At 34.9% G+C, this 57,671-nt stretch carries 48 protein-coding genes and 1 tRNA gene (2 of these 49 only partly in view); 34 read left to right on the top strand and 15 right to left on the bottom strand.

What is annotated here, in order from left to right; all coding sequences use genetic code 11:
* The 6 genes from rpoC to Q8S25_RS03770 form a co-directional block, all read left to right on the top strand.
* Window positions 1-2,252, top strand: the 3' portion of a protein-coding gene (rpoC, locus tag Q8S25_RS03795; protein ID WP_305535029.1) for a DNA-directed RNA polymerase subunit beta'. 2,032 nt of this gene lie to the left of the window's left edge; 2,252 of the gene's 4,284 nt are visible here — the last part of the coding sequence; the start codon falls outside the window, past its left edge; the stop codon is at window positions 2,250-2,252.
* A gap of 106 nt (window positions 2,253-2,358) precedes the next feature.
* Complete coding sequence (locus Q8S25_RS03790) at window positions 2,359-2,946, top strand: OmpH family outer membrane protein (RefSeq protein WP_305535027.1); 588 nt, start codon at window positions 2,359-2,361, stop codon at window positions 2,944-2,946.
* A gap of 60 nt (window positions 2,947-3,006) precedes the next feature.
* Window positions 3,007-4,440, top strand: a complete 1,434-nt coding sequence (locus Q8S25_RS03785; RefSeq protein ID WP_305535025.1) for an APC family permease — start codon at window positions 3,007-3,009, stop codon at window positions 4,438-4,440.
* Between the two features lie 3 nt (window positions 4,441-4,443).
* On the top strand, window positions 4,444-5,439 hold the full coding sequence (locus tag Q8S25_RS03780; RefSeq protein ID WP_305535023.1) for a bifunctional heptose 7-phosphate kinase/heptose 1-phosphate adenyltransferase: 996 nt from the start codon (window positions 4,444-4,446) through the stop codon (window positions 5,437-5,439).
* A 152-nt stretch (window positions 5,440-5,591) separates the two neighbouring features.
* Window positions 5,592-6,539, top strand: a complete 948-nt coding sequence (locus Q8S25_RS03775) for an isoaspartyl peptidase/L-asparaginase family protein (RefSeq protein ID WP_305535021.1) — start codon at window positions 5,592-5,594, stop codon at window positions 6,537-6,539.
* A 9-nt stretch (window positions 6,540-6,548) separates the two neighbouring features.
* Window positions 6,549-7,223: a 2-C-methyl-D-erythritol 4-phosphate cytidylyltransferase gene (locus tag Q8S25_RS03770; protein ID WP_305535019.1), complete on the top strand. Its 675-nt coding sequence runs from the start codon at window positions 6,549-6,551 to the stop codon at window positions 7,221-7,223.
* A 2-nt stretch (window positions 7,224-7,225) separates the two neighbouring features.
* On the opposite strand, the gene Q8S25_RS03765 is transcribed toward Q8S25_RS03770, so the two are convergent.
* From Q8S25_RS03765 to Q8S25_RS03740, 6 genes are read right to left on the bottom strand one after another with little or no spacing between them, the layout of a single operon-like run.
* Entirely contained in the window at window positions 7,226-8,143 is a 918-nt protein-coding gene (locus Q8S25_RS03765; protein WP_305535017.1) for a hypothetical protein, read from the bottom strand.
* Between the two features lie 6 nt (window positions 8,144-8,149).
* On the bottom strand, window positions 8,150-9,556 hold the full coding sequence (locus Q8S25_RS03760; RefSeq protein WP_305535015.1) for a sugar transferase: 1,407 nt from the start codon (window positions 9,554-9,556) through the stop codon (window positions 8,150-8,152).
* A gap of 16 nt (window positions 9,557-9,572) precedes the next feature.
* Window positions 9,573-10,547 (bottom strand): Gfo/Idh/MocA family protein, encoded by a 975-nt coding sequence (locus tag Q8S25_RS03755; protein WP_305535013.1) that lies wholly within the window; start codon window positions 10,545-10,547, stop codon window positions 9,573-9,575.
* Window positions 10,548-10,606: 59 nt separating this feature from the next.
* Window positions 10,607-12,415, bottom strand: a complete 1,809-nt coding sequence (locus tag Q8S25_RS03750; protein WP_305535011.1) for an acyl-CoA dehydrogenase — start codon at window positions 12,413-12,415, stop codon at window positions 10,607-10,609.
* A gap of 10 nt (window positions 12,416-12,425) precedes the next feature.
* Complete coding sequence (locus Q8S25_RS03745) at window positions 12,426-13,946, bottom strand: zinc-binding dehydrogenase (protein WP_305535009.1); 1,521 nt, start codon at window positions 13,944-13,946, stop codon at window positions 12,426-12,428.
* A 32-nt stretch (window positions 13,947-13,978) separates the two neighbouring features.
* Window positions 13,979-14,785, bottom strand: a complete 807-nt coding sequence (locus Q8S25_RS03740; RefSeq protein WP_305535007.1) for a glycosyltransferase family 2 protein — start codon at window positions 14,783-14,785, stop codon at window positions 13,979-13,981.
* A gap of 102 nt (window positions 14,786-14,887) precedes the next feature.
* Between Q8S25_RS03740 and Q8S25_RS03735 the strand changes: the two genes are divergently transcribed.
* The 11 genes from Q8S25_RS03735 (at window position 14,888) to Q8S25_RS03685 (ending at window position 26,590) form a co-directional block, all read left to right on the top strand.
* Entirely contained in the window at window positions 14,888-15,283 is a 396-nt protein-coding gene (locus Q8S25_RS03735) for a PleD family two-component system response regulator (protein ID WP_295186074.1), read from the top strand.
* 18 nt (window positions 15,284-15,301) lie between these two features.
* Entirely contained in the window at window positions 15,302-16,498 is a 1,197-nt protein-coding gene (locus Q8S25_RS03730) for a sugar transferase (protein ID WP_305535004.1), read from the top strand.
* 105 nt (window positions 16,499-16,603) lie between these two features.
* On the top strand, window positions 16,604-17,353 hold the full coding sequence (locus Q8S25_RS03725) for a TolC family protein (protein WP_305535002.1): 750 nt from the start codon (window positions 16,604-16,606) through the stop codon (window positions 17,351-17,353).
* Between the two features lie 63 nt (window positions 17,354-17,416).
* The gene (locus Q8S25_RS03720; RefSeq protein ID WP_305535000.1) at window positions 17,417-19,516 is read left to right on the top strand and encodes a hypothetical protein; all 2,100 of its coding nucleotides are present in this window, start codon (window positions 17,417-17,419) and stop codon (window positions 19,514-19,516) included.
* Between the two features lie 14 nt (window positions 19,517-19,530).
* Window positions 19,531-20,715: a glycosyltransferase gene (locus tag Q8S25_RS03715; protein ID WP_305534998.1), complete on the top strand. Its 1,185-nt coding sequence runs from the start codon at window positions 19,531-19,533 to the stop codon at window positions 20,713-20,715.
* An 11-nt stretch (window positions 20,716-20,726) separates the two neighbouring features.
* Window positions 20,727-21,485, top strand: a complete 759-nt coding sequence (locus Q8S25_RS03710) for an FkbM family methyltransferase (RefSeq protein ID WP_305534996.1) — start codon at window positions 20,727-20,729, stop codon at window positions 21,483-21,485.
* Window positions 21,486-21,517: 32 nt separating this feature from the next.
* Window positions 21,518-21,667, top strand: coding sequence for a hypothetical protein (locus Q8S25_RS03705; RefSeq protein WP_305534994.1), 150 nt, complete (start codon window positions 21,518-21,520; stop codon window positions 21,665-21,667).
* Window positions 21,667-23,172: an O-antigen ligase gene (locus Q8S25_RS03700; RefSeq protein WP_305534993.1), complete on the top strand. Its 1,506-nt coding sequence runs from the start codon at window positions 21,667-21,669 to the stop codon at window positions 23,170-23,172. The genes Q8S25_RS03705 and Q8S25_RS03700 overlap by 1 nt, the downstream gene beginning before the upstream one ends.
* A 9-nt stretch (window positions 23,173-23,181) precedes the next feature.
* Window positions 23,182-24,375, top strand: coding sequence for a glycosyltransferase (locus Q8S25_RS03695; protein ID WP_305534991.1), 1,194 nt, complete (start codon window positions 23,182-23,184; stop codon window positions 24,373-24,375).
* Window positions 24,376-24,415: 40 nt separating this feature from the next.
* Window positions 24,416-25,747 (top strand): lipopolysaccharide biosynthesis protein, encoded by a 1,332-nt coding sequence (locus Q8S25_RS03690; protein ID WP_305534989.1) that lies wholly within the window; start codon window positions 24,416-24,418, stop codon window positions 25,745-25,747.
* A gap of 3 nt (window positions 25,748-25,750) precedes the next feature.
* A complete protein-coding gene (locus Q8S25_RS03685; protein WP_305534987.1) occupies window positions 25,751-26,590 on the top strand; it encodes a beta-1,6-N-acetylglucosaminyltransferase in 840 nt (279 codons plus the stop codon).
* A gap of 3 nt (window positions 26,591-26,593) precedes the next feature.
* Here Q8S25_RS03685 and Q8S25_RS03680 read toward each other — a convergent pair whose 3' ends face one another.
* A complete protein-coding gene (locus tag Q8S25_RS03680) occupies window positions 26,594-27,088 on the bottom strand; it encodes a hypothetical protein (RefSeq protein ID WP_305534985.1) in 495 nt (164 codons plus the stop codon).
* Window positions 27,089-27,155: 67 nt separating this feature from the next.
* Here Q8S25_RS03680 and Q8S25_RS03675 point away from each other — a divergent pair, with 67 nt between their 5' ends.
* The 3 genes from Q8S25_RS03675 (at window position 27,156) to Q8S25_RS03665 (ending at window position 29,742) form a co-directional block, all read left to right on the top strand.
* Window positions 27,156-28,067 carry a glycosyltransferase family 2 protein gene (locus Q8S25_RS03675; protein ID WP_305534984.1) on the top strand — a complete coding sequence of 304 codons (912 nt, stop codon included), beginning with the start codon at window positions 27,156-27,158 and terminating at the stop codon, window positions 28,065-28,067.
* An 8-nt stretch (window positions 28,068-28,075) separates the two neighbouring features.
* Window positions 28,076-29,242: a glycosyltransferase family 2 protein gene (locus Q8S25_RS03670; protein ID WP_305534982.1), complete on the top strand. Its 1,167-nt coding sequence runs from the start codon at window positions 28,076-28,078 to the stop codon at window positions 29,240-29,242.
* 77 nt (window positions 29,243-29,319) lie between these two features.
* Entirely contained in the window at window positions 29,320-29,742 is a 423-nt protein-coding gene (locus tag Q8S25_RS03665) for a response regulator (RefSeq protein WP_305534980.1), read from the top strand.
* Here Q8S25_RS03665 and Q8S25_RS03660 read toward each other — a convergent pair.
* From Q8S25_RS03660 to Q8S25_RS03650, 3 genes are read right to left on the bottom strand one after another with little or no spacing between them, the layout of a single operon-like run.
* Complete coding sequence (locus Q8S25_RS03660) at window positions 29,739-30,905, bottom strand: dipeptidase (RefSeq protein ID WP_305534977.1); 1,167 nt, start codon at window positions 30,903-30,905, stop codon at window positions 29,739-29,741. The genes Q8S25_RS03665 and Q8S25_RS03660 overlap by 4 nt on opposite strands.
* A gap of 46 nt (window positions 30,906-30,951) precedes the next feature.
* Window positions 30,952-31,839, bottom strand: a complete 888-nt coding sequence (dapA, locus tag Q8S25_RS03655) for a 4-hydroxy-tetrahydrodipicolinate synthase (protein ID WP_305534975.1) — start codon at window positions 31,837-31,839, stop codon at window positions 30,952-30,954.
* Window positions 31,840-31,846: 7 nt separating this feature from the next.
* The gene (locus tag Q8S25_RS03650) at window positions 31,847-32,857 is read right to left on the bottom strand and encodes an acetyl-CoA carboxylase carboxyltransferase subunit alpha (RefSeq protein WP_305534973.1); all 1,011 of its coding nucleotides are present in this window, start codon (window positions 32,855-32,857) and stop codon (window positions 31,847-31,849) included.
* 91 nt (window positions 32,858-32,948) lie between these two features.
* On the opposite strand from Q8S25_RS03650, the gene Q8S25_RS03645 reads away from it, so the two are divergent.
* Window positions 32,949-33,022 (top strand) — tRNA-Asp (locus Q8S25_RS03645).
* Window positions 33,023-33,063: 41 nt separating this feature from the next.
* Here Q8S25_RS03645 and Q8S25_RS03640 read toward each other — a convergent pair.
* Together Q8S25_RS03640 and Q8S25_RS03635 are read right to left on the bottom strand one after the other, a co-directional pair.
* Window positions 33,064-35,355 carry a T9SS type A sorting domain-containing protein gene (locus Q8S25_RS03640; protein WP_305534971.1) on the bottom strand — a complete coding sequence of 764 codons (2,292 nt, stop codon included), beginning with the start codon at window positions 35,353-35,355 and terminating at the stop codon, window positions 33,064-33,066.
* Between the two features lie 155 nt (window positions 35,356-35,510).
* Window positions 35,511-36,143 (bottom strand): hypothetical protein, encoded by a 633-nt coding sequence (locus Q8S25_RS03635; protein ID WP_305534969.1) that lies wholly within the window; start codon window positions 36,141-36,143, stop codon window positions 35,511-35,513.
* A gap of 154 nt (window positions 36,144-36,297) precedes the next feature.
* On the opposite strand from Q8S25_RS03635, the gene Q8S25_RS03630 reads away from it, so the two are divergent.
* The 4 genes from Q8S25_RS03630 (at window position 36,298) to Q8S25_RS03615 (ending at window position 42,125) form a co-directional block, all read left to right on the top strand.
* Complete coding sequence (locus Q8S25_RS03630) at window positions 36,298-38,859, top strand: PIG-L family deacetylase (protein WP_305534967.1); 2,562 nt, start codon at window positions 36,298-36,300, stop codon at window positions 38,857-38,859.
* 3 nt (window positions 38,860-38,862) lie between these two features.
* On the top strand, window positions 38,863-39,015 hold the full coding sequence (locus Q8S25_RS03625; protein ID WP_295186030.1) for a hypothetical protein: 153 nt from the start codon (window positions 38,863-38,865) through the stop codon (window positions 39,013-39,015).
* A 106-nt stretch (window positions 39,016-39,121) separates the two neighbouring features.
* On the top strand, window positions 39,122-40,828 hold the full coding sequence (locus tag Q8S25_RS03620) for a sodium:solute symporter (RefSeq protein WP_305534965.1): 1,707 nt from the start codon (window positions 39,122-39,124) through the stop codon (window positions 40,826-40,828).
* Between the two features lie 31 nt (window positions 40,829-40,859).
* On the top strand, window positions 40,860-42,125 hold the full coding sequence (locus Q8S25_RS03615) for an alpha-amylase family glycosyl hydrolase (RefSeq protein ID WP_305534963.1): 1,266 nt from the start codon (window positions 40,860-40,862) through the stop codon (window positions 42,123-42,125).
* An 83-nt stretch (window positions 42,126-42,208) separates the two neighbouring features.
* Here Q8S25_RS03615 and Q8S25_RS03610 read toward each other — a convergent pair whose 3' ends face one another.
* Both Q8S25_RS03610 and Q8S25_RS03605 read right to left on the bottom strand, forming a co-directional pair.
* A complete protein-coding gene (locus Q8S25_RS03610; protein WP_305534961.1) occupies window positions 42,209-43,735 on the bottom strand; it encodes a S1C family serine protease in 1,527 nt (508 codons plus the stop codon).
* Window positions 43,736-43,854: 119 nt separating this feature from the next.
* Complete coding sequence (locus Q8S25_RS03605) at window positions 43,855-44,859, bottom strand: acyl-CoA reductase (RefSeq protein WP_305534959.1); 1,005 nt, start codon at window positions 44,857-44,859, stop codon at window positions 43,855-43,857.
* 61 nt (window positions 44,860-44,920) lie between these two features.
* On the opposite strand from Q8S25_RS03605, the gene Q8S25_RS03600 reads away from it, so the two are divergent.
* From Q8S25_RS03600 to Q8S25_RS03575, 6 genes are all read left to right on the top strand, one after another.
* A complete protein-coding gene (locus Q8S25_RS03600) occupies window positions 44,921-45,268 on the top strand; it encodes a 4Fe-4S dicluster domain-containing protein (RefSeq protein ID WP_305534957.1) in 348 nt (115 codons plus the stop codon).
* Window positions 45,269-45,285: 17 nt separating this feature from the next.
* Window positions 45,286-46,266 carry a D-alanine--D-alanine ligase gene (locus Q8S25_RS03595; protein WP_305534955.1) on the top strand — a complete coding sequence of 327 codons (981 nt, stop codon included), beginning with the start codon at window positions 45,286-45,288 and terminating at the stop codon, window positions 46,264-46,266.
* Between the two features lie 45 nt (window positions 46,267-46,311).
* Window positions 46,312-47,130: a PASTA domain-containing protein gene (locus tag Q8S25_RS03590; RefSeq protein WP_305534953.1), complete on the top strand. Its 819-nt coding sequence runs from the start codon at window positions 46,312-46,314 to the stop codon at window positions 47,128-47,130.
* A 12-nt stretch (window positions 47,131-47,142) separates the two neighbouring features.
* Window positions 47,143-47,451, top strand: coding sequence for a rhodanese-like domain-containing protein (locus tag Q8S25_RS03585; RefSeq protein ID WP_305534951.1), 309 nt, complete (start codon window positions 47,143-47,145; stop codon window positions 47,449-47,451).
* A gap of 79 nt (window positions 47,452-47,530) precedes the next feature.
* Window positions 47,531-49,984, top strand: coding sequence for a DUF5686 and carboxypeptidase regulatory-like domain-containing protein (locus Q8S25_RS03580; RefSeq protein ID WP_305534948.1), 2,454 nt, complete (start codon window positions 47,531-47,533; stop codon window positions 49,982-49,984).
* 89 nt (window positions 49,985-50,073) lie between these two features.
* Window positions 50,074-51,153 (top strand): rhodanese-related sulfurtransferase, encoded by a 1,080-nt coding sequence (locus Q8S25_RS03575; protein WP_305534947.1) that lies wholly within the window; start codon window positions 50,074-50,076, stop codon window positions 51,151-51,153.
* A gap of 22 nt (window positions 51,154-51,175) precedes the next feature.
* Here the strand turns inward: Q8S25_RS03575 and Q8S25_RS03570 are convergent, their stop codons facing one another.
* Window positions 51,176-52,105: a phosphoribosylaminoimidazolesuccinocarboxamide synthase gene (locus Q8S25_RS03570; RefSeq protein ID WP_305534945.1), complete on the bottom strand. Its 930-nt coding sequence runs from the start codon at window positions 52,103-52,105 to the stop codon at window positions 51,176-51,178.
* 146 nt (window positions 52,106-52,251) lie between these two features.
* Between Q8S25_RS03570 and Q8S25_RS03565 the strand changes: the two genes are divergently transcribed.
* The 3 genes from Q8S25_RS03565 to Q8S25_RS03555 all read left to right on the top strand — a co-directional run.
* On the top strand, window positions 52,252-55,221 hold the full coding sequence (locus Q8S25_RS03565) for a TonB-dependent receptor domain-containing protein (protein WP_305534943.1): 2,970 nt from the start codon (window positions 52,252-52,254) through the stop codon (window positions 55,219-55,221).
* Window positions 55,222-55,332: 111 nt separating this feature from the next.
* The gene (locus Q8S25_RS03560; protein WP_305534941.1) at window positions 55,333-56,319 is read left to right on the top strand and encodes a pyruvate dehydrogenase complex E1 component subunit beta; all 987 of its coding nucleotides are present in this window, start codon (window positions 55,333-55,335) and stop codon (window positions 56,317-56,319) included.
* Window positions 56,320-56,437: 118 nt separating this feature from the next.
* Window positions 56,438-57,671 carry the 5' portion of a TonB-dependent receptor gene (locus tag Q8S25_RS03555; RefSeq protein WP_305534939.1) on the top strand. The gene runs 782 nt beyond the window's last position, so the window shows 1,234 of its 2,016 coding nt (coding positions 1-1,234); its start codon is at window positions 56,438-56,440; its stop codon lies beyond the right edge, outside the window.

The raw sequence follows: 57,671 nt of genomic DNA, 5'->3' as shown, positions 1-57,671 counted from the left end.
ACAATATGGGTTTAATTACCAATAATGAGCGTTATAACCAAGTTATTGATATTTGGGGTAGAGTGGATATGAAAATCACCGAGTCTTTGATTCGTGAAATGACCATCGATAACCAAGGTTTCAACTCTGTATTCATGATGTTGGATTCTGGTGCTCGTGGTAGTAAAACACAGGTTAAGCAGTTGGTGGGTATTCGTGGTCTAATGGCTAAGCCTCGTAAGAGTGGTAGCTCAGGTTCTGAAGTAATTGAGAATCCAATTCTTTCTAACTTTAAAGGTGGATTGAACGTATTAGATTACTTTATCTCTACACACGGTGCTCGTAAAGGTTTGGCGGATACTGCACTTAAAACGGCGGATGCGGGTTACTTAACTCGTCGTTTAGTTGACGTATCTCAAGACGTAGTTATTTCTGAAGAAGATTGTGGAACACTTCGTGGTATTGCAACCAGTGCGTTGAAGGACAACGAAGATGTTATTGAGCCACTAGCAGATAGAATTGAAGGTCGTACATCATTACATAATGTATACCATCCAATTACCGAAGAACTAATCATTTTAGCTGGAGAAGAAATTTCATCTGATGTAGCTAAATTAATTGAAGAAGTAGGTATTGAAACCGTTGAAATTCGTTCTGTACTTACCTGCGAAAGCAAGCGTGGTGTATGTGTGAAGTGTTATGGTAAAAACTTGGCAACAGGTTACCTTGCACAGCGCGGTGATGCAGTTGGTATTATTGCTGCACAATCAATTGGAGAGCCTGGTACTCAGCTTACCTTACGTACTTTCCACGTGGGTGGTGTTGCCGGATCTGCTTCAATTGAATCTACCTTACAAGCTAAGTTTGATGGTACAATTCAGTTTGATGGTTTAAGAACTGTTGATACGGTAAACAATGATGGAACTAAATCTAAGATTGTAATTGGTCGTACGGGTGAAGTAAGAATCATGGACGTGAAAAACGACCGTTTGATGATTACCAATAACGTACCTTATGGTGCAACCTTAAATGTAAAAGATGGCGCTCAAGTTAAAAAAGGAGATGTAATCTGTACATGGGATCCGTTTAACAACGTAATAGTTGCGGAAACTTTAGGTAATATCAAGTTTGAAAATATCTTAGATGGTATCACTTACCGTGATGAGTCTGATGAGCAAACTGGTCACCGTGAGAAAGTGGTTATTGAAACCAAAGACAAAACAAAAATCCCAACTATTATTGTTGAAGGAAAAGATATTAAGCAATACAACTTACCAGTTGGTTCGCATATTGGAGTAGAAGAAGGAGATGAAGTTAAAGCAGGTCAAGTATTGGTGAAGATTCCACGTATCTTAGGTAAACTAAGAGATATCACTGGAGGTCTTCCTCGTGTAACTGAATTGTTTGAAGCTCGTAATCCAGGAAACCCTGCAATCGTTTGTGAAATTGACGGTGTTGTATCATTCGGTAATGTGAAGCGCGGTAATCGTGAGATTATTGTTGAGTCTCGTGATGGAATGGTTAAGAAATACCTGGTTCCATTGACACGCCAAATTTTGGTACAAGATGGTGACTTTGTAAAAGCTGGTACACCAATGTCTGACGGTCAAACAGCTCCTGCTGATATCTTGGCTATTAAAGGACCTTTTGCAGTTCAAGAGTATGTAGTAAATGAAATTCAGGAAGTTTACCGTTTACAGGGTGTAAAAATCAACGACAAGCACGTAGAAGTGATTGTACGTCAAATGATGAAGAAAGTAGAAATTGTAGACGCTGGAGATACTAAATTCTTAGAGGAGGACTTAGAAGATCGCTTCGACTTTATTGAAGAGAACGATAGAATCTATGATAAGAAAGTAGTAACCAATGCTGGTGAAAGCGCTAAAATGAAAGCTGGTCAAATTATCACTTTACGCGAACTAAGAGAGGAGAACTCCATCTTACGTCGTTCTGATAGACAACTAGTAGAAGTTAGAGATGCAAAACCTGCAACAGCAAGACCAGTATTATTAGGTATAACTAAAGCTTCTTTAGGCGTACAAAGCTGGATCTCTGCTGCTTCATTCCAGGAAACAACCAAAGTATTGAGTCAGGCTGCTATTCAAGGTAAAACTGATGCAATGTTAGGGCTAAAAGAAAACGTTATCACTGGTCATTTAATTCCTGCAGGTTCCGGACAAAAAGAGTTCGAGAATATGATTGTAGGAAGTAAAGAGGAATATGAAGTTCTAGCAACAACTAGAGAAGCGATGAGCTTTGATGAAGAAGAATAATCATTGATTGATTAAATATAAAAAAGTAGGAAGCGCAAGCTTCCTACTTTTTTACTGAATACCCCTTTCTATTTAAAACCGACTTTTTAAAGTAAAACTTATTCAAATGAAAAATTTTATAACTGGACTAAGCATTGCAACTGCTATTGGTGTAGCTGTTTTATTTTATTTACATTTTTCTGGAAGCAAATCTCCTGCCGCTTCAACAAGTAGCACTGTAACTGCTGGTGCTGGTGGATTTAGAATTGCCTATTTTGAGTCTGATTCTATCCAAAACAATTTCGAATATTTTAAAGAAGTACGTTCTGCACTTCAAGTTAAAGATCAGGCAAATGCCAAACAATTGAATGAGCTAAAGAATGTATTTACCAATAAATACCAAGAGTTACAACGAGTAGGTCAAAATCTTTCTCAGGCCGAGTTAGCAAGCAAACAACAAGAATTAGTTCAAATGGAACGTACTTATCAGGGTAAAGAGCAAATGATGGCCCAAGAAATGCAAGATGAGAGTTTCAAAAAATTACAAGATGTAAAGAAAAAGATAGAAGACTATTTGAAAGAATACAATAAAGACAAAGGGTTTGCTTATATTTTCTCTAGTGCACCTGAGTTTATGTATTTAAAAGACAGTGCTTTTAATATTACTGATGATTTAGTGAAAGGATTAAATAAGTTGTATCCTAAGAAGCCATAATGGTTCAATCATATTTATTATCTTCATTCCCGCCTCCTCAAAAAAGTGGCGGGATTTTTTATGGCAGAATCAACAACTTCTTTTAAACCCACGTTGGGATTGCTTGATGCAACAATGTTAGTTGCAGGCAGTATGATTGGGTCTGGTATATTTATCGTAAGTGCAGATATTACCCGAAATGTGGGTAGTGCTGGCTGGCTAATTGCAGTTTGGTTGTTAACAGGTTTTATGACCTTAACAGCAGCATTAAGTTATGGGGAATTAAGTGCCATGTTCCCCAAAGCTGGAGGGCAGTATGTTTATTTAAAGGAATCTTATAATAAGCTTACAGGTTTTTTATATGGATGGAGTTTTTTCTCGGTAATCCAAACTGGAACAATTGCAGCTGTTGGAGTTGCCTTTTGTAAGTTTGCTGCTTATTTTTTCCCTGTATTAGAAATGAATGAATCGGATGTATTGTTTTTATTAGGGCCGTTCAAAATTTATCCTGCACAATTTGTTTCTATATTCATCATTGTATTGCTTACTTATATAAACACCAAAGGTGTACAGGGAGGCAAAATGATTCAAACTGTTTTTACAGTAACTAAATTGCTTTCTTTATTTGGATTGATTGTATTTGGTTTTATACTTGGTGCAAATGCCGAAGTGTGGAATACTAATTGGACCGATGCATGGACCATGAAATCTATGACAAAAGGAACAGGGGAATTGTCCACCGCCATTATTATGCCTGTTTTAGGAGCTGGTGCATTAGGAGCAATTGCCGCTTCTATGGTTGGTTCTATCTTTAGTAGTGATGCATGGAATAATGTAACTTTTATAGCAGGCGAAATCAAGAATCCTCAAAAGAATATTGGACTAAGTTTATTCCTAGGAACATTAATAGTTACACTAATTTATGTTTCTGCAAACTTAATGTACCTAAGCGTACTTCCTTTAGATAAAATTGCTTTTGCTGAGTCAGATAGGGTAGCGGTTACTGCATCTAATATCATATTTGGGGGCATTGGTACTTATATTATTGCCGCCATGATTATGGTTTCAACTTTTGGTTGCAACAATGGATTAATTCTAGCAGGCGCAAGGGTGTATTATACAATGGCTCAAGATGGTTTGTTTTTTAAAAAAGCGGGGGAACTTAATAAGAATGCAGTTCCTGAATGGGCTTTATGGGCACAATGTATAGTTGCCTCTTTGTTGTGTTTAAGTGGTAGGTATGGAGATTTATTAGATATGGTTTCATTTATTGTTGTGATATTTTATGTGTTAACCATTGCAGGGATTTTTATCCTAAGAAAAACCCGACCAGAAATTCCACGTCCTTATAAAGCAATCGGTTATCCGATCTTACCAGCTATTTATATGATAATGGGGATTAGTTTTTGTGTGTTATTAATTATTTATAAGCCTCAATTTACTTGGCCTGGATTAATAATTACTTTACTAGGTATACCTTTGTATTATATTGCTGTTCGTAATGCCAAAAAATAGCAGATGAATTTTGATCAGTTATTTGCAAGTTTCAAAAACACCCAAGTATTAATTGTTGGTGATGTTATGTTAGATACATACTGGTGGGGTAATGTAGATCGAATTTCTCCTGAAGCTCCTGTTCCTGTGGTAGCATTAAATAGGAAAGAATATAGGGTTGGAGGTGCTGCCAATGTTGCATTAAATACGGCCTCATTAGGGGCTAACACCGCTATAATTTCAATTGTGGGCCAAGATTCAGACGGAGATCAATTGTTGCAATTAATGGAACAGAATGGAATTAATACAGAAAATATTATTCGTTCTGCCGATCGCATCACAACCAATAAAATGCGAATAATGGGAAGGAATCAGCAGATGATGAGATTGGATGCTGAAATGGTGAGTGATATAAATGAGGAATTAGAAATTCAATTATTAAAAACCGTTGAAAATTTTATTAAGAAATATAAGCCTGCCATTCTAATATTTGAAGATTACAATAAAGGTGTGCTTACCCAAAATCTAATTACAGCTATTACAAAAACCTGTAATGAACAGCAAATTTTTACAGCAGTAGATCCAAAGAAGAAAAATTTTCTTTCTTATAAAGATGTAACATTATTTAAACCCAATTTAAAAGAAGTAAAAGAGGGGCTAAATATTAATGTTGATCAAACAAATCTAGAACGAATGCAGCATATACATCATGTGCTTAAAGAAGTACTAGGGCATTCCATTTCATTAATAACATTATCTGAGAAAGGAGTTTTTTATCAACAGGAAAATAACTCGTTAATTATACCTACGCATATTAGAAATATAGCCGATGTAAGTGGAGCTGGTGATACTGTTATTGCGGTAGCTTCGTTGGTATATGCTTCAACCCAAAATATTCATTTAGCTGCCGAAATGGCTAATATTGCTGGAGGTTTGGTTTGTGAAGAAGTGGGTACAGTTGCTATTAATCAACACCAATTATTAGAAGAATGTAAAGCACTGCTTGCAACAAAAAATTAATCAAAGTTGGCAATGCATATTCGAGTTTAAATGACAATTAGTGATTTCTCAGCAAATGCGAACGAATCTTTAATTCTATCTAATGTCTGTTGATTTAATTTAGAATCTTTTTGCCTCCTTAATTTCTACTTTCGTACCTAAAATTAATTAGAATGTCGAATTTTACTATAGTAGTTCATGGCGGCGCAGGCACCATATTAAAGGAAGATATGACTTCTTCTTTAGAACTGGCTTATTCTGAAGTGTTGCAAGAAGCACTAGACAAAAGTTACATCATTTTAGAAAAAGGGGGAACAGCTGTTGATGCAGTTAAAGCTGCGCTAATTGTACTAGAAGACAATGTTTTATTTAATGCAGGTCGGGGCTCGGTTTTTACAAAAAAGGGAGTTCAAGAAATGGATGCTGCCATAATGGATGGATCCAATTTAGCAGCAGGGGCTGTATGTGGTGTTCGGAATGTGCGTAATCCTATTGAGTTGGCATCTGAAGTAATGCTTCATAGTAACCATGTTTTTTTAAGTGGTAAAGGAGCAAATGATTTTGCCATTAAGCAAGGGGTTAAATTAGAACCCGATGAATATTTTTTCTCTCAATTCCGCTACGATCAATGGAAAGCAATTCGCGATTCAGATAATTACTCATTAGATCATACTAACCATCAATTAGAGGAATTGATGAGGGATAAAAAATTTGGAACTATTGGTGCTGTAGCACTTGACGGGATGGGTAATATTGCAGCTGCAACTTCTACAGGTGGAATGACCAATAAAAAGTACGGTAGAATTGGGGATAGCCCTTTAATAGGGGCAGGTACTTATGCTAATAATAAAACTTGTGCAATTAGTTGTACAGGGCATGGAGAAATGTTTATTAGATCGGTAGCTTCATATGATGTAAGCTGTTTAATGGAATACAAAGGATGTAGTTTAGAAGAGGCAATGAATATTGTGGTTCACGATAAATTAATGGCAATACATGGTGAAGGAGGTATGATTGGGGTTGATGCCAAAGGGAATACTGCAATGGTTTTTAATAGTGCCGGTATGTATCGCGGAGTAAAAACTAGTAAAGGAGTAAATATGGTAGCAATTTATAAATAACTTGCAATCGTGCAAAAAATAGCGATTATAACTGCAGGTGGCTCAGGTGCAAGAATGGGAAGTCCAATTCCTAAGCAGTTTTTATTACTGAATGAAAAGCCTTTGTTGTGGTATACCATTCGTGCTTTTTTAGAAGCTTATCATGATATTTCCATTTTATTGGTATTGCCTAAAGATTATTTATCTGCTGGGCAAGAATTAGTAAATGAAATGGGTATTGCCAATCAAACAACCCTTGTAGTGGGTGGTTCAACACGTTTTCATTCCGTTCAAAATGGTGTTCAACTTATAAAAAATAATGCAGTGGTTTTTGTGCATGATGGGGTGAGATGTTTAATAACGCCTCATTTAATCATTCGATGTTTTGAGCAAACAATTGAAAAAGGTTCTGCTATTCCTGCTGTCACATGCACAGATAGCGTTAGAATAATTAATAATCAGTCTCATTCTGCTATTAATCGAGATCAGGTTAAAATAATACAGACACCACAAACATTTTTGTCTTCTATTTTAATACCTGCTTTCAATCAACCCTATCAGTCAGATTTTACCGACGAAGCTACCGTTGTTGAGGCTTCAGGAGAATCAGTCCATTTGATTGATGGCGAGTACAGTAATATAAAAATAACTAGACCTGCAGACCTATTAGTTGCAAATGCAATCTTAGCAGAGAGAATAAAATAATATTAAGGTATTAGAGATAACGGGAAGGGTAATTTATTGTAATGCCAGAGATAATAAATTTCTTCGTAGCATCCGAATCCTTCATAAAAATGTTTAATTCCAGGAATTGAAGAGCCCTCAAAATCAAGTGTCAATTTTTTTTCAGAAAACTCTTGAATTACATGATGAAATAATAAGTGATTCGCTTTTTCATTTCTTCCCATTTCACTAGTTGCATTCATTATGTTGTAAATGCGTTTCCCATCTTTTAAAAATAGTGCAGACGATAGTAAGTTTCCTTGATCATTTATTACTGCTCTTGTAAAGCAATTTTGGTTGAATTTTAAAATGGAATTGCAATAGTCATTTAGTCTTTGATAATTTGATGCCGCTATATGTGGTGTTTTAGCCCCATTAATTAATTGGTAAAAAGAAATAGCTTTTTCTATTGGTATGATTTCAGAATAAATCAACCCATTGTTAATTGCTTTTTGTGCATTTTGTGTATGGTCTTTTCTAAACATCAATTTAATTTCATTAAATGGACGTTCTAAATTTAATAGTAAGTTTGGTTTGGGGTAGGCTTGAACTATTTTTGCAGTTATACTATTGCCAGCATTTAACAAAATACTCCCATATCTATAGGTAGAATATATCCTTTTAACCACTCTTTCTGTATGCTCCTCTAATGGAGCACCAATAAAACCTAGCTGTTGTGTAAATGCAGGTGTGTATGCATATTTTATACCCGCTTTGGTTCTCCAAGTAATGGGCATTATGGTTTCGTAATTATTAATGATTAAGGCATCCCAATGATCTGCAACAAAGTCTAAATAATTGTATTGTGCATAGATTAACCCATTCGATGATGCTGAAACCAGATGATTCCACTTTTCTTTATTAATTTGATTTGATGGTAATATTTCAATTTTATATTTCAAGTATGCTTATTTTCCTTTTCCCGAGAGTATAATTCTAAGCGTATGCATTAATATTTTAAAGTCTAGTAATATTGAAGCATTTTCAACATAGATTAAATCGTATTGCATTCGATCTAACATTTCATCTAAGGTAGATGCATATCCAAATTGTACCATTCCCCAAGAAGTAAGACCAGGTTTTGCTTTTAGTAAATACCTGTAATAAGGTGATTTTTTTAATAACAAATCAATATAGGTTTTTCTTTCTGGTCTTGGCCCCACTAAGCTCATGTCTCCTCTTAGTATATTCCATAGTTGTGGTAATTCATCTAGTCTCCATTTTCTCATGAATTTTCCCCATGGGGTTATTCTTGGATCATGGTCGCTTGATAGTGCAGGGCCATCTTGCTCAGCATTTTCATACATGCTTCTAAACTTATAAATGATAAATGGTTCACCCCTAAAACCAATACGTTCCTGCTTGTATATAGCTCCGCCCTTAGTGCTAAAGGCAGTCCTTAAAGCTAAATATAACATTAATGGGCTTAATAGAATTAGGCCAAATATTGCTACAATTAAATCCATTAAGCGCTTAATATGTTGCTCTTCTGGCGACATAGCTGCAGTTTGAATATCCATTAACATAGCGCCTAAAACATTACTGGTTTTGACTGAGCCAGCTAATATGTCAATTGTATCAGGTACCATTTTAATATCAATCTCTTTTTCAGTTAAAGCACTTACTAATTCCTCAATTATTTGTTTGTCTTTTTTTTCAATCGAAATAATAACTCTTTCAATTTGATGTTCTTCAACAATTTTCTTAATCAATTGAACTGGCCCTAGGTGTGGTATCCATTTAGATAATCCATTTTTTGAATCCTCTCCATAAACTGAAACAAATCCAACTGTTTTAAAGCCTAAGTATTTAAAGTTTCGATTAAGCGCTTCGAATACTTTTATTGCATTGCTATTATTTCCAGCGATTAACGTTTTAAAATATACTTCCCCTCTTTTAAGTGTTTTTTTAGTTTGAAACAATAAGAGTGTTCTAGCACTTGCAACTAGTAAAAATTGTAAAATAAAATAAACAAAAAACTGATTGGCAAATACAATATGACTATAACTTGGAAAGAAGTACAATAATAGTGTCCCTAACATTGAATGCAATAAGGTTGCAGTTAGTTCGCTCAGTCTAGATTTATCGTATAGAGACCTATTGTAACTTCCAGTGATAAAGTAAAAGCAAATCCAAAATATTGGGATAAGGATTAAACTTAGGATAGTATCGACCCCAACAATTTTAATCTCTAAAAAAGATAAGGAACTATGGTTTTTTTCAGGGTAAATTAGAAAATACACTATCAGTACAACCAAGGATAAAACGAAATCGCTAAGTATGTATAAACTAATATTTCTTCTTCTGGTTTGCATACTTTCTTAATAATAATTAAACCAGTATGCTGGTATTGTTTATTTTTTCTAAAATTTGATGAGCTACTTCCATAGCAAGATATCCATCAATTTCATTTACCTGAGTTGGCTTGTTATTTAATATTGCATCTACAAATGAAGTTAACTCTAACTTTATTGCATTTAATGGCTCAATAGAAGGTGTTGCAATCGCAATGGTTTTTTTCCCATTTGGGGTATCAATATCAAATGAAAATACATTCTCATCTTCAGGTTGCTTAAGCTTAATAATTTCAGTCTTCTTTTCTAAAAAGTCGATTCCTATATAAGCGTCTTTTTGAAAAAGACGCATCTTTCTCATTTTTTTCATGCTAATTCTACTACTAGTTAAATTAGCTACACAACCATTATTGAATTCAATTCTTACATTAGCAATATCCGGTGTTTCTGTCATTACCGCAACTCCACTTGCTGCTATACTTTTAACATCACTTTTTACCAAACTCAAAATAATGTCTATATCATGAATCATTAAATCTAAAATCACGCTTACTTCAGTTCCTCTAGGATTAAATTGCGCCAATCTATGAACTTCAATAAACATTGGGTTTAAATTGAGGTCCTTTACCGCTAAATAGGCAGGATTAAATCTTTCAACGTGGCCTACTTGTAATTTTACATTAGCCTCTCTAACCATATTTACAAGGTTTTTACCTTCTTGTAAAGTATGGGTGATTGGTTTTTCTACAAAAACATGTTTACCTTTTCTAACTGCTTTCATGCATATATCGTAGTGTTGATTGGTAGGAGTAATCACATCAATGATATCACAAGCATCCATTAGCTTGTCTTCATCCATATATCGCTTAAGGCCATATTTTTCAGTTACCTCTTTAGCATTGTCATTGTTCGGGTCAAAAAATCCGACCAACTTAATCCCTTCAATTTCTTTCCAATTGTTTAGGTGGAATTTACCTAAGTGACCTACTCCAAAAACGCCTACTTTCAACATAAATTATTGTATCAAATGATTGGTAAATATAAATAAATCAACACCCATATTGCAAAATATCAATGGAATGCCTCAAAATTGCTAATGAAAGTTAATTCAGATTCTTCAAGTAACGTGGAAGCACATGCTGCTGCATGTGGCATTTCATACTTAAAGAAAAATTGACAAGTATGAATTTTTCCTTCATAAAAGGCGCTATTATTAGCGGGGATAGTACCAGATTTCAATAATTCCGCAGCTTTTGATGCCATTTTAAGCCATTGCCAGCCAATTACACTATAGCTCATCATCTCTAAAAATACAGTAGCATCAGCAAGGTATTTTTCAATTTTGCCTTCTACTAAATATTTATTCAAGTGTTTAATGATCCAATTAATTCTAGATAGTTCATTATTCAATGAGTCAGCGTTCTTTTTTAACGTATCGAACTGACTGGCATTTTTTATAGATAGTTGAATTTCATCTAATAAAAGTTGTAAGGCTTTCCCTTTTTCCATTAATACTTTCCTGCCTAATAAATCGATTGATTGAATACCAGTGGTTCCTTCATACAAAGACATGATTTTTAAATCTCTATAATGTTGTTGTACAGGAAAATCAGTTGTAAAACCATAACCTCCTAATGTTTGAATTGCTAAAGCTGCAGATCTACTGCCTTGTTCTGATGGATAGCTTTTTACAATAGGAGTTAAAATTTCTAATAAAAATAGGTACTTATTTTTTTCTGCCTCATCATTGCTTGAATGATATAAGTCGTAGAGTTTATTACATTCAATTCCTAATGATATAGATCCCTCGGAAATGGCTTTTTGAGTAAACAACATTCTTTGAATATCGGCATGCTGAATAATATTTACAGGAGGTTTGTTTGGGTCTTTTTCACTTGGTAATCTGCCTTGTGGGCGTTCGGTGCAATATTGAAGGGAAGCTTGATAGGCTGCCATAGCTACCGATGCTGCGCAAAGGCCAACACTTATTCTTGCGCCATTCATCATTTGAAACATATAACTCAATCCTTTATGTGGTTCTCCCACTAAATACCCAATACAGTTATTATTGTCACCAAATGAAAGGTGAGTGGTGGCATATCCTCTTTGCCCCATTTTTTGAAAATCACCTGCGCAATAAACATCGTTATATACTAAGCTGCCATCTTTATTTGGCCTGAATTTTGGAACAATAAAGAGAGAGATGCCTTTTACTCCAGCTGGTGCACCCTCTATTCTTGCAAGTGTGAGATGAATAAAATTTTCGCATGCTTCATGTTGTCCGCCAGAAATAAATATTTTTTGTCCTTTTATTAAGTAACTGTTTTCAGATAATGGTTTTGCAGAAGTGGTAATATCCGTTAAAGAACTTCCCGCTTGTGGTTCTGTAAGTGCCATTGTTCCTTGCCATTCGCCTGAATATATTTTTGGAACGTATTGTTCCAATTGTTCAATATTTCCAAAGCTGGTTATTAGTCCGGCTGCTCCTGCAGATAATCCTAAATAACCTTGTACTCCGTTATTGGCAGCTTGAAATAAATGATGGGCTGTACCAAAAATCATTTCGGGTAATTGCATACCGCCGTGTTCAAACATTGCGCTACCTCCAATCCAACCTTGTTCTGCTGCCTTGTTGATCATTTTCTTTAGGGCTGGATGAGTCACAACATTTCCTTTGCCATCATAAGTAGCTGGGGTTGTATCCATTTCTTTAAAAAATGGGGCAAATTCTTGGTCGGCCAATTGCTTTGCTGATTCAATCATCATCCATGCTTGTTCTTCATTTAAATGAGCAAAACGTTCACGTGTAAATAATTCATTAATGGGGTGAACTTTAAATAATAGGAATTTCAAGAATTCCATATTTGTATACTTAGCCATTGCTAAAAATTTAATTGATGATACTGATTATTTCTGCAACATAAGCAGGCTTTTCAATTCCTTCTATTTCTATGATGCAGCTTAAAAATAATTTTATTGAGCCATTAGATTGAGATTCCACATTCTCTAAAATAGCTTTTAATCTTATATTATCATTTACCTTAACAGGATTAATGAAACGAGCTTTATTTAATCCGTAATTGTAAAACGAATTCACTTCATTTAATTCTATCAATTCAAAAAGTAAATGTGAAACCATTGACATAGTAAGGTATCCATGCGCAACTGTTTTTCCTTCAGGTAAATATTTAGCTGCTTTTACTTCATCTATATGTACCCACTGGTTGTCTTGTGTTGTAGAAGCAAAATCATTAATCATTTTTTGTGTTATAGTTATCCATTTCCCAGGTCCAATGTTACTTCCAATAAATTGATGAATCGCATCCTTACCATTAATGATTAGTTTATGGCCATCATTGCTTGATTTATTTGTCTTTTTGGTTAGTTCACTCGAATTAATACCATTATTTATAGTAGGAGAGCTGAATTGTTCTGCTTTAATTTGAATAACCGCTTTCCCGTTAATTTTCCTTTGAATCATATCATCTATCGCTTTCGGTGCCTCTTCAAGAGAATAGATTTGATGAATATGTTGCTTTAATTTTCCTTGTAAAATCCACTGTATAATTTGAATAAAATTTGTGTTGTTTGAATTGGACTCTTTTTCGGCAAATGAACCCCAAAAAATTCCATGCACTGAGCATCCTTTAAGTAAAGCAAGGTTAAATGGGATTTGTGGTATAATTCCAGAGGCAAAACCTACTATCAAATAATGACCATTCCACGATACACTTTTTAATGCTTCTTCTGCTAAAGGTCCTCCAATGGTATCAACAACAACTTCAACTCCTCTATTGCTGGTAATTTCTTTAATCTTGTCTCTAAGATTTTCAGTACTATAATCTATGGTTTCATCCGCAGCCAACATTTTACAATAGGCTAATTTTTCTTTGTTTGATGCAGCAGCAATTACACTTGCTCCCATTAACTTGGCTATCATGATGGCTGCGGATCCAACACCACCACCAGCTCCCAATACCAATACAGTTTGACCTGCTTTTAATTGTGCTTTATTTTTTAAAGCATAAAATGCTGTTCCAAAAGTATACATACAGATGGAGGCATTTAACATGTCTAAGCTTGAAGGAATAGGAAATACATGGGTAGCTTTTACACATACCTGTTCTGCCATTCCGCCCCAACCACAAAGTGCAACCACTCTGTCACCCACTTTGAAATTATTCACCCTTCGGCCAATATGGCTAACAATTCCAGCTATTTCGCCTCCCGGAGAAAAGGGTAGTGGCGGTTTAAATTGGTATTTGTTTTGAATTATGAGGGTGTCGGGGAAATTAACCCCACAATAATGGACATCAATTAAAACTTGATCTTCTCCAATTTCAGGGATTTTTGTTTCAATTAATTTTAATAATTCAGGGCCTCCATATTGGGAGCAAATAATCGCTTTCATAAGTGCAGTTAATGTACAACCATTCCTGCAATTTATAGCCCAATCATTCTTTTAAGTCTTTTGATTGTTCCTTTTAAAAGTCCCCCATCAATTTGGATTCTTCTATCGGTTGTCCAAACCAAGGCTTTAATATTGGTAACATAAAAGAGTTTCCCGTATCCTTTTTCTCTTAATTTCAGGGCTAACCATCCGTCTTCATTAGTGCCCGGTGGGTGATTAAATCCATCAACAGTAAGGCCTTGTTCTCTCCTAAAACCAGAGTTAAAGCCGTAGGCATTCATTGCTTCATCCCTAAATATTTTATTGATCCATCTCATTAAATCAGCAAAATATTCATAAAAAAAGTAGGTAAATCTACCAGTGTTCCCAATCGGAATAAATGAGAATCTTCCATAAACAGAACAAATATTATTGTCATTGGCCAAAGGTTTTACCATTTCCTCAATCCAATCTTTTGGGTATATAGTATCTGCATCAGCGTTAAGTATATATATGCCTTTAGCTACAGCCAAACCAGCATTCCTAGCATTGGTTATGCCTTGTTGAGTTTCTCTAATACAAGGAATACCAGCAGAAAGGACCATTTCCTCTGTTTTATCTTTTGAATTATTGTTCACAACAATTATTTCTACAGGCCATTGGGTTTCATTATTACTTAATGATAATAGGGTTTGTAAAATATTGGCTTCCTCATTATAAGCAGGCATAACAATGGATACAACTGGCTCACCCTTTGATAAAATATGGTATCTTTCTTTAATCAAAGCGCTTGTACTAGCATCTGTGGGATTAGTGTTGAATAATTGATTAATATACTGGGGGATTGAAATGGGTCTCATGAATTTTAAAAATTAAGCATCAGAATGAATAAAAACTATATAAATTCGCTTATTACATATTTAAATATATTTAGATTTCTTACATTAGCAAAATTTTAAAATATGGCATTCACCGATTCTGATACTTTAAAAATTGTTGTGGTTGAAGATGAGATGACCATGCAATTGATTTTAAAAAAATATTTAAGTACCCATTATCAAGTAGAAATATTTAAAGATGGGGTTGATGCAATGGCTTTTTTACAACAGGGTAATGTGCCAGATTTAATAATCTCCGATTTAAATACTCCAGTTATGGGGGGGCTTGCATTAACTAAGCAACTTCGTGCTAGTGATTTTTTTAATGCTATTCCAATTATTATTCTGTCTGGTGAAGAAAGCTCAGAAATGATTATTCAATGTTTGGAAGCAGGAGCAGATGATTACCTAGTAAAACCCTTCAATCCAAAAGAACTCGAAGCAAGACTTAGAGTGGTTTTACGTAGGATTAGAAAATAATTTCACCAAATTGCTACAATGAACACCCAACTACCTCCCCAAGATCAAGTTATTGTACTTCTCAATTGTGATGACATTATATTTAGTATTTTTTCACAAGCAAATTTGGGAGGAAGAGAACTCAAAAGATTTGCTAACCCTCTTCTTTTTTTTGCTGATTGGGAAAAAAATAAATTCAATCTTGTAGCCATTGTTTCGCAAAGCGAAGTCTTAGGTACTGGGGGCATCTCATTATTGGAAACCTTAGTAAGTAAGAAGAATATAGCAGTTCCCTTTTTTTTAATTAGTCAGCAATTAAGTGAAAGCACCGTCAAAATGACTTTAAAAGCGGGTGTTGCAGATGTTTTTAAGCTACCCATTAAAAAAGAAAATATTGAAATAAGAATCCCTTTTTTGATTGATAAATGGAGTCAATTAAAACATACCAATAATGTATTAGATTTTCATAAATATAAAACCCCATTTATAAAAAGGGTTTTTGATATTTTCTTTGCTGGCTTAGCATTGTTAATGCTTTCTCCACTTCTACTCATTATTTGTATTTTGCTGAGGTTAGAGTCGAAAGGTCCTATTTTTTATTATGCATTAAGGGTAGGTTCTGGTTATAGAACGTTTAAGTTTTATAAGTTTAGGTCTATGTATGTGAATGCCGACAAGCGTTTGAAGGATTTGAAGCATTTAAATCAATATGCACCTAGCGCTGATGATACAATTGCTAAAGCCGAAGAAGAGGAGTATTTATGCGATGAGTGTAAAGCAGCTGGAACAGGATGTAGGTTCCCTATTTATTCTGATACGATTCAATGGTGCGAAAAACAATACAGTGAAAATAGAAAGGCAAAAGCAGGGTCAGCCTTTTTTAAATTAAAAGACGACCCTCGAATTACCAAAGTAGGTAAGTTCATTCGAAATAGCAGTATTGATGAATTACCTCAGTTATGGAATGTGATTATTGGTGATATGAGCATAGTCGGAAATAGGCCTTTGCCTTTGTATGAAGCTGAAAAATTGACTACCGATAAATATGCTATGCGTTTTATGGCACCAGCTGGGATTACTGGATTATGGCAAGTTGAGAAAAGAGGAAAGGGAGAAATGTCTGAAGAAGAAAGATTAATGTTAGATAACAAATACGCAGAAAATCATAGTTTTTGGTACGATATTAAATTGATTCTAAGAACGATACCCGCGTTATTACAAAAAGAATCTGTGTAAGCTTTTGCTGATTTCTTTTAACTTCTTGTTTTTTTATTCATTTATTGAATAAAGTGGGGATATCTAAGGCCTTGGTTTTAACTATATTATTTATCTTTAATCTTTATGAAAATCATTGGTTTAGATATAAATAATGCCTTTTCACCGTATTCTAAATTCGGTTATTTGTTTCATGCCTCTAAAAAGGGTTGCCTTAGTTTACTATTTGCTTGTTTGTTGTTACTCAATACAAAGGAATCTTCTGCTCAAGAGTCTATGATTCCAGAATTGTCTTACCCCTTTTTAGAGAAACTTATTTATTCCGCAAAACAAAATTATCCTTTGATGGCGGCAAATTTGCGGAAGGTCAATTTTGCCAATTATAATCTTAAAAAAGCCAAACTTTCCTGGTTTGATTTTTTTACATTATCCGCTTTTTATAGCCCTAGCACTTCTGTTACATTAACCAATGCTACATTAACTGGGGTTCAAATTGGTCTGTTCATCAATTTTAGCAATATTATCCAGAAACCCACCCTTATCAAGCAATCACGAGAAGAATTGGCAATAGCCCAATTAACTGCTGACCAATATGTAATAACCTTAGAAACAGACGTGAAAAATAGGTATTTTAGGTATATGCAAGCTTTAAGTGTATTAAGGGTGCAAAATCAGAACGCCATTGATATTGAAGCATTGTTTAAACAGATAAAATTTAAATACGAAAGGGGGGAGGAAACATTGGAGAATTATACAAAACTAATGATTCAAAATGCCGATCAGAAGCAAAAAATAATTGATGCGGAAAGCACAGTTTTAATTGCTAAGACCACATTAGAAGAATTAGTTGGGAAAAAATTGGAAGAGATAAAGTAAATGGAATTACAGAAGTTTTTATTACTGCTATACAAAAGGAAATATATACTGGTCATTGTTCCAATGATAGCAGTCTTTATAACCTATTTTCTAGTACGTAAGCTTCCGGATACTTTTAAGTCTCGATCTAGAATATCCACCGGTTTGGTAGATCAGTCTCAACAATTTCTAGAAAAAAATAGTGGACAGGATGAAAACAAAGCTTCGCAACAGTTCAGTAACCTAATTGAAATGAATAGGCTGAAAAGAAATTTTGATCAAGTTTCATTTCAATTAATGGTTCATGATTTAACTAGTAACAAGCCTTTTCGACCGTTAAGTAAGTTAGTAACAGAAATTGGACCTGAAGCACGGGCGCATGCTTTGGAAGTGTTTAAAGCGCATATTGCTTCAAAGCAACCCCTTTCTTTGTTTGATAAAGATCAGTTTGGGATTAATCAGTTACTCATTTCGATGGGATATGATGAAGCCACATTACAAAAAAAAGTATTTATTTATAGAGTTAATAACAGTGACTTTATAGACTTTGAGTATGAGTCGGAGAATCCATTTTTATCTGCTTTTGTTATTAATACCCTTATTAGTGAATTTATTGACTTTTACTCTAGCTATATAAAAGGGAATCAAGAAAAAGCAGTGAACTTCTTAGACATGTTGATGAAAAAGAAGTTTGATTCCTTATCGGCTAAAACTCGTTTATTGCGTGATTATAAAATCAGAAATAGGGTTTTAAATTTAAATGAACAAGCCAAGAGCTTGTATATGCAGATTGCCGATTTTGAATCAAGACTTCAAGTGGCAAAAAAAGATGTTGAGTCATATGAAGGAGCAATAAAAGGAATTGACCAAAAGTTTAGCCCCCAAGATCGGCGGTATTTGGAAAGTGTAGTGGTAGATATTAATCAATCAGTTTTAGCCACAAGAGAACGACTCCGTGTAGTTACCAATGATTTAGTGAAAAGTAATTTTGATCCAAAAATCAAACAAAAGCAAGACTCATTAAAAGCATTATTAGAACAGCAAGTTTTACAATCTACCGATCGGCTATTAGTAAGTCCTTTAGCCAATAAGCAATTATTGGTACAGCAAAGATTTAATTTAGAAATTGCATTAGACCAATCTAAGAGCAGTATAGCTCCACTCTCTGATGAGTTAAGAAGGCTTAACGAAAAGTTTGACATGCTTGTTCCCCATGAAGCACTTATTCAGAACTACGAAGGCTTGGTAGATGTTGCTGGTAAAGAATACCTTGATATTCAAAATAGGTTTAATCAAACTTCATTGGAGTCGAGTATGACCGTTCAATTGAGGCAAATTGAAATGGCAATGCCTGGACCTGCTCAACCGTCAAAAAAATTAATACTTGTTGCATTAGCTGGTATAATCAGTTTCATATTTTGCTTAGCTGCCTTGTTTGTTATTTTCTACCTAGATGATAGTATTCAAAACGCAACAGATTTAGCCAATAAGACTAATTTGTCGGTATTAGCCTACCTTCCTTATATCAACACTTCAATGTTAGATTTGACTAATCTATGGAAGAATGGAGAGGGAAATAAAGTCACCATTGCTTTTAAAAATTTGTTACGATCACTTCGTTTTGAAATTGAAAGAGAAATGGGGCACAAAAAGCAACTAGTGATTACTAGCTTGTCGGATGGCGAAGGTAAAACCTTGATTTCATTAGGCCTTGCTTATGCATATTCAATGGTAAATAAGCGCGTATTAGTCATAGATGGAAACTTTGATCAACCCACTATTACAGCAACAACTGGTACCAATTGTTATTTAGAGGACTATTTAAAAAATAGAATTACTCTTTCTGAAATTATCAAGGAAGGCAGGGTTAGTGTATTGGGAAATAGGGGTGGAGATACTTCTATTTTTGAATTTTGTGATGAGTCTATTGTAAAGCCTAAGTTAGCATTCTTGAGAGATGTATTTGATATTATCATTATTGAAGCCCCAGCTATGGATAAGTTGAATAAGTCTAGAGAATGGATTGTACTTGCAGATAAAGTAGTTGCAATATTTGCGGCAGGATCTACTATAAAAAATGGCAAGAAACAAAGTGTACAATACTTATACGATTTGGGCGATACATTTGCTGGATGGGCTTTGAATAAATTAATTATCAATCGCTTGAATAAGATTCCTAAATAATTAAATGCCCTGCTATGAATTTTCAAGATATCATCAATTTGATTTGGTATGTTTTTCAAATAGCAATTGGGTATAACTTAATATTGCCGTTTTTTCTATTGTTGCTTTATGCAATTGTCAAATTGAATAAAGAGAAGGAGTTAATTTCTACCAATGAAGCAGATTATGCAATAATTGTAACTGCGTATGAACAAACTACTTTAATTCCTTCTGTTGTTGCTTCTTTATTAAAGCTTAATTATAGTAATTATCTAATTTATATTGTTGCTGATAAGTGTGATATTACCAATTTGAAGTTTGATGATAATCGTGTAATTGTTCTCAGGCCAGAACAGACATTGTCTAGTAATACCCGTTCTCACTTTTATGCAATTAATCGATTTAAAAGGGAACACGAAAGGTTAACTATTATTGATAGTGATAATTTGGTTGATCCTAATTACTTGATTGAATTAAATAAATTATTTGACCAAGGTTTTAGTGCAGTTCAAGGAGTAAGGGACGCAAAAAATTTAGATACACTTTATGCTGCTTTAGATGGCGCTAGAGATATTTATTATCATTTTTATGATGGGAAAGTGTTATTTAATGTTGGTTCATCAGCTACACTAGCTGGTTCAGGAATGGCTTTTACTACTCAATTGTACAAAGACTGTTTAGCACATCTAGATATAACTGGAGCTGGTTTTGATAAAATATTGCAGAAAGAAATTGTATCAAGAGGCTATCGCATTGCTTTTGCTACAAATGCAATTGTGTATGATGAAAAAACTTCTAAAAGTGATCAGTTGGTTAATCAAAGAGCTAGATGGATTAATACATGGTTTAAATACTTTTCATTTGGGTTTGGATTAATTGGAAAAGGAATACTCAAATTAGACTGGAATATGTTTTTATTCGGCCTAATACTTTTAAGACCGCCGCTTTTTATCTTTTTATTGATCGGTTTATTTTGTATGCTTTTGAATTTGATCTTCAATCCTTTTATTGCAATGATTTGGTTATTGGGGTTTGTGATATTTGTACTTGGATTTATTTTGGCACTTGCAATTAATAATACGGACGCACGCATATACAAGTCACTTTGGGGGATACCAAAGTTTATTTTTTATCAGGTATTATCATTGCTAAAAGTTCGAAACGCCAATAAACATTCAGTAGCAACCAAACATTTTCATACTGATAAGAATACTAAATAAAGCATATTCAGATGGTACAAAAACTCAAAAGTTTTCTTCAACTAATTATTCAAAAAATTTTGGGTTACCAGACATATTTGTTTGTTTTTAGTATTTATAGAACATTAAAATATCGTCTCTTAAGAGATGATGCCGATTTCAATATTTTCATTGAATTAGTTAAATCAAATCAACCCTCCACCATTATAGACGCAGGAGCGAATGTTGGATATACCACGGTTATTTTTGCCAAAGAGTTCCCGAACTATTCCATTATTGCCTATGAGCCAGTTTCACTTTTGTCATCAATAATTACAAAAGTTGTTCGGTTTTTTAAGGTTCAAAATGTGTTGGTAAAACAATTAGCACTTGGCAATACCAATGACATGGTTACTATTAAAACACCAATCATTAGTGGGGTGAAAAAACAAGGGTTGAGTTTTATTGATGTTGCGGTAGAAAGAGAAGATGCTAATTTGTTGACTAATTTTTTAGAAGAACAAGTTCAAATGGTTTCTTTAGATGCTGATTTAATTGGAAAGATTGAATATCCGGTAACTGGTATAAAAGTAGATGTAGAAAATTTCGAGTTCTTTGTATTGCAGGGCACTATTGGATTAATAAAATTATATAAGCCTATCGTGATGGCAGAATTATGGGATAATGCCCGTAAAAAAGCTTGTATTGAATTAATGCAGAATTTAGGTTACTCTGTTAAAATAATCAGCAATAAGAAATTAATAGATTACACAGGTCAGCAATCTTTGAATTACTTTTTTATACCTAAATAGGAATAACTTTATTATTCTTTGAATAAATTAGAATGAAGACAAAGCCAGCTACTAAAAGACTTACAAAAGAGGAGCAAGAAGTATATGACCAACAACGGTTAGACTATTTAACTAGGTTGGCTGCCCTTGCTCTTGCTGGTGTAAGTGTGTACTATTTCTTTGTTAAATTATTGTTTCTATAATGGAAGAACCTTTTCAAATACCGATAGGACAAAATAAAAAGAAGAGGGGATTGCTTGCCGTACTTCATGATTTTTTTCTTGTCAATAAAATGGGCGGCCCCTTTGGGTTGTTGATTTTTATTGGGGCGGCAATATTTTTTTCAATAGTTGTTGCAAAATTAGGGATGGTGCCTGGTGTTTTATTGGTACTCTTAATGATTGGTATTCCATTTGTTGCCGGGATTATATTTTATCCTGAATTTGGGGTACTAACTTTTATTGTAGCAGCATATTTTATCATGTTTATTGGTAGGATGAATATAATTGACTTCCCTTTAGGTACTTTGATGGATGGGATGGAAGTTTTATTAATTCTAGGTATATTTATTCAACAGAAAAAGCAGTCAAATTGGGCGCTATTTAAGGGCCCAATTAGTGTTATTATTATCATATGGATTTTGTACAACTTCATTGAAGTAATTAATCCAACAGCAGAATCTAAATTGGCTTGGGTTTATACTGTACGTTCAGTTGCAGTAATCATGCTTACTTTTTTTGTTTTCTTATACAATATTAGAACTATTCAGTTTTTAAAATTAGTACTAAAGGTATGGCTTGGACTATCAGTAATTGCCGCATTATATGCATATAAGCAACAGTTTATTGGTTTCACTTCCTTCGAAGAAGCTTGGTTGTATTCTGATCCTGAAATTGCTGGATTGCTTTTTATTGGAGGGCAATGGAGAAAGTTCTCCATTTTTACTGATCCAGTTGCTTTCTCTTATAATATGGTGGTAAGTGGATTAATGTGTATAGGGTTATTATCTGGTCCGTTTTCGAAACGGACAAAAATATTATTGGGTATAACGCTTTTTCTCTGTTTTACTTCCATGTTATTTTCTGGTACTAGAGGTGCATATGTTCTCCCGCCAGTTGCTTTGGCCCTGTATTCAATTTTAAAGTTTAACAAGCAAGTAATGATTGGGGCTTTAGTAGGGGCAATTGGTTTTGCAGCTTTAATATTTGTGCCCACCAGTAACCCAACAATTTATCGATTTCAAACTGCATTTAAACCATCCGATGACGCCTCTTTTAATGTGCGAAAAATCAATCAGAAACGTATTCAACCATTTATTCAGAGTCATCCATTAGGTGGTGGACTTGGTTCAACAGGTATGTGGGGTAAGCGTTTTTCTCCTAATTCATTTTTAGCAAATTTCCCTCCCGATAGTGGTTATGTTAGGGTTGCAGTAGAAGCAGGATGGCTGGGATTATTGGTTTTTTGTACCTTAATGTTTATTATTTTAAAAGAGGGTATTAATAATTATTATACGATTAAAGATCCAACATTAAAATCCATTTGTTTGGCAATGATTCTAGTTGCATTTGCTTATCATGTTGGAAATTATCCACAAGAAGCTATAGTACAGTTTCCTTCTAATACGCTGTTTTATTTAGTAGCTGCAATTATTGTTATTACAAAGCGATTAGATAATGAACAGCAACAACTCATTACTCAAAAATAAAATTTCACTATGCTAACAGGAAGGGATATTATCATTGTTGGTCAGCAACCTTGGGATGTGGAAATTGGAAGTAATTGTAAAAACATTGCATTAGAATTCAGTAAGCATAACAGAGTACTTTATGTGAATTCAGCATTGGATAGAGTGAGTTTAATTAAAGGGTCAACTGACCCGAAAATTGTGAAAAGAAATAATATAATCAAGCATAAAGAGTCGGGGCTTGTTCAAATAAATCCCTCTATGTGGAATCTTTATCCTGACACTATTATAGAGTCGATTAATTGGATTAAAATTCATACTGTTTTTAAGTATTTAAATAGAATTAATAATGAAAGATTTGCAAAATCTATTTTAAACGCAATTCAAACACTAGGCTTTTCTGATTATATTTTGTTTAATGACAATGATATGTTTAGGAGCTTTCATTTAAAAGAACTGTTAAAGCCAAAACTAACGGTTTATTACTCTCGTGATTATATGTTGGCGGTGGATTATTGGAAAAGACATGGTGAAAAGTTAGAACCTAAATTGATAGCTGATTCGGATATCTGTGTTGCAAATTCTACCTATTTAGCCGATTACTGTAGGGAATACAATCCGCATTCTTATTATGTAGGGCAGGGATGTGAGTTAGATTTATTTATGAAATACACTTCCACTGAATTGCCTATTGATGTTCAGCAAATTAAAGGGCTTAAAATTGGATATGTAGGGGCATTAAGTGGCTTGCGATTAGATATTGAACTTTTAGTTGAAATTGCAAAAGCTAAACCTAATTGGAGTATCTTATTGGTCGGCCCTGAAGATGAAATGTTTTTGAAAAGTCAACTTCATGAATTAAGTAATGTTTATTTTTTAGGTTCAAAGAGTCCTTCACTATTGCCAGAATATATTCATTCTTTTGATATTTGTTTAAATCCTCAAGTGGTGAGTCAAGTCACCATTGGGAACTATCCTAGAAAAATTGATGAATATTTAGCTATGGGTAAACCAGTAGTAGCTACAAGCACCCCCTTTATGGAAGCGGTGTTTAGTGGTCATACTTATTTGGCTAAAACGGCTAGAGAATACATTGATTTAATTGCAAAAGCCCATAAAGAAAATACTAATGATTTAGAAAATGCTCGAAAGGATTTTGCCTCAACACATACTTGGGAAAATAGTGTTGCTGAAATATATAAAGCAATTCAAAAGCATTTATAGGCTTATATTTAATTAATTTTAGCTATTTACTTGAATTTATATGCTGAATAAACTGATTCATAAGCTCAATAATAAACACTTTTTATCTCTTGCAGGTAATGGGGCTATGTCGGTTTTAGCAATGATTACTGTTGCAGTATTATATAGGGCATTAACAGTAGAAGAGATTGGGTATTGGGTTTTCTTTCAAACTGTAGCGGTTTTATTAGATACTTTCAGGACTGGATTTTTACAAATTGCATTAGTGAAATTTTATACAGGCACTTCAAAAGATAGAGCTAATGAAGTGTTAGGTTCTGTATGGTATTTAGCGATTTTAATTACGCTGGTAATGGGATTAATTAACTTGGCCTTTATTCCATTTATCAATTCTTTTCAGGACCCTGCTGTATTAGTAATTATACAATGGTTTGGACTAAGCTTTGTAGCTACTTTACCTTCTGGAATTGCTTCTTGGATTTTACAAGCAGATCAAAAATTCGATAAGTTGTTGATTCTTCGTGTAATTACTCAAGGCAGTTTTATTTTGTCCATTGTTGCGCTAATTGTGTTTGATCAATTGAACTTGCAATCTGTTTTTATTGTAAATCTTGCTTCTGCGTCTTTAGCAAGTATCATTGCAATTTTAACCGGTTGGTCTGGTATATCTTCCCTATTTGCAAAAACAAAAAATTGTGTCAAAGAGATTTATCATTTTGGAAAATTTAGTGTTGGAACCACTATAAGTGCCAATATGTTAAGAAGTGCAGATACTTTTATTGTGGCTTATATGTTAGGCCCTGCTGCTGTAGCTATTTATAATTTGCCAGGTAGGTTAATGGAAATCATTGAAATTCCATTGCGTAGTACCTTGGCTACAGCAATGTCTTCTTTGGCTAAAGCATTTAATAATGGGAATAAAAGGGAAGTTGCTTATATTCTACAAAAGTATGCTGGAACTTTAACCTTGGCCTTTGTTCCCCTTGCTTTAGGCGCAATCTTATTTGCTGATATAGCAACAGGGTTATTAGGAGGAGGGAAATATGTAGATTCTGAAGCAGCTAACTTACTTAGAATTATGATGGTTTTAGCTATATTTTACCCAATTGATCGTTTCATTGCAGTTTCGTTAGATATTATTCATCAGCCAAAAGCCAATTTCATCAAGGTATTATTAATGTTATTAGTAAATGTAATTGGCGATTTTGTGGGTATTTATCTAACTGGAAATTTATACGGTGCTGCATTTGCCACTAGTTTACCCCTAATTGTTGGAATATTTTATGGGTATTATTGTTTTAATAAACATATACCCTTTAAATTGTCTTTGGTATTTACTTCAGGATATATTAATATTAGAAAAATGGTACGCAAAAATTTTTTAAAAAAGTAGTAAATGATGGTAGCCCATTTTATATTAGTTCATGCTAATCCAGACCAATTGTGTCGTTTGGTAAATAGGCTGTCTTATCAAAACACGGTTTTTTTTATTCATGCAGATTTAAAATCGAATATTCAAGATTTTGAATTGGCTTTAGCGAGTAACCAAAATGTCCATTTTATTCAAAACCGAGTTGATATTCAATGGGCAACCTATAGTATGGTTGAAGCAACCATTAATGGGTTTAAAGAAATTGTTTCATCAGGACTCAACATAGACTATGTTAATTTGCTCAGTGCACAAGATTATCCCATTAAATCTGCTAAAGACTTTCATGCTTTTTTGAATGAAAATCCTGGTAAAGCTTTTATGCATTGTTTGGATGTAGAAACTGAATGGAAAGAAGCTATTTCTAGGGTAAAAGAATATCATTTTAATCATTGGCATTTTCCTGGTAAGTTTAAGATTCAAAATCTAGTAAATTTTATTCTACCAAATAGAAAAATGCCAGATGGCCTAATTCCTGTTGGTAGATCACAGTGGTTTACAATAACACTCAAGCATATTGTTTTTCTTATTAAGCGATTAGATTCTTCACCGAAAATTGTAAAATTTTTCCGCTACACTTGGGCACCTGATGAGCTTATTTTTCAAACTCTTTTATATAATTCTTCCTTTAGAGAAGATATTATTGGGAATAACCTTAGATATATAGATTGGTCGGAAGGGAATAAAAATCCTAAGATATTAACTAAAGAAGATTTCGATTCGTTTATGCATTCGGGAAAATTCTTCGCTAGAAAATTTGCTGCAAATGATGATGTTCTTGAAATGATTGATAAAGCAATTCAGTAATTATCACTCTTTTTTATCTTGAGCAACAAATGCTTTAATAAAAAAGAATATCCCAATAAAGATTACTACTAGAGCAAAAGCATCTAAAACGGTGAATCCATCGTATTCGTTGAAGTAAAATAAAGTTGCTATTTCAAATTCTGCAGATGTTGGGGTTACAATCATTAAAAACCCAATGGTAATGAATAATAAGCCTACACCAGAATAGGCTAATCCAGCGGCCCAATTGATGGCTTTATCGGGTAAGTTTTTGACACTAAATGAACGATGCTGTCTTAATAACTTATCCATATCTAATACCATTTCTTCATTCCCTTTAGCGTCATCATCATGGTAAGAGCTCAGACTACTTACCTTATAAGTTTTTTCCATTGTATGCAAGAAAAGGTGTTGCATTTCCATAGCTTTTTGTTTGCTCACGGGTTGCTTTTCTAACTCTTCTAAAAGTTCAGCAAATACTCTTTCTACTTTTAAAACCTGACTGTTGTCTGTAGCCATTTTACCTAATATTTCACATTCTCCGCTAATTTAGATAATTTACGTTACTAATACTAGGTTTAGATAAATGAAAAGAGTTTCTATAATAACAGTCAACTTTAATCATAGCTATGTAACTGATGAATTGCTCAATTCAATACGAGATAAAAACAGCTATACCAATATTGAAATAATAGTAGTAGACAATGGGAGTAAAGAAGATCCTGTACCCCAATGGAAAGTTAAGTATCCAGAAGTAATTTTCATACGTTCAGCAACCAATCTTGGCTTTGCTGGAGGTAATAACCTTGGGTTGTCTGTTGCTACTGGTGATTATTTATTCTTTGTAAACAACGATACTGAGTTTACAGAAGGACTTATTGAAACTTTGGTAAACACATTAAATAGTTATCCTTCAATTGGAGTAATATCTCCTAAATTGTTGTATTATGATCAGCCTACTATGCTTCAATACGCGGGGTACACTCCAATGAATTACATTACTGCAAGAAATAGTTGTATTGGTCAATTTGAAACAGACAAAGGTCAATATGATCAATTAGTTGGACCTACGGGATTTGCTCATGGGGCAGCAATGATGGTAACAAAAGCTGCAATAGAAAAAGCTGGTCCTATGGCCGAGAACTTCTTTTTATATTATGAGGAATTGGATTGGGCAGATAGAATAAGAAACAACGGCTTTGAAGTTTGGGTAAATATGAAGGCAACTATATTTCATAAAGAATCTGTTTCGGTTGGCAAAAAAAGTGCACTAAAAGAATATTATATGAATCGGAATCGAATCCTATTCATAAGAAGGAATGCCCCTTTATTCAAAGCCATTTGCTTCTATATTTATTTTTTATTGATAGTTACTCCAAGGAATATTATCAGCTATTTAAAAGAAAAAAATCATGGTTTCATCAAACAACTTCTAAGGGCTATTTGGTGGAATTTAACTAATGGAATTAACAGCAATCATTTAGGATATAAGCCTTAACTTATTTTATGGAACTATTTTTTTGGATTTCAATTACCATCATCTTGTACACCTATTTGGGGTATGGATTACTCTTATTTTTGCTTTTAAAAATTAAAGCTTTACTATTCGGGAAAAAAGTCATTCCTGATTTAGGATATACCCCTACTGTTACTGTAGTAGTTGCCGCATACAATGAAGCTTATTGTATTGAAGAAAAAATTGTAAATACACTGGCTTTAAATTATCCAAAAGACAAAATTCGATTTGTTTTTATTTCAGATGGTTCAACGGATGAAACACCTGCGATTATTGCCAAATACCCTCAAATATTGGGGATGCATGAGCCAGGAAGAAGCGGTAAAATAGCAGCTGTTCACCGTGCAATGGGTAAGGTAGAAACGGAGGTTGTTGTTTTTACAGATGCAAATACAATGTTGAATAAGGATGCCATTCTATTGATGTGTAGGCATTATCAAGATGAAAAAGTAGGAGCAATTGCTGGGGAAAAAAGAGTACAGATTGATGATAATGCTGATGCAACAGCTGGAGAAGGTTTTTATTGGAAATATGAGTCTAAATTAAAAAAATGGGATTCGGAGTTGTATTCAGTGGTTGGTGCTGCAGGTGAATTGTTTAGTATAAGAACAAATTTGTATGAGCCAGTTGCTCCAGACACTATTTTAGACGATTTTATGATATCGATGAATATTGCATTAAAGGGGTATAAAATTGTGTATGAACCAGATGCTTTCGCCTCTGAACTTGCATCAGCCAATACAGGGGAGGAGTTAAAACGTAAAATTAGAATAGCTGCCGGCGGGGTACAATCTACCATTCGATTAAAGGCTTTGCTTTTGCCATTCAAGCAGCCTATTTTAAGTTTTGAATATATTAGTCATCGAATCTTACGATGGGTAGTTACTCCTTATTTAATGATTTCTGCTTTTTTTATCAATATTGCATTAGTAATAAACCAGGGCTATTCAACTATCTACGGGTTAATGTTACTAGGACAGCTGGTTTTTTATGTAGCAGCTTTACTAGGGTGGGTAATGGAGCAAAGGCAACTTAAAATAAAAGTATTCTTTATACCCTATTATTTTTGTTTAATGAATTATGCAGTTATTGCTGGATTTGCTAGATATTTCTTTGGAGAACAATCTGTTTTATGGGAAAAAGCTAAACGAAAATAGTTTGTGTTTATTTTTTTTTAATGTACCTTCAATAGTAACAATTAGTACACCATTTGTAAAAGCAGAACTTTAGCTAGATGATTAATAAAATCCTTTGTGTAGATGATGATAGTATTTCGCTAACTATTTCAAAACTACTTTTGAAAAGGACAGGGTTTACTAACGATGTAGTAACTGCTGTTGATGGTAGTGATGCGCTTGATTATTTCAAGGATCTTTTTGCAACTAGTACACAGCCAGTGGATGAAGCTCCTTCTTTGATTTTATTAGATATCAACATGCCTGTAATGAATGGTTGGGAGTTTTTAGAAGCCTACATACCATTATTTGCCGATAAGTTGCCCAATACCAAAGTAATCATTCTTTCTTCAACAATTGACCCTGAAGATTTTTCAAGGGCCAAAAAATTTCCTGTAGTGGCTCAATTTGTGAGTAAACCACTCAGTGTGGAAAATTTGGCAGAATTGAAAGAGAATGAGTTTGTTCAAAAATTTTTCTAATTACTCGCAGGTAAGTTTGCTAAGAAAAAATCACGAATATTTCCACCTAATATAAGTTCAATTTCTGTTCTAGTAAAATGCTCTTTTTGTAATGCATTTACTATAAGCGGTAATCCGGTAACGTCAAAATGGGTGCCAATTGCTCCATCAAAATCTGAGCCTAGTGCTACTTTGGTCACTCCAATTTTGTCTGCAACATATCTAATACTTTTTGCTGTTGCCTCAGCATTGGTACCGCAAACAGCGGTCTCCCATAACCCAATACCTACTAGTCCATTTCTTTTGCCAATTGCTTCTAAGTGTTTGTCTGAAAGGTTTCTTCTATTGTTGCATACACCTTGAACGCCTGTATGAGAAATGATGACAGGCTGTTTGGATATTTTTAAAATATCATCAATTGCTTCAGGTGAAACATGCGCAAGATCGATAGTAATTTTTAGTTCATTCATTTTTTTGATCAAGGAAATTCCTTTTGTTGTTAAACCTGCTTTTTTTACGCCATGGGCAGATCCGGCCCATTCGTTGTCAAAAAAATGAGTTATACCAATATATCTAACCCCTGCTTCGTACAATTTATCTAAGTTGTTTAGGTCATTATTTAAAGCATGTGCGCCTTCAATTCCCAACATGCCCGCAGTAATTAACTTGTCTTTAGTTCTATCTACAATAAATTGATTGAGAGCTGCTTTATTGGTTATCAATCTTAATTTTCCATTAGATGCCTTTGCGGCATTATGAAGTTCATTGCATTGATTTAATGCTCTTTCCGTTAAATTGAACCATGTCTTAAATGGTCTTAATTGTGCAATGCCCAGCAAAGTAATATTGTCTGTTTCTGCCGTATTATTTTCAATATTAATACCTCTAGGAGTTTTAGTGACAATGCTAAATACTTGTAAAGCCATATTGGCTTTTTGCATTCTAGGTACATCTACATGCCCATATTGATGCTCCTTTAATACATCTCGATCCCATAATAATTGATCGCAATGTAAATCGGCAATAAAAGGAATTGAATCATACCATTCAACTTTCGGGGGATTTTTGATCCTCAGTTGAACCTTGTTCATAGACTTATCTATATAGCCCGGTACATAAATAAAAAAAATAAGTACGGCTATAATAACGAGGATAGATGCAATTTTAAGCGCCAATTTATACATAACATTGAATTGAATAACCCAATGTACTTAAATAGGTTCAATTGCATTAATCTTGCTGCTTAATCCAATGTTTAATTTGATTAAAAATCCCTTCGCTCAATGGAACATTGGGCATTCGAAGTTGGTTGTTTATTAATCCCTGAATGGCCATAAATGCTTTTACACCAGCTGGGTTGTTTTCAACAAACATTAAATCATAAGGGGTCATTAAATGGTTATTAATTGATCTGGCTTTAACATAGTCGTTATTCAAGCAAGCTCTAACCATATCACCAAATTCGAGCGGGAAGGCATTAGCTGCAACGCTAATTACCCCTTCCATGCCACATGCCAATTGAGGTAAAGCCAATGCATCATCTCCGCTTAATACTAAGAAGTCATTGGGGCGGTCTTTTAAAATTTGCATGCATTGTTGCATATCTCCACTAGCTTCTTTAATTCCAATAATATTGGGTATTTCATTGGCTATTCTAAGCGTAGTTGCCGCGCTCATATTGCGGCCTGTTCTTCCTGGTACATTATATAAGATGATAGGAAGAGGAGAGGCTGCTGCTACCATTTTGTAGTGTTGAAAAATACCTTCTTGAGAAGGTTTATTATAATACGGTGAAGCACTTAATACGGCCGCAGCTTTTTCTAGAGGGAAGTTGGCTAAATCATGAATTAAATCTGCTGTATCATTGCCCCCAATTCCTACAACAATTGGCACACGTTTATTCACCAAATCATATGAATATTCTAATATGGCTATTTTTTCTGGGTTAGACAAAACTGGCGTTTCGCCTGTAGTGCCCAATAGTACAAGGTATTCTACTTTATTAATAATTAAGTGCTCAATCACCTTGCCTAGTGCAGTAAAATCTATTTTATTATCACTGGTGAAAGGTGTTATAACGGCAACACCTGTACCCCTTAGCTGCTCTTGAATTTTCATAGTTCTATTAGATAGTAGATTCTTCCCAGAATCCCATTTTACAATATTTGTCTATACGTTCGTTAACTCTTTCAGCTGGTTCTTTAGTCTTAAATTCAGCTAAGGCTTTTTGAATACAGCCCTTTAATATATTGGCCGCTTCCTGATAATCCCAATGTGCACCTCCCAATGGTTCTGGTACAATTTCATCTACCAAACCAAATCCTTTCATATCGTTGGCCGTTAGTTTTAGCTGTTCTGCAGCTACTTCTTTTTTATCCCAACTTCTCCATAAAATAGAGCTACAACTCTCCGGAGAAATCACCGTATACCAAGTGTTCTCCATCATTAAGGTTTTATCTCCTACACCTATTCCTAAAGCCCCACCGCTAGCTCCTTCACCAATAATGACAATAACAATTGGAACTTTCAGGCGCATCATTTCATAAATATTTCTTGCTATGGCTTCTCCTTGTCCTCTTTCTTCTGCTTCTAGGCCTGGGAAAGCACCAGGAGTATCAATCAATGCAATAACAGGCTTGTTAAATTTTTCTGCCAATTTCATTAGTCGAAGGGCTTTGCGATAACCTTCTGGATTGGCCATACCAAAATTTCTCATTTGACGCATTTTGGTATTCACCCCTTTTTGTTGGCCCATTATCATCACCGTTTCTCCGTCTAATTGAGCAAACCCACCCACCATTGCTTTGTCGTCCTTCACATTTCTGTCTCCGTGCAGCTCAACAAAATTGGTACACATTTTTTCAATGTATTTCAAGGTATAAGGCCGATCTGGGTGACGGCTAAGTTGAACCCTTTGCCAAGGAGTTAAATTACTCGTGATTTCCTTTCTTTTTTCTAAAATGGAATCTTCTAATTGTTGAATTGTATTGGTATAATCTATTTTGGGATTTTTCTCGGCTAACTTTTTAGTCGCATCAATTTGTTCATATAACTCTTTGATGGGGGTTTCAAAATCAAGAAATTGTCTATTGGGGTATTGAGGCATATTATATGATTTGACGGTAAAAATAGGCATTGCTTTTTTTTTTGAAAAGATTTGTTTCAAAAAGTGTTTTCCCCTTATCTTTGCAATCCCAAAAACGACATAACCTGTCGGAAATAGGAACGGATCGGTAGTTCAGTTGGTTAGAATGCCGCCCTGTCACGGCGGAGGTCGCGGGTTCGAGTCCCGTCCGGTCCGCAAATGCCACTTCAATGTGGCATTTTGCATTTTAGGGCTTTCTAGTTTGTTTTGATAAAAGGAAAGGTTTGCTTTTGTTGGTTATTCCTGATTTCAACATAATAAATGCCGGCAGCTAACGAACCCGTATTTACCTGATAAGTATTACTTGCCGTTGTTCCTCTTGTGATGGTTTTCCCCAAAGAATTAAAGATCGTTACTTGCTGATTGATTCCACTATGTAATCCCTGAATGGTCAGGGTATTTTTAACTGGATTAGGGAAAACCTTTATTCCTGTTGATGCATTTGGAAGTTGGCTTATAAAACCAACTCCTTTTACAAACAAAGGAGTTTCAGTTGCAGTAACAATCACTTTACCATTCGTTGTTTTTAATTTACTCAATTGCATATTCTCCATTCCAGCAATGGGGCTATATAAGTAAGCCGAATCCGCATTTCCTAGGTCTAGAGTAAATAGTTCGGTTCTGCCTTTTTCATCAGGTACATACATCACATATATGTAGCTCGTGTCGTTTAGTACATATTGATCTACAATAGGATCTGTATTTAAAGTTTGATTATAATAATAAGATCCAAATAAATGGTTTGTTTGCCTAATAAAATCAGCAGCTGGTCTAGGTTTTAATTGATCTCCATATAGGCCACTCGTAGCATATAGTTGTTCAGAGTCTGGAGTATCATCTTCCAATTGGTAAAAAAATTGTTTCATGATACCATTTCTGGAATATAAAAGTGCGGTTCTTAAAATCCAATCAGCTTGGGTTTGTAAAACTGTTTTATTGCCAATAGCAATGGCTTTGTTGGGGCTTTTGGGATTGATATCAAAACCTGTTTCAGTTACCCAAACCGGCATATTATTCAAATAAATTGCAGCTGATTGTATAAATGCTTTTGCAATGGAGTCAGCATTGGTATTACTAGACTTTAATTCGGGTGCTATAGCTCTATTTAAGTTACTGCTATTGGTGTACAAATGATAATTGATGATATCCCAACAAATATTAACGCTTCCATCGGGTTTATATCCCCTAAATTCCTTGCACCAATCTATCATTCCCCTGAAATAATCGGTTGTGGCTAAGGCAACGCCTGCCATCACTACTTTCATACTGCTATCAGCGTTTTTAACACCCACACCAATACCCAAGGTGTTTTTATGACCATCATAAAATGCAGATAAATTGGCTGCATATTCTCTTCCAGTTTGATATGCTTTTCTTCCCTTCCACCATTTATCTCTTTCGTTTTCGCATTCTATATATTCAATTAGTCCAAGACCTACTTTTACTTGGTTTATTTCATCCCCTGTCCAGCGGGCAGTATCATACACATTCAATAATTGTTGATCTACTGTTTTATTTTTTCCATACCTAGCGGCAAACTGAAATGCTAATTTGGCTTGATCAATATAAGATGCAGGATCATTTAAATTTTTACCATAAAAAACAGGATTATTTTCTAAGTCTTTCAAACTGTCTGGATAAGAATTAAGCATCCAATCTGGAAGGGTTTTTAAACAGGCCAAAACGGTGATGCCTTCTTTTAAACAAGTTTCGTAAATAGCATCATAGTTCCAGCTACCACTTCTAGTAGGGCTATATGTATAGCTTCCTTGCTTGTATTCTAATTTTTGCCAATCTAAATAATGTCTAAATCCACTGAATGATTTTACTGCATTTAATCTTTTTGGGTCAATAATAAATGGGTCTGTAAGTGGATCAGAAAAATTCCATTCGTATCCGTTAACTCCTAACAAGTTTGATAGTGGGATTTTTCTTTTTAAAACAGGGGTAGTTGCTGCTGGCGGAGTATAATAACCAAAGCATTCAATTTCAGAAGGGAAATCATTTTCAGCAATAATCATTAAGTACATAATATTTCTTGCAGCAACATCTAATTTAATAATATCAGGACGCTCTGGGTAAGGGCCAACCCAACGATCATATTTTGACCCGTCAAAAGAAGCAATTGCTTTTCTATTCCAATTACTATCTATTATGTAAAGTGTAAATGGCTTGGTACTGATTCCATTCCAATCATAAAAACGAATACTATCAATAACCATTGATTCACCCTTTAAAAGGGGGTAATAAGATTCGTGTAAAGGAATTATTTTATCAAATTGGGCATCTACAGCCGTAAAAAGGTCTCCATCAAATAATTGTTGTAATCCCCTTTCAACATTCGTTAATTGGTACCATCTATTACCATCAATGGGTATTTTTTGTCTATTCTGTCCAAATGTTTCCGCAATTCCCACCAAAAAAAATAAAACAGTAGCCAAAAGTTTTAATATGATTTTTGTATTCCAATTACCAAAGTGGTACATCATTAAGTATAAGTTATTGGGTTCGTGTGCAAATTAACCATGTTTACAGATAGTAGAGCCATTTTGTTGATTGGTTGTTGCATATAAACGAGACCTTTTGAAATAAAAAAACCGGTCAAGTTAAATTGACCGGTTAGATATGATTGATTGAGTAGAAGCTAAAACAAAAATTTGAACCCAAATGACAAAGGAGTAGTTAGGGTAGGATTGCTACCACCTAATGCCCCATTGTATACATTTTCTACATTCGCAACATGTGCAAGTGAAAAGTCGGTAACTGTTGTTTTATTGCCAGTTTTAGGAGTTAAAGTGGTTACAGAAAAGTTGGCTAAATTGTAGGAAAACTCTACACTAAAATGTTTCCCTAAAATCATGTCTAAGCCGCCAGAAGCAGCCAAGCCAAACTGACTAACTTTTAATTCACTTTGTTTTTCTTTTCCGCTAATAAAAGGTGCGGCTAATTGTCCAAAAAAGTACATACTTCCTGCTACGTTCCAATATTTTCTAACCAAAGGTTGAAAAACGAATAATCCTGTATTAGCAGTGGTGGTTGCTCCATTCACCGATTTAATATTTAAAGTTCCAATACCCGCGCCAATTGCAACCGATGGAGACACAAAAGTTCCAATAATAGGTAATAGGGTAAAATTAGTGCTTTTAGTGGTGCCCGTTTTAGTTTGGGTATAACCAAATTGTGATGTGGCAAATGTGATGCCTTGTAATCCTTTTTTCTGTGCATTAGCCGAAAAACTTAATGCTGCAAACAAGGTAACTGCAATAATCTTTTTCATATTTCTTTAAATTTTGAACAAAGTTATTTTTCAGCTATTTTATCAAATATGAGTAGATATATTTCCCAATATGATACTCATCATGTTTTTTTTAAATGGTAAAACCCACAAAGCCAACTATAGCTATCTTCGTTAAAACGATAAATGCTTGAATATGCTAATTAAGACTGCAATGCGTTCATTAATTGTTCTCTTTTTTGTTGGGATTTCAATAATTGCTCCAATTAAATTAACGGCACAAAATCCAGAATTGAATGGAAGTGCTGCCATTTTTCAACAACTACAAAAATTGCAAGTGTTAGGAAGTGTACTTTATATTGCAGCTCATCCAGACGACGAAAACAATAGTTTGCTTCCTTATTTAGCAAGAGAGAAAAAATATAGAACAGCTTATTTAAGTTTAACAAGAGGAGATGGCGGCCAAAATTTAATTGGACCTGAGCAAGGAGTTGAATTAGGGTTAATTAGAACACAAGAATTATTGGCAGCTCGTCAAATAGATGGCGCTGAACAATATTTCACCAGTGCCTATGAATTTGGGTTCAGCAAAACAGCCAATGAAACACTTCAATATTGGGATAGAAGAAAAGTATTAGCAGATATGGTTTGGGTTATTCGAAAATTTCAGCCAGATATTATTATCAACCGATTCCCACCAGACGCAAGAGCTGGTCATGGACACCACGCTTCTTCTGCTGTTTTATCTATAGAGGCTTTTACTGCAGCTGCTGACCCCAATCAATTTCCTGAACAGTTAACTCAAGGAGTAAGTGTTTGGCAAGCCAAAAGATTGCTTTGGAATACATTTAATTTTGGAGGTGCAAATACTACCAATGAAAATCAACTGAAAATTGATGCAGGTGTTTTTAATCCATTCCTTGGCCAAAGTTATGGCGAAGTAGGAGGAGAAGCAAGAAGTATGCATAAGAGTCAGGGCGAAGGAAGACCAAGAAGAAAAGGACCAGTATTTGAATACTTTACTACAATTGCAGGAGATACCGCAAAAAATAGTTTAATGGAAGGAGTTGCAACTGATTGGAGTCGTATTCCAAATGCTGGTAAAGCCATTGAACAATCAATTCAGCAAATTATTCAACAATTTAATTTTGTACAACCAGCACAATCAATTACTGAATTAGTAAAATTACATCAACAAATTAAAGCCCTTTCGTATAATGGAATTTGGAAAGAGCAAAAGCTTAAAGAAATTGAATCACTCATAATAGCCTGTTCTGGAATAGTCGTTGAAGCTACAACTGAATCAGAGTATGCAGTACCTGGAGAAAAATTGGGCATACAATTTCTAGTAAATAAACGAAGTGATGCATCTATACAATTAAGTAGAATAAAACTCCTTTCTAATAATAGTGTTGGGTACGATACTAGCATCAATAAGACATTGCAAAACAATACTAATTATTCAATTAATTATGCTTATTCTATTTCTGAAGATCAGCCTGTTTCTCAGCCATATTGGTTGGCAGCGCCAATGAAAGATATGGGTACTTTTGATGTGTCTAATTATCAGTTTATTGGAAGGGCTAATTCACTTCCGCCTTTTACTGCACAGTTTATATTTTCTTTAAATGGAATTGAGTTTGTTGTAGATAAGCCTATTCAATTCAAGTTAGTAGATTTGGTGAGAGGAGAAATTTTTCAGCCACTAAATGTAATTCCGCGTGTTGTTGTAGAATTAGATAAAAATGTGTTGCTTACCAATGTACAAACGCCTAACAAAAAAAATCTTTCTACTCCAGCTTTATTGTTACAATTTAAAACCAATTTCACTTTGTCTAATATTCCAGTTACTATTAGCTTGAAAGAAGGAGAGAAATTTCTTTATTCTAAAGATTCTACAATGAATTTTATAGCTGGGAATATTTATCCATTTGCAGTTAATTTAAATACAGCTTTAGTAAAGCAAAAACCGGAAAATATTAATGCAGAAATAAAATTTACTATTAACGGGAAAAATTATGCTTACGACCAATTACTTAAAACCATTAAATACGACCATATTCCTTCTATCAATTACTTATATAAAGATCAAGCAAGAGTGATACACGAACCAATTCAATCTATCCCTAAGCGTGTTGGATATATTGTTGGTGCCGGAGATAAAGTGCCAGAAGCGCTATTGCAATTAGGACATACAGTTGAGTTTTTATCTGAATCAGATATTGTTGAAACTAAATTAGCTGCATATGATGTTATTGTAGTAGGTATAAGGGCATATAATATTCATGAATGGTTGACCAATAAGAATGAAGTAATCAATCGGTATATTCAGCAAGGGGGGCATTTGATTGTTCAGTATTTAAAAAGTAACTTGGTTGGCAACAAAAGAGTAAAAGTTGGACCTTATGATTTTACCATGTCTAATATACGGGTTACCGAAGAAAAGGCACCTGTTCAAATGCTACAATTAAATCATCCGATATTAAATTTCCCCAATAAAATTGTAGATAAAGACTTTGATAATTGGGTGCAAGAAAGAAGTACCTATCAGATGGAGCCTGTTAAAGCACCTTATGAATCAATATTGCAAATGAATGATACGAATGACAAACCCACAAACGGTAGTTTAGTAACTACAAAATATGGGAAAGGCAATTTTACTTATGTGAGTTTAGTATTGTTCAGGCAATTGCCTGCGGGAGTAGCTGGCAGCTATAAATTATTAGCTAATTTGGTATCAATGGCTCCCAATAAATAAGTTATGCAACCAAGAAAAAAAATAAGTTTTTTTATGTTAGTGATTATAGGAGTGGTCATTGGCTTATTTTTAAAAAACGTAAAAGCAGGATTGTTAATTGGATTAGCTTTAGGATTACTAGGGGGTGGTTTACTTAGTTCTAAATCAAAAAGATGAAAGAGAAAATACCAATATTTAAGTCATGGAAAAGCTGGTACATTTTTGTGTTACTGGTTTTATTGGCCCAAATACTTTTTTTTGATTGGTTTACAAACTTATTTAAATGAGAACAGCTGATTGGGTCATTTTAATTCTCACGCTTACGGGCATCATTGCTTATGGGGTTTACAAGAGCAGAACCAGCAAAGACATGGAAGGTTATTTTTTAAGTAACCGAAATATGCCTTGGTATATTGTATTGTTGAGTATTATGGGCACCCAAGCTAGTGCGATTACTTTTTTATCGGCACCGGGACAAGCATTTACAGATGGAATGCGATTTGTTCAATATTACTTTGGAATTCCAATAGCCATGGTGGTTTTGTGTATCACTTTTGTTCCATTATTTAGCAAGTTAAAAGTAATTACTGCTTACGAATTTTTAGAGCAACGGTTCGATTTAAAAACAAGGGTGTTTACTTCCTCATTGTTTCTATTATCTAGAGGCCTTTCAACAGGTATTAGCATCTATGCGCCCTCTATCATTTTATCATCATTAATGGGGTGGGACATTTTTTATACCAATATTGTGATGGGAGGAATGTTAATTGTTTATACTGTTTCGGGTGGAGCAAAAGCGGTTGCCTATACCCAACAGTTGCAATTGATTATCATTTTCATAGGGATGTTTATTGCAGGTTATTTAATTGTATCTAATTTACCTGAGAATGTTGGATTTAGTGAAGCGCTTGCAGTAAGTGGTGCAGCAGGAAAAATGAATGTAATTACGACAGGATTTACAGAAAATGGGTTTGATTGGAAGGATCGTTATAATTTAATCAGCGGTATTATTGGTGGATTCTTTTTAGCATTGTCTTATTTTGGAACTGACCAGTCTCAAGTTGGAAGGTATTTAACTGCTAAATCTGAACAAGAAAGTAAAATTGGCTTATTGATGAATGGGTTGGTTAAAGTGCCTATGCAATTTTTAATACTTCTATTAGGAGCTTTGTTATTCACCTTTTATCAGTTCAATCCTTCTCCAGTATTCTTTAATAAGGCTGCGGAAGACAAAGCTATGCTAACGCCCTACAAAGATTCATTAGAACAAATAAAGTATCGTTTTAATGATCAACAAGCTACACAGCAAGCCCATAGTAAATTGTATGTTTTGCAACCAACAACTGCAATTAAAGACAGTGTTGCTAAAGGCGCAGCTAAATTAACGGTCATTAAAAATGAGTATAAAGCTGTTATTAAAAAAGCCGTACCAGGTTCTGATACCAATGATACCAACTATATATTCTTGCGATTTGTGGTAGACTTTTTGCCCAGTGGCTTAGTAGGATTATTAATTGCTATTATTTTCTTAGCTGCTTGGGGTTCAATTGCTGCAGCATTAAACTCATTGGCTTCTTGTACGATGGTTGATTTTCATCAGCGGTTTACTAAAAAAGAGAAATTGAGTGACTCGGTTGCTCAAGACTTAAGAGAATATAGATTGTCTAAATGGTACACATTCTATTGGGGTATCTTTTGCATTATTACTGCACAGTTTGCAACCGGAATGGGAAGTCTAATTGAAGCAGTAAATGTGTTGGGTTCCTTATTTTATGGAGTAATACTGGGAATATTTTTGGTTGCTTTTTATATGAAGAAGATTGGGGGTACTGCCGTATTTAGGGCTGCCGTAATAGGTGAGTTATTGGTTATTTTATTATTCCTTTTAGATAAATATAATATCATAGGACTTGGATTTTTATGGCTCAATGTAGCAGGTGCTTTAATTGTTGTATTGTTAAGTGCTTGTTTTTCTTTTTTCAAAAGATAAACACTTACCTTCCTATTTAGATAATTAAAAAATGAAGTCTTCTTTTCATGTTGTGCCATGGGCACACACTGCCACGATGTACGAAGTGAATATTCGTCAATATACACCGGAAGGAACTTTTAATGCGTTTGCAGAACATTTACCACGCCTAAAAGACATGGGCGTTAATTTATTATGGCTGATGCCCATAACGCCAATCAGTAAGCTCAAGATGCAAGGAAGTTTAGGAAGCTATTATGCATGCAGTAGTTATACAGATATTAACCCTGAGTTCGGAACAAAGGCCGATTTTAAACAATTAATTCAACGCGCTCATGACCTAGGCTTTAAAGTCATCATTGATTGGGTGGCTAACCATACCGGATGGGATCATCATTGGACTATTGATCATCCTGATTGGATGATGAAAGATGCGGATGGAAATTTTACCGAGAAAAATGGATGGCATGATGTGATCGATTTAAATTTTGAAGTGCCTGAAATGAGGCATGAATTAATTAAAGCCATGCGTTATTGGGTCAATGATTTTGATATTGATGGATTCAGGTGCGATATGGCCCATTTAGTTCCACTTGATTTTTGGCAACAGGCCAGATTAAGTTGTGAATTGACTAAGCCATTATTCTGGCTCGCAGAATGTGAAGTACAAGATTATCACCAGGTATTTGATGCTACTTATTCTTGGTGGTGGATGCATGAAACAGGTAGGTATGCAAAAGCGCTATCTACATTGCATGAAGTAAGAAATGTATTGCATGCATATTCGCAATATCCTAGGGGGGCTATTAAATTATTTTTCACCGCAAATCATGATGAGAATAGTTGGAATGGAACTGAATATGAAAAATATGGAGTAGCTGCATTAGCCTGGGCTGTATTTGCCTTTACATGGCATGGGATGCCGATGATATATAGTGGTCAAGAAAGTCCTAACAAAAAACGGTTGAAATTTTTTGACAAAGATTTAATCGAATGGAACAAACCCAACCGGCTCCATGATTTTTATAGCATATTATCTAAATTGCGTGCCAATAATCCTGCCATATTTAAAGGGGAATCGTTTATTCTACCTTCAGATAAAGACAATGAATTAATGGCATTTTTTAGAAGAAGCGGCAATCATATTGTATTGGTTTTACTGAATGTTTCTGCTCATAACAGACTAACGATACATGTTCACCACGATTGGCTAAAAGGTGAATTCAGAAATATCTTTTCTGGTTTAGCTTTTCATTTTAATTTAAAAGAGACTTTTGAATTACAAGCGGGGGAGTACTTGGTTTATGAAAAAATATAATAATGGCATTATAAAAATCAGCACAAAAAAACCTTGCAACATTTAGTTGCAAGGTTTTTTATTTTGAATCAATTCGTATATGACTAATCTTCTGTAACCTGAAGTGGATAAGTATATCTTCCTTCAAATCCTGGATAGAATCCATCAATTCGGATGGTGCCAGATTTAATATTAGCCAAAGCAATTTTCAATTCATCTATATTGATGATTTCTTTACCGTTGATTCCGGTAATTACAAAACCATCTTCCATTCTACTCTTGCTTAATAATCCAGTTCCCACTTTTTTAACTACTACGCCACCGGGTACATCATTTGCAGCTGCAATTTTTTTATCTAGGTTCACTAATTCACCTCCTAGTTTTTCTATGATGCTGCTGTTTCTAACGATATCGGTGTTGCCCGCTTTATTTTTTAAAGTAATAGTAACGGTGTTTTCTTTTCCAGCACGCTTGTATTGTACCGTTACTTTATCACCTGGTTTGTAACGGGCAACTTGCTCTTGTAATTCTGGTCCGGTAGCAATAGCTACTCCCTGAATTTTGGTAATAATATCTCCTTTTTTTAAGCCTGCGCTTGCAGCCGCACCACCTGCCGGTGTATCAGTAATCAAAACACCTTCTCCTTCTTTATAAGCAGTGCCTAATTCTTTTTCTAATTCACGTTTGGCTTCGTCGGTTAAATTTTCTTTTGGATAACTGATGCCAATAAATGCACGTTGTACTGTACCAAATTTTACGATATCGGTTACAATTTTCTTAACCATATTCACCGGTATAGCATAGGAGTAACCTGCATAAGAACCAGTAGGAGATGCAATAGCAGAATTGATGCCCACTAATTCTCCGTTGGTATTAATTAAAGCACCACCACTATTTCCAGGATTTACTGCGGCATCAGTTTGTATAAAAGATTCCACAGGATTTGCACCCTGCCTTCCGTTGATATCAATAGATCTTGCTTTTGCACTAATGATACCTGCAGTTACTGTTACATCTAAACTAAATGGATAACCAATGGCCAATACCCATTGGCCTAATTTAGCTTCATCACTATTGCCATAAACAATATAAGGGAATGCTTTTCCTTCAATTTTAATGACCGCCAAATCACTGTTGGGATCTTGTCCTACTAAAGTGGCTTTGTAAGACTTTTTATTGGCTAGAGTCACATTAATTTCGTCGGCACCATCAATCACATGGTTGTTGGTTACAATATAGCCATCTTCAGTAATGATAACCCCACTGCCACTAGCACGTTGCTCTGGTTGTATCCTTGGACCACCGCCAAAGAAATCGCCAAAGTCATCTCCAAACATATCTGCAAAGGGATTTCTTTGTTGACGTTGGTTGCTGCTAATTTGTTTGGCTTTTGTTCTAGTTTTAATATGCACTACTGCAGGTGTTCCTGTAGTAGCTGCAGCAGTAAAATCAATTGAACCAACGGCAGCATTATTAGGATTTCCAAAAAATCCTGCATAGTTAACAGGAAGTTTTCCTTGTTCTTGAACGCCTTCTTGCTGGTTCTCTACGAATTTACCGTAGCCCCACACACTGGCGAGGGCGGTAGTGGCGCTGATGCCCACAATCACTAAACCATTTTTCCAATTCATATGCTCAATTGTTTTTTAAAGATTACTCAATTTACATGCCTTTTCATTAGCAAATAAACAAAGCTGTTTAATTGACAGTTCTCCAACGATACCATTTAACAAATGTTTTGGTAAAAATGTCATTTTGTAAGTCCTTTCAAAAATGCCATGGTATCAACGCCATCTGCATAATCGGTTAACTGCGGTTGTTGAGCCGCTCCAAAAGGTACCAGCCCTGATCCAACAATACATTGAATAGACTCATCCTTTTGTAATAGGTTTAAAATTTGTGCACGATCAGTGTAAAAACAATAATGCAACTGACTAACAGGTGAAAACGGGGAAGGATTTTCGGTTAGAATTACAGTGTCGTTATTCATATAATATTTGCCTCCCATAATTAACAAAGCCAAATGATAATCAAAATTGTGCTTGTATTTATGGTAATCTATAAAGTCTGGATATTTTTTTAAGGCATTCAATAATGGTACAAAATCATAGTTCTGGGGTATATATACCTGGGTAACATTTCTGCAACCCAACCCAAAATACTGCAATACATCGTCTGCCAGTAAACTCAATGTTTCTGCACTTTCAGAACCATCAAGTATTGCTACAGAAGTTCTATTTCTACGAATAATATTCGGGTATTTGCCAAAATAGTATTCAAAATACCTGCTAGAATTATTACTTCCTGTAGCTATATATGCATCCAATCCGTTTAGCCTATCAGCAAAAGAAATCCAGTTTTGTACCCTTACATCCCAGTCATACATTTTTTTGACCAAATGTTTCATCAATACTTCGTCTTTCGAAGAAGTTTTTACAACCGCATAGTGACCCGAAACAAAAACACATAATAGGTCGTGAAAGCCTACTAAGGGTATATTCCCTGCCATTACAATGCCTATTTGTAAAGGGTTGATTGGCGCCTCCGGTACATCGTAATTAGCTGCCCAATCTTTTAATGGCTGTTCTTTTAGAAATTGTTGAGCAATATTCTGAGTTGCCGACTCAATAAACTCCGGCACAAACCATTGATTTTGGTTGTAAGCCCTTTCTTTTGTGGCCATCCATTCACTATCATTGTTGTTGATATATTGGCCTAAACGGCATAATAATTCAATTCGTTCTTGTAAAATCATTTGTCAACCGTATTTTTGGTACTGCAAATGTAATTTCACTAACTCAACAAACCCATTTTGTATGGCAATCAAAATAACAGAAGAATGTATTAATTGTGGCGCATGTGAGCCAGAATGTCCTAATAACGCAATTTATGAAGGTGGAGTAGAATGGTCTATTGCCGACGGAACCACTATCAAAGGCAGTTTTCAACTAATGGATGGTAGTACTGTAGACGCAGATAAGCGTTTTGAGCCTATCAGCTTAGATACCTATTATATCACCCCTAATAAATGTACAGAGTGCCAAGGTTTTCATGAAGAACCACAATGTGCGGCTGTTTGTCCGGTAGATTGTTGTGTTCCAGACGAATTGTACCAAGAAACAGTAGAAGAATTGATGTCGAAGAAAGCAAAAATGCATATTTAACAAGCATAAATTGATTCATGAAGCGCAAAGTTGCATTGGTTACGGGCGGACTTAGTGGGGAAGCCCAAATAAGTTACAAGAGTGCTATTACCGTTGGGAATAATGTGGATACATCCAAGTATGAGTTGTATAAAATTGATATCAATTCAACCGGTTGGTGGTACGAAAATGCAGCAGGGGAGCGGTCTTTAGTAAATAGAGATGACTTTTCAATTGTTGACAATGGCAATACCATACATTTTGATGTAGCATTAATGTGTATTCATGGTACCCCAGGAGAAGACGGAAAATTACAAGGGTATTTTGATATGTTGGGCATTCCTTATACAAGTTGTGATGCGGCAACATCTGCCTTAACCATGAATAAGCGATACACAGTTGCTGTTGCAGCATTTGGAGGAATTAATGTTGCTAAGTCAATGCACTTATTTAGTCATACACCAGTGGGTGTTGATATGATTTTAGCGCAGCTTCAATTGCCTCTATTTGTTAAGCCAAATAACGGTGGTAGCAGTATAGGGATGAGTAAAGTAAATACTGCTGAAGAATTAGCCCCAGCTTTGTCTAAAGCCTTTAAAGAAGATCATCAAATTTTAGTGGAAGAATTCATAAGTGGAAGAGAATTTACCATTGGTGTATTTAAGCAAGGCAATACGATTTCGGTTCTGCCTATAACTGAAATAAGTACGCAAAATGAATTCTTTGATTTTGAGGCAAAGTATCAAGGCAAAAGTATTGAAACAACCCCAGCAATCATTGATGATACAATGAAGCAACATCTTTCTGATGCTGCTAAAAAAGTATATGAAATTTTTAATTGTAGAGGGGTGGTTAGAATTGATTTCATTTACGATACCCTTCAACAAAAACCGTTTATGTTAGAAGTAAATACAGTGCCTGGGCAAAGTGAAGCTTCTGTAATACCTCAACAGGTAAGAGCGATGGGAATGCGGTTGACTGATTTTTATTCTGCAGTAATTGAACAAGCATTTCATTAATTTTAATATCCAATTAAGGTCCTTCATTTTCATTAAATTATTATCGTGTTTAAATTCATAACAGAAAAGCCACTTTGGGTAAATATAGTAACTGGCATAGGATTGATTCTTATGCTCATTTTACTATTCTTTGGCTCACTTGATTGGATTACAGGGTATGGTAAATTTGAAAAAGTGCCCAATGTAGCTGGGCAGCATATTTTAGCCGCTCAAAAAATATTAGAAGACAAAGGATTTGAAGTGGTGATTTTAGATTCTGTATACATAGACACCATCGCTAAACAAGCTGTTATTAAACAAGCTCCTGAAGCGGATGCAGTTGTAAAAACAGGAAGAACTGTTTATCTTACTTTGAATAGGACTATTCCTCCACAAGTTGAAATGCCCAATTTGACTGGCTTCTCCATCAGAAGTGCTGAAATGTATTTACAGAGTTTGGGGCTGAAATTGGGATTTGTTACCTACAAACCTGATATTGCCCGCAATGCTGTATTGGAGCAATTATTGAACGGCACACCAGTTAAGCCAGGTGAAAAAATTGCGATTGGTAGTGTAATTAATTTGGTACTTGGAAGTGGTGTTGGAGGGGATGAAACAGACGTGCCTGATTTGGTTGGCTTAACTTTGGATCAAGCTAGGTCTACGTTATCTTCTTTAAATATTAATATAGGTTCAATTGTGGCTTCCGGAATGATTAAAGATTCTGCGGCTGCATTTGTTATCAAGCAAAATCCTCCTTTAGTGAGTGATGTACCAGGAGCGGATGGCTTGCCGGTTAAAAATAAAATTAGACAAGGACAAATTATGGACTTGTATATTAGTGAACAAGCTCCAATAAAAGATACAACCAGTAATAACTTTTAAAACTGAATGATTATGCAAACAATAACGGTGGAAGAATTGAAAGCCAAATTAACAGCGGGCGAAAACATCCATTTAGTAGATGTGAGAGAATCACACGAGAGAGCAGATTTTAATATCGGTGGACTACATTTACCTTTAGGAAATATTCAAACAATGCAAATTGATGAATTAGAAGAATGGAAAAATGAACCAATCTACATTTATTGCAGAAGTGGAAATAGGAGTGGACAAGCTTGTTTAATTTTAGAAACTGCTGGTTTCAGTAATTTAATCAATGTAACTGGTGGAATGCTTGCTTGGCAAGATCGAATTAAAGATTAAAATAATTTAACATCAATTTACAATGCCCCAACTTGGATTACCAAGTATTGGGGCTTTTTTTGTATTCAAATTTATTGCTATGTTTAAAAAAGGCCTATTACTGTTAATAGTAATGAGTGTGAAGTTGACTGTTTTTTCTGCAGTAATATCAGGCGTTATACAATCAGCAGTTAAAGGTTCTCCACTTGCTTTTTCCTCTGTTTTAGTGAAGGGGACTACAAAAGGGGCTTCTGCTAATAATATTGGCTTTTATAGTATTACGCTAGAGCCAGGAGAATATATATTGGTATTTCAATACATAGGTTATCAAACGGTAGAAAAAAAGATAAGCCTGGGAAAAGTTAATCAGACTATTGATGTTCAAATGACTCCGCAAGATTATCAATTGAGTGAAGTGGTTGTTAAAACAGGTGGGGAAGATCCTGCTTACAGTATTATTAGAAAAGCCATTGCTGCCCGATTGGATCATCTTAAAGAAATAAAGCAATTTACCACAGAAGTATATATTAAAGGGCAAATGCAATTGCGCGATTACCCCAAAAAGTTCATGGGACAAAAAGTGGATTTTGAAGACGGGGATTCCAGTAAGCGGAAAATGTTGCTCTTGTCTGAAACCATAGCTAAATATTCAGTAAATGAACCTAACCAAAGAAAGATTGAAGTAGTATCAACTAAAGTGAGCGGACGCAGTAATGGATTTGGTTTTAGTAGTCCGCAAATTATTTCCTTTTATGAAAACATTATTTCATTAGGTAGCGGATTAAATCCTAGAGGATTTATTTCTCCTATTTCTGATAACGCGTTAAATTTTTACAAATATAAATTCGAAGGAACTTTTTTTGAATTTGGTAAAGAAATTAGCAGAATTAAAGTGATGCCCAAAAGAAAGTATGAACCTTTATTTACAGGGTATATTCATATTACAGAAAATGATTGGCATATACAAAGTATAGACCTAAAGCTGCTGCGTGATCAACAAATGCAATTACTAGATTCCTTGGTTTTACAACAACAGTATATTCCAACAGGTCCTTATTGGGTGATTAAGCAGCAAGTAATTTATCCTTATGGGAAGTTTTTTGGATTTGATTTTTTTGGAAGTTTTTTGCAGGTGTATGATAAATTTGATCTAACTCCTAATTTCAAACCTAAATACTTTAACAATACCGTTCTTAAATTCTACGACAGCTCTAATAAAAAGTCTATGGCTTATTGGGATAGTATCAGGCCTTTGCCTTTGTTGTTAGAAGAAGTAAAAGATTATCAAAAGAAAGATAGTTTAGAAAAAGTAAGAGAATCTCCTGCGTATTTAGACTCTTTAGATAATATTCGCAACAAATTTAGTTTTACCAATTTGTTGCTTACCGGTAAAAATTTTAGTAAGCGAAAAGCCAAGACCAGTTTAAATATAGAACCATTAATCAATACCATCAATTTTAATACAGTTGAAGGAGGTGTAATTAATTTATCTCCGCAGTGGCGTAAACAAATGGAAGGGAGAAAATCATTGACAATTATTCCTGAATTAAGGTATGGTTTTGCAAACAAACATTTTAATCCATCTATATCAGTTAACTATACTTTTGGTAAAAAATATATTCAATCTTTCAATATTTCTGGTGGCAAGAAAGTCTTCCAATTTAATAATGCTGCTCCTATTTCTGAGTTTATTAATAGCTATTATACATTAATGCGGGAGCAAAATTTTATGAAGATTTATGAAGCTGATTTTTTAAGAATGAATTATAATGCAGGTATTGGTAATGGGCTCAACTTTTCTGGATCAGTGCAATTTCAAAATAGAAAGTCGCTGGAAAATTTAGGAGATATTGCATTTTGGAAAGATTTTCCCAATCGCAGTTTCAGCCCTAATCAGCCAGCCGAATTTGGTAACACTCCCATGCAAAACCATCAAGCTTTATTAGTAAGTGCTGGATTATCTTGGTTGCCCGGAGCAAAATACGTTGAGTATCCTGATCGTAAAGTGAATATTGGATCGGGGTATCCTACATTTACCCTCACTGTTACAAAAGCATTTGCTGGTATTTTAGGAGCAGATGCAAACTACACAAAATGGAGAATCAATATTTCTGACGACTTAGCGTTAAAATTGGCTGGAGAATTGAAGTACTCTTTTTCTGCAGGTGGTTTCCTACAAAAAGACAAAGTATTTGAACCTGACCAAATTCATTTTTTAGGCAACCAAGTTTTATTTGCAGGGCCATTCACCAAAGCTTTTCAATTAGCACCTTATTATCGATTTAGTAATACCGCTTCTTTATATGGTACAGGGCATATTGAATATCATTTAAATGGATTGCTAACAAACAAAATTCCAGGCTTCAAAAAGCTGAATTGGTTTTTAGTTACTGGGGCCAATTCTTTATTACAAGAGCAAGGCAATTATTATGTTGAATATTTTGTTGGGTTAGAGAATATATTCAAAGTCATCAGAGTAGATTATATCCGTTCTATAGAAAAAGGAGGGGCATCGAATAGTGGTATAAGGCTTGCCTTGCCATTTGTGAGATAATTCGTAATTTTGCTATGAATTTTGGCTGCCCTGCAAGCAGCTCCATTATTAATCGGAACATAGCAACTGCTATGTCTAAAATTTATTTTATGGCAGTATTACACAATCGTGTCTCCAATCAGGAGCTGAAAGAACGTTTAATGAAAGAGACGTTCAAGCGAACCACCATCAGTTTTTATCGGTATTTCCCCGTACAAAATCCACAGGAGTTTAGGGATACTTTGTATAAACAGTTAAATGCCATACAAGTATTTGGAAGAATATATATTGCTAAGGAGGGAATAAACGCGCAAATAAGTGTTCCAGCACATTTCATGGATGATTTTAAACAAATCATGGAGTCAATTTCAGGGTTAGAAAATTTACGATTAAATATTGCAGTAGAAGATCCGATGGGTTTAAATGATCCTTTGCTACAAGGGAAAAGTTTTTGGGTGCTTAAAATTAAAGTTAGAGAGAAAATTGTCGCAGACGGAATTGAGGATCCTGAATTTTCAATGGAAAAAAAAGGTAAGTATTTGAATGCGGCTCAAATGAATGAAATGTTGAATGATCCTAATACCATAGTAATAGATATGCGGAATCATTATGAATACGAAGTGGGGCATTTTGCCAATGCTTTAGAAATTCCTTCAGATACTTTTAGAGAGCAATTGCCTATGGCAGTAGACATGTTGCAAGGTAAAGAAGACAAGAATGTTGTAATGTACTGTACTGGTGGTATACGTTGCGAAAAAGCCAGCGCTTATATGTTGCACAAAGGATTTGAAAATGTTTATCATTTAGAAGGTGGGATAATTCATTATGCCAATGAAATTAAAAAACAAGAACTACCCCCTAAATTTATAGGGAAAAATTTTGTTTTTGATGATCGTTTAGGAGAACGTATTACACCTGATATCATTGCACATTGCCACCAATGTGGCGCAGTTTGTGATACACATACCAATTGTAAAAATGATGGTTGTCATTTATTGTTTATACAATGTTCTTCATGTGCTTCAACATATGAAGGATGTTGTAGTACTGAATGCAAAGACACCATTCATATGCCTGCAGAACGTCAAGCTCAAATTAGAAAAGGTATTGATAAAGGTCAAAATATTTTCAACAAAAGCAGTGCAAGAATTAGACCTCGACTCGACGAAATTATTCAAGCTAAAAAATAGCGGGGACTCCAATTTAGTCCCGCTATTTTTTTATTTTATCCAGTGATTGATTAATAGCTTCTACCGTTTCAGCCTCGGTTAAATCTATGGGAATAAATTGTTCTCCAATTACTTTTTCGTAAAGTTCAATATACCTTTTACTGATGGTATTAATCCATTCATCGGACATAGTAGGAACTGTTTGCCCCTCTTTGCCCATAAAATTATTGGCAATCAGCCATTCTCTTACAAACTCTTTGCTTAACTGTTTTTGTCTTTCACCTGTTGCTTGGCGTTGTTCAAAATTGTCTGCATAAAAATACCTAGATGAATCTGGAGTATGTATTTCGTCCATTAAATAGATGGTATTCCCGAGCTTCCCAAATTCATATTTAGTGTCTGCTAAAATAAGTCCTCTTTTTGCTGCAATTGATTTGCCCCTTTCAAATAAGGCCAATGCATATTTTTCTAGGATGGCCCATTCTTCGGAAGTTGCTAATCCACCCTTAATAATTTCTTCTTTAGAAATATCTTCATCATGCCCTTCGGCTGCTTTGGTAGACGGAGTAATTAATGGGGTTGGGAAAAAATCATTTTCCTTTAAGCCGTCTGGCATTTCTACACCGCAAAGTGTTCTTTTGCCAGATTGATAAGTTCTCCAAGCATGGCCCACCAAATTTCCTCTAACGACCATTTCAATTTTGAAAGGCTCGCATTTTTGACCAATCGACACGTTAGGAGCTGGGCAGTTGATTAGCCAATTAGGGCAGATATCTGCTGTTTGCGCTAACATGTAAGCAGCAATTTGATTTAAAACTTGGCCTTTGTAGGGTATTGTACGAGGTAAAATCACATCAAAAGCCGAAATGCGATCACTAGCAATCATTACCAATAAATTGCTTCCTATGGAATAAACGTCTCTTACTTTTCCTTTGTAGAATCCAGTCTGTTGTGGGAACTTATATGGTGCCATTTATCAAAATTAAATACACCCATGTCTAAAACCTCCTATCGAACTTAATTTTTGTCCACAAATAGCTGAAATCTTGTATAAATTAAATTTTTACGAGAACTTAACATGTCCTATTTTGCTTAACAATTCAAACTAAAATTGCCAATATGAGAAGACTATTAACCCATTTCGGTCTGTCTGTCATTGCGCTTTTATTGAGTTTATCAGTAATAGCTCAACAAACAACAACCGTTTCAGGCAGTGTAAAGAACGGAAAAACAAAGGAATTGCTTTCTGCAGTCTCCATTTCTGTTAAAGGGGGTACCGCTGGTACTTACACAGATGACAAAGGAAATTTCAAGTTCTCCACTGTTCAAAAACTTCCTTTTACCCTTGTGATTTCATCGGTTGGATATGCTGCTAAAGAAGTAGCTATTAAAGAAAATAACCAAGATGTTGTGGTTGAATTAGAGACTGCATTTACATTGGGTGACGAAATAGTAGTTTCTGCATCAAGGGTTCCTGAAAGAATTTTAGAATCGCCGGTTTCTATCGAAAGAATTAGTACTACAGCAATTCGTAATTCACCTTCAGCCAATTACTATGACATGATTGCAAACCTTAAAGGGGTTGACGTAGTGTCTGCAAGTTTAACTTTTGCCAGCGTTGGTACTCGTGGTTTTAACAGCAGCGGTAACTCTCGTTTAAATCAGCTTGTGGATGGTATGGATAACCAATCGCCTGGTTTAAATTTTTCTGTGGGTAACGTAATTGGGATAACTGAATTGGATGTAGACAATATTGAGTTACTACAGGGTGCTTCATCCGCATTGTATGGTCCAGGTGGTACCAATGGTACTTTGCTAATCAGCAGTAAGAGTCCGTTTAAATACCAAGGATTGAGTTTTCAAATAAAAACTGGTATTAACCACGTAGACGAAAAGCAGCGTCCAAGATCTCCTTATTATGATTGGAGTGTTCGCTACGCTAACAAGATTAATGAAAAATGGGCTTATAAAATGAATATTCAGTTTGTGCAAGCTCAAGATTGGTTGGCTAATAACGATGGCAACTATTTGAGATCTCCGCTTTCTGCAAGTCCTAACGGGAACGTAGTTCCTGGAAATCGCTTAACAGATCCTAATTACGACGGTATAAATATTTATGGTGATGAAACCAATGCAGATTTACGTGGTGCATTCGCTGGTGTTATTGCTGGTAATCCTTTCTTAGCATTGTTACCTGCTGGAACTTTCCCTGGAATTACAACTCCTACTCCAATACCTTCCTCTGCAGTATTAGGGACTTTTGCCAATTCTCCGTTGTATGTTTCTAGAACTGGTTACAATGAGATTCAAATAGTTGATCCTACTACTTTTAATGTAAAATTAAGTGGAGCATTGCATTATAAAATCACTAATAAAATTGAAGCAATTGCTGCTGCTTATTGGGGAACGGGTAATACCGTTTACACAGGTAGCGATCGTTATGCTTTAAAAGACCTCAAAATGGGTCAGTATAAATTAGAATTAAAAGCAAACAACTGGTACGTAAGAGCTTACACTACTCGTGAAAATTCTGGCAATACTTTTAACTCTACTATTGCTACTCGTTTATTCAATGAAGCATGGAGACCAAGCGCAACTGCTTGGTACCCTCAATTTGTAGGTGCTACAGTTGGTAACGCATCAAGTGGTGCAGTAGGTACTTATATTGGCGCACTTGCAGCTGGATATGCAGCTGGTTTAGGTGCTGGGTTAACGCCTACTGCTGCTTTAACTGCTGCTCAGGCTGCTGCTCCAGGAGTAGTTGCTGCAAACAGAATCAATATTTTAAATGGAGCCAGATCAGTGGCTGATGCTGGCCGCCCTACCGGATTCATTGGTAATAATCCATTGTTTCAGCAAATTGCAGGTATACCTATTTCACAGGGTGGTGGTTTGTTTGTTGACAGAACAACCCTTAAGAGTATAGAAGCACAATACAATCTTTCTGATGATTTAGGTTTATCTGAAAAAGGAACTGACTTAATGATTGGAGGAAATTTTCGTCAATTTGGGCTGAACTCTCAGGGTACATTGTTTGCTGATACTGCGGGAAACATTAATATCAATGAAACTGGTGCTTATTTACAAATTTCACAGAAAATGTTTGGGGATCGTTTGAAAGTTACTGCTTCTGGTCGTTACGATAAAAACACCAACTTTAAAGGTCGTTTTACACCAAGAGTTTCTGCTGTAATTAAACTGGCATCTGACCATAATTTACGTTTCTCTTATCAAACTGCTTATCGTTTCCCAACCACTCAAAACCAGTGGATTAACTTGTTAGTTGGTGGGGGTACTCGTTTAATGGGTGGTTTGCCACAGTTAAGAGATTTCTACAACTTCAAAGGCAATCCTGCTTATACTTTAGCAAGCGTACAAGCATTTGGCGCTAGTGCTTTAGCTGGTGCTCCAAACCCTGGCTTATTACAACAACAGCAATTTGGAGAATTTAAGCCAGAGTCTACTACTTCTTTTGAAGTAGGTTACAAGGGTTTGATTGGAAAGCGTTTGTTGATTGACGTTTATGCCTATACTTCCCGTTACAGAGACTTCTTGAGTAGTGTAACCGTAATTCAGGCAAGAGCTGGTTTGCCTCCAAGTCCATTGAATGTGTTAAATGCAAACACAAGAATTGCTTATGGCATTTCTACCAATGCGCCAGAATCAGTTGATGTGAAAGGATGGGGTGCTTCTTTAGAGTACATAATGCCGAAAAACTTCTCAGTTAATACCAATCTATATTCAGATGTTATTGGGGATTTACCTGTAGGATTTGTTTCTTATTTTAATACTCCAAAATATCGTTTCAATGCTGGTTTTGCAAACAGCGGATTTGGCAAGAAAAATAAATGGGGCTTCAATGTCACTTACAGATGGGCAGACAGTTTTAATTACGAGGGCTCATTTGCAGTAGGTCAAGTTCCTTCTTATAGCACTGTTGACGCTATGATTAGCCATAAGTTGCCAAGTATTAAATCTTTAATTAAAATTGGTGGTACCAATATCTTCAACAAATACTACTACAATGGATTTGGAAACATTCAAATCGGTGGTTTGTATTATGTGAGCTTTGCTTGGAATGTATTTTAAACTAATAGATCAATATTTTATAAAAAACCCTCTCGTTTAAAACTCGAGAGGGTTTTTTGGTTTTATATAGGTTTATCTTCTATTTTTGTGCTCATTTTAAAATAACTGATTATGCGATCAATAGCGTTTAGAGAAGCCCTTCGTGAAGCCATGAGTGAAGAAATGAGAAGAGATGAAAAGGTGTTCTTGATGGGGGAGGAAGTAGCCCAATACAATGGAGCTTACAAAGTAAGTCAGGGAATGCTTGCTGAATTTGGCGAAAAGCGAGTTATTGATACACCCATTGCAGAACTTGGATTTACTGCAGTTGCGGTTGGTGCTGCACAGAATGGGTTAAGACCGGTAGTAGAATTCATGACTTGGAACTTTGCAGTATTGGCAATGGATCAAATTTTGAATACTGCTTCAAAAATGCTTGCTATGAGTGGTGGCCAAATTGGCTGTCCAATTGTTTTTAGAGGACCTAATGGGAGTGCTGGTCAATTAGGTGCGCAACATTCAACTGCATTTGAAAGTTATTATGCCAATATTCCTGGGTTAAAAGTGGTTTCACCTTCTAATGGATACGACGCAAAGGGGCTTTTAAAGCAAGCAATCCGTTTTGAAGAAGATCCAGTTATTTTCATGGAAAGTGAAGTAATGTACGGTGATAAATCTGAAGTGCCAGATGAGGAATATTATATTCCTTTGGGTAAAGCAGATGTTAAAAGACAAGGAACAGATATTACTATTGTTTCTTTTAATAAAATGATGAAAGTGGCTTTAGGGGCTGCTGAAGAATTGGCTAAAGAAGGAGTAAGTGCAGAAGTAATTGATTTAAGAACCATTAGACCCTTAGATTGGATGACTATATTAGAAAGCGTAAAAAAGACCAACCGATTAGTAATAATTGAAGAACAGTGGCCATTTGCTTCTATTTCATCTGAAATTAGTTATAGAATTCAAAAAGAAGGTTTTGATTATTTAGATGCGCCTATAAGAAGAATCACTAGTGCTGATGCGCCAATGCACTATGCACCAAATTTAACTGCATTAGCAATACCAGATGTTACTAGAACAGTTAACTTGGTAAAAGAAGTGATGTATATGAAAAAATAAATTTGAATATATTTTAGCAAAGCCCGAAGTAATTCGGGCTTTGGTGTTTAATATCCTTATGCATTCCCATTTATTTAAAATTATAGTTTGTTTAATAATCTTGCTTTCAAGTAATAAAATGGAGGCACAGGATACTTTACTTAATAAAGAGTTGCCCTTGCAAGACGTGATTGTGACTGCATTTAATGCTAGAATTAAATGGAAGGAAATGCCAGCAGCTGTGTCTTTATTAAATAAAAAAGCATTGATGCAATTTTCGCCAGCCTCTATTTTACCCGCAATGAATTTGGTGGCTGGGGTAAGGATGGAAGAGCGTTCACCAGGTAGTTACCGACTTTCAGTAAGAGGCAGCTTATTGCGATCCCCTTTTGGTATCAGAAATGTGAAATTGTATTGGAATGATATACCATTCTCGGATGCTACAGGTAATACCTATTTAAATCTAATTGACCCATCATTAATTGATCAGGTGGAGATTGCTAAGGGGCCTTCATCGAGTATGTATGGAGCTGGAACTGGAGGGGTATTTTTATTGAATCAGGATTTACCTTTTTCTGAAAAACCAAAGCAATATGCTTCTATTGTACTAACAGGTGGATCTTTTGGGTATAATCAACAACAATTTCAATGGGCGAATAGCAATGCTCAATTTACTTCTAGTTTGCAATTACATCGTTTGCAATCTGATGGATATAGAGAGCAATCCAACTTAAATAGAACAGGTATTTCATGGAGCGCTGGATTGAAAAGGGCTAAACACTTAATAAGAACAGGTATTTTTTATACCCAATTAAATTATCAAACACCGGGTGGAATAACAGCAGCTCAAATGTTGATTAATCCACGTTTGTCTAGGCAAGCAACTGCCACTTTACCAAGTGCAATTGTTCAAAAAGCAGGCATTCAAAATAATACCCTATGGGTAGGCGTACATGATAGTTATCAGATTAATCAACAACAAGTAATTAAAAGTTTTGTATCAATTAATCAAACTGGTTTTTCTAATCCGTTTATTACCAATTTTGAGAAGAGAAATGAATTGAATTTATCAGCAGGTATACAATGGGTAATTCAACCAAAATCAGTGTTAAATAAATGGAAATGGATAATAGGAACAGAATACTTAATCAATGAATCTGCCATACAAAATTATACCAATAACAAGGGGGTTGCAGGATTGATTCAAGCGGATGATATTGTTTATACTCGACAAGGGTTCTTATTTACTCAATGGAGTTTTAAACCTGCTCAAAAGTTACTGGTGAATGCAGGAATTAGTTTGAATCAACAGTTGTATGAATTTAAGTCATTGCTGATAATGAATCAGCCGCTCATGAATAGGAAAATACAAT

The sequence above is a fragment of the Sediminibacterium sp. genome, from assembly GCF_030695065.1.
Lineage (GTDB): Bacteria > Bacteroidota > Bacteroidia > Chitinophagales > Chitinophagaceae > Sediminibacterium.
The sequence above is the reverse complement of the archived record's forward strand: the minus strand, read 5'-3'. Positions and strand labels throughout refer to the sequence as shown.

What these genes read in the sequence shown, in the direction of transcription:
- Q8S25_RS03790 (WP_305535027.1), top strand. Translation starts at nt 2,359, where the DNA reads ATGAAAAATTTTATAACTGGACTAAGCATTGCAACTGCTATTGGTGTA.
- Q8S25_RS03785 (WP_305535025.1), top strand. Translation starts at nt 3,007, where the DNA reads ATGGCAGAATCAACAACTTCTTTTAAACCCACGTTGGGATTGCTTGAT.
- Q8S25_RS03780 (WP_305535023.1), top strand. Translation starts at nt 4,444, where the DNA reads ATGAATTTTGATCAGTTATTTGCAAGTTTCAAAAACACCCAAGTATTA.
- Q8S25_RS03775 (WP_305535021.1), top strand. Translation starts at nt 5,592, where the DNA reads ATGTCGAATTTTACTATAGTAGTTCATGGCGGCGCAGGCACCATATTA.
- Q8S25_RS03760 (WP_305535015.1), bottom strand. Translation starts at nt 9,556, where the DNA reads ATGCAAACCAGAAGAAGAAATATTAGTTTATACATACTTAGCGATTTC.
- Q8S25_RS03755 (WP_305535013.1), bottom strand. Translation starts at nt 10,547, where the DNA reads ATGTTGAAAGTAGGCGTTTTTGGAGTAGGTCACTTAGGTAAATTCCAC.
- Q8S25_RS03750 (WP_305535011.1), bottom strand. Translation starts at nt 12,415, where the DNA reads ATGGCTAAGTATACAAATATGGAATTCTTGAAATTCCTATTATTTAAA.
- Q8S25_RS03745 (WP_305535009.1), bottom strand. Translation starts at nt 13,946, where the DNA reads ATGAAAGCGATTATTTGCTCCCAATATGGAGGCCCTGAATTATTAAAA.
- Q8S25_RS03740 (WP_305535007.1), bottom strand. Translation starts at nt 14,785, where the DNA reads ATGAGACCCATTTCAATCCCCCAGTATATTAATCAATTATTCAACACT.
- Q8S25_RS03735 (WP_295186074.1), top strand. Translation starts at nt 14,888, where the DNA reads ATGGCATTCACCGATTCTGATACTTTAAAAATTGTTGTGGTTGAAGAT.
- Q8S25_RS03730 (WP_305535004.1), top strand. Translation starts at nt 15,302, where the DNA reads ATGAACACCCAACTACCTCCCCAAGATCAAGTTATTGTACTTCTCAAT.
- Q8S25_RS03725 (WP_305535002.1), top strand. Translation starts at nt 16,604, where the DNA reads ATGAAAATCATTGGTTTAGATATAAATAATGCCTTTTCACCGTATTCT.
- Q8S25_RS03720 (WP_305535000.1), top strand. Translation starts at nt 17,417, where the DNA reads ATGATAGCAGTCTTTATAACCTATTTTCTAGTACGTAAGCTTCCGGAT.
- Q8S25_RS03715 (WP_305534998.1), top strand. Translation starts at nt 19,531, where the DNA reads ATGAATTTTCAAGATATCATCAATTTGATTTGGTATGTTTTTCAAATA.
- Q8S25_RS03710 (WP_305534996.1), top strand. Translation starts at nt 20,727, where the DNA reads ATGGTACAAAAACTCAAAAGTTTTCTTCAACTAATTATTCAAAAAATT.
- Q8S25_RS03705 (WP_305534994.1), top strand. Translation starts at nt 21,518, where the DNA reads ATGAAGACAAAGCCAGCTACTAAAAGACTTACAAAAGAGGAGCAAGAA.
- Q8S25_RS03700 (WP_305534993.1), top strand. Translation starts at nt 21,667, where the DNA reads ATGGAAGAACCTTTTCAAATACCGATAGGACAAAATAAAAAGAAGAGG.
- Q8S25_RS03695 (WP_305534991.1), top strand. Translation starts at nt 23,182, where the DNA reads ATGCTAACAGGAAGGGATATTATCATTGTTGGTCAGCAACCTTGGGAT.
- Q8S25_RS03690 (WP_305534989.1), top strand. Translation starts at nt 24,416, where the DNA reads ATGCTGAATAAACTGATTCATAAGCTCAATAATAAACACTTTTTATCT.
- Q8S25_RS03685 (WP_305534987.1), top strand. Translation starts at nt 25,751, where the DNA reads ATGATGGTAGCCCATTTTATATTAGTTCATGCTAATCCAGACCAATTG.
- Q8S25_RS03680 (WP_305534985.1), bottom strand. Translation starts at nt 27,088, where the DNA reads ATGGCTACAGACAACAGTCAGGTTTTAAAAGTAGAAAGAGTATTTGCT.
- Q8S25_RS03675 (WP_305534984.1), top strand. Translation starts at nt 27,156, where the DNA reads ATGAAAAGAGTTTCTATAATAACAGTCAACTTTAATCATAGCTATGTA.
- Q8S25_RS03670 (WP_305534982.1), top strand. Translation starts at nt 28,076, where the DNA reads ATGGAACTATTTTTTTGGATTTCAATTACCATCATCTTGTACACCTAT.
- Q8S25_RS03665 (WP_305534980.1), top strand. Translation starts at nt 29,320, where the DNA reads ATGATTAATAAAATCCTTTGTGTAGATGATGATAGTATTTCGCTAACT.
- Q8S25_RS03660 (WP_305534977.1), bottom strand. Translation starts at nt 30,905, where the DNA reads ATGTATAAATTGGCGCTTAAAATTGCATCTATCCTCGTTATTATAGCC.
- dapA (WP_305534975.1), bottom strand. Translation starts at nt 31,839, where the DNA reads ATGAAAATTCAAGAGCAGCTAAGGGGTACAGGTGTTGCCGTTATAACA.
- Q8S25_RS03650 (WP_305534973.1), bottom strand. Translation starts at nt 32,857, where the DNA reads ATGCCTATTTTTACCGTCAAATCATATAATATGCCTCAATACCCCAAT.
- Q8S25_RS03640 (WP_305534971.1), bottom strand. Translation starts at nt 35,355, where the DNA reads ATGATGTACCACTTTGGTAATTGGAATACAAAAATCATATTAAAACTT.
- Q8S25_RS03635 (WP_305534969.1), bottom strand. Translation starts at nt 36,143, where the DNA reads ATGAAAAAGATTATTGCAGTTACCTTGTTTGCAGCATTAAGTTTTTCG.
- Q8S25_RS03630 (WP_305534967.1), top strand. Translation starts at nt 36,298, where the DNA reads ATGCTAATTAAGACTGCAATGCGTTCATTAATTGTTCTCTTTTTTGTT.
- Q8S25_RS03625 (WP_295186030.1), top strand. Translation starts at nt 38,863, where the DNA reads ATGCAACCAAGAAAAAAAATAAGTTTTTTTATGTTAGTGATTATAGGA.
- Q8S25_RS03620 (WP_305534965.1), top strand. Translation starts at nt 39,122, where the DNA reads ATGAGAACAGCTGATTGGGTCATTTTAATTCTCACGCTTACGGGCATC.
- Q8S25_RS03615 (WP_305534963.1), top strand. Translation starts at nt 40,860, where the DNA reads ATGAAGTCTTCTTTTCATGTTGTGCCATGGGCACACACTGCCACGATG.
- Q8S25_RS03610 (WP_305534961.1), bottom strand. Translation starts at nt 43,735, where the DNA reads ATGAATTGGAAAAATGGTTTAGTGATTGTGGGCATCAGCGCCACTACC.
- Q8S25_RS03605 (WP_305534959.1), bottom strand. Translation starts at nt 44,859, where the DNA reads ATGATTTTACAAGAACGAATTGAATTATTATGCCGTTTAGGCCAATAT.
- Q8S25_RS03600 (WP_305534957.1), top strand. Translation starts at nt 44,921, where the DNA reads ATGGCAATCAAAATAACAGAAGAATGTATTAATTGTGGCGCATGTGAG.
- Q8S25_RS03595 (WP_305534955.1), top strand. Translation starts at nt 45,286, where the DNA reads ATGAAGCGCAAAGTTGCATTGGTTACGGGCGGACTTAGTGGGGAAGCC.
- Q8S25_RS03585 (WP_305534951.1), top strand. Translation starts at nt 47,143, where the DNA reads ATGCAAACAATAACGGTGGAAGAATTGAAAGCCAAATTAACAGCGGGC.
- Q8S25_RS03580 (WP_305534948.1), top strand. Translation starts at nt 47,531, where the DNA reads ATGTTTAAAAAAGGCCTATTACTGTTAATAGTAATGAGTGTGAAGTTG.
- Q8S25_RS03575 (WP_305534947.1), top strand. Translation starts at nt 50,074, where the DNA reads ATGGCAGTATTACACAATCGTGTCTCCAATCAGGAGCTGAAAGAACGT.
- Q8S25_RS03570 (WP_305534945.1), bottom strand. Translation starts at nt 52,105, where the DNA reads ATGGCACCATATAAGTTCCCACAACAGACTGGATTCTACAAAGGAAAA.
- Q8S25_RS03565 (WP_305534943.1), top strand. Translation starts at nt 52,252, where the DNA reads ATGAGAAGACTATTAACCCATTTCGGTCTGTCTGTCATTGCGCTTTTA.
- Q8S25_RS03560 (WP_305534941.1), top strand. Translation starts at nt 55,333, where the DNA reads ATGCGATCAATAGCGTTTAGAGAAGCCCTTCGTGAAGCCATGAGTGAA.